Annotated in this window: 55 protein-coding genes and 2 pseudogenes (1 of these 57 running past the window's edge); 22 read left to right on the top strand and 35 right to left on the bottom strand. The window is 62.7% G+C overall.

Going from position 1 to position 57,671, the window contains the following annotated elements:
• Positions 1-124 carry the end of a hypothetical protein gene (locus AB0362_RS25350; protein ID WP_027494153.1) on the top strand. Its footprint begins 170 nt before the window's first position, so the window shows 124 of its 294 coding nt (coding positions 171-294); the start codon falls outside the window, past its left edge; the stop codon is at positions 122-124.
• Between the two features lie 197 nt (positions 125-321).
• On the opposite strand, the gene AB0362_RS25345 is transcribed toward AB0362_RS25350, so the two are convergent.
• Both AB0362_RS25345 and AB0362_RS25340 read right to left on the bottom strand, forming a co-directional pair.
• Positions 322-1,914 carry an integrase gene (locus AB0362_RS25345; RefSeq protein ID WP_366236278.1) on the bottom strand — a complete coding sequence of 531 codons (1,593 nt, stop codon included), beginning with the start codon at positions 1,912-1,914 and terminating at the stop codon, positions 322-324.
• A gap of 568 nt (positions 1,915-2,482) precedes the next feature.
• Positions 2,483-2,812 (bottom strand): hypothetical protein, encoded by a 330-nt coding sequence (locus AB0362_RS25340; protein ID WP_366236277.1) that lies wholly within the window; start codon positions 2,810-2,812, stop codon positions 2,483-2,485.
• 158 nt (positions 2,813-2,970) lie between these two features.
• On the opposite strand from AB0362_RS25340, the gene ligD reads away from it, so the two are divergent.
• The 3 genes from ligD to AB0362_RS25325 all read left to right on the top strand — a co-directional run bounded on the left by ligD (position 2,971) and on the right by AB0362_RS25325 (position 4,864).
• Positions 2,971-3,933, top strand: a complete 963-nt coding sequence (gene ligD, locus AB0362_RS25335; protein ID WP_366236276.1) for a non-homologous end-joining DNA ligase — start codon at positions 2,971-2,973, stop codon at positions 3,931-3,933.
• Positions 3,934-4,021: 88 nt separating this feature from the next.
• Positions 4,022-4,390 carry an Lsr2 family protein gene (locus AB0362_RS25330; protein WP_366236275.1) on the top strand — a complete coding sequence of 123 codons (369 nt, stop codon included), beginning with the start codon at positions 4,022-4,024 and terminating at the stop codon, positions 4,388-4,390.
• A gap of 111 nt (positions 4,391-4,501) precedes the next feature.
• Entirely contained in the window at positions 4,502-4,864 is a 363-nt protein-coding gene (locus tag AB0362_RS25325) for a hypothetical protein (RefSeq protein ID WP_366236274.1), read from the top strand.
• A gap of 69 nt (positions 4,865-4,933) precedes the next feature.
• On the opposite strand, the gene AB0362_RS25320 is transcribed toward AB0362_RS25325, so the two are convergent.
• From AB0362_RS25320 to AB0362_RS25240, 17 genes are all read right to left on the bottom strand, one after another.
• Positions 4,934-7,324, bottom strand: a complete 2,391-nt coding sequence (locus AB0362_RS25320) for a DNA topoisomerase (protein ID WP_366236273.1) — start codon at positions 7,322-7,324, stop codon at positions 4,934-4,936.
• Positions 7,325-7,392: 68 nt separating this feature from the next.
• Positions 7,393-7,965 (bottom strand): hypothetical protein, encoded by a 573-nt coding sequence (locus AB0362_RS25315; protein WP_366236272.1) that lies wholly within the window; start codon positions 7,963-7,965, stop codon positions 7,393-7,395.
• Complete coding sequence (locus AB0362_RS25310) at positions 7,962-8,108, bottom strand: hypothetical protein (RefSeq protein ID WP_366236271.1); 147 nt, start codon at positions 8,106-8,108, stop codon at positions 7,962-7,964. The genes AB0362_RS25315 and AB0362_RS25310 overlap by 4 nt, the downstream gene beginning before the upstream one ends.
• Before the next feature lie 74 nt (positions 8,109-8,182).
• Complete coding sequence (locus AB0362_RS25305; protein WP_366236270.1) at positions 8,183-8,611, bottom strand: hypothetical protein; 429 nt, start codon at positions 8,609-8,611, stop codon at positions 8,183-8,185.
• Positions 8,612-8,621: 10 nt separating this feature from the next.
• On the bottom strand, positions 8,622-10,247 hold the full coding sequence (locus tag AB0362_RS25300; RefSeq protein ID WP_366236269.1) for a M23 family metallopeptidase: 1,626 nt from the start codon (positions 10,245-10,247) through the stop codon (positions 8,622-8,624).
• A complete protein-coding gene (locus tag AB0362_RS25295; RefSeq protein ID WP_366236268.1) occupies positions 10,244-10,582 on the bottom strand; it encodes a transposase in 339 nt (112 codons plus the stop codon). Before AB0362_RS25295 ends, AB0362_RS25300 begins: the two co-directional genes overlap by 4 nt.
• On the bottom strand, positions 10,582-12,426 hold the full coding sequence (locus AB0362_RS25290) for an ATP/GTP-binding protein (protein WP_366236267.1): 1,845 nt from the start codon (positions 12,424-12,426) through the stop codon (positions 10,582-10,584). The genes AB0362_RS25295 and AB0362_RS25290 overlap by 1 nt, the downstream gene beginning before the upstream one ends.
• A gap of 49 nt (positions 12,427-12,475) precedes the next feature.
• On the bottom strand, positions 12,476-13,981 hold the full coding sequence (locus AB0362_RS25285; RefSeq protein ID WP_366236266.1) for an SCO6880 family protein: 1,506 nt from the start codon (positions 13,979-13,981) through the stop codon (positions 12,476-12,478).
• Complete coding sequence (locus tag AB0362_RS25280; protein ID WP_366236265.1) at positions 13,978-15,540, bottom strand: hypothetical protein; 1,563 nt, start codon at positions 15,538-15,540, stop codon at positions 13,978-13,980. Before AB0362_RS25280 ends, AB0362_RS25285 begins: the two co-directional genes overlap by 4 nt.
• Entirely contained in the window at positions 15,537-16,376 is an 840-nt protein-coding gene (locus AB0362_RS25275) for a hypothetical protein (protein ID WP_366236264.1), read from the bottom strand. Before AB0362_RS25275 ends, AB0362_RS25280 begins: the two co-directional genes overlap by 4 nt.
• Positions 16,373-17,014 carry a hypothetical protein gene (locus AB0362_RS25270; protein WP_366236263.1) on the bottom strand — a complete coding sequence of 214 codons (642 nt, stop codon included), beginning with the start codon at positions 17,012-17,014 and terminating at the stop codon, positions 16,373-16,375. The genes AB0362_RS25275 and AB0362_RS25270 overlap by 4 nt, the downstream gene beginning before the upstream one ends.
• A gap of 49 nt (positions 17,015-17,063) precedes the next feature.
• The gene (locus AB0362_RS25265) at positions 17,064-17,336 is read right to left on the bottom strand and encodes a hypothetical protein (RefSeq protein WP_366236262.1); all 273 of its coding nucleotides are present in this window, start codon (positions 17,334-17,336) and stop codon (positions 17,064-17,066) included.
• A 34-nt stretch (positions 17,337-17,370) separates the two neighbouring features.
• A complete protein-coding gene (locus tag AB0362_RS25260) occupies positions 17,371-17,664 on the bottom strand; it encodes a hypothetical protein (RefSeq protein ID WP_366236261.1) in 294 nt (97 codons plus the stop codon).
• A gap of 43 nt (positions 17,665-17,707) precedes the next feature.
• Positions 17,708-18,346: a DUF6668 family protein gene (locus AB0362_RS25255; protein WP_366236260.1), complete on the bottom strand. Its 639-nt coding sequence runs from the start codon at positions 18,344-18,346 to the stop codon at positions 17,708-17,710.
• A gap of 32 nt (positions 18,347-18,378) precedes the next feature.
• Complete coding sequence (locus tag AB0362_RS25250) at positions 18,379-20,064, bottom strand: cutinase family protein (protein WP_366236259.1); 1,686 nt, start codon at positions 20,062-20,064, stop codon at positions 18,379-18,381.
• Between the two features lie 49 nt (positions 20,065-20,113).
• The gene (locus AB0362_RS25245; RefSeq protein ID WP_366236258.1) at positions 20,114-21,013 is read right to left on the bottom strand and encodes a hypothetical protein; all 900 of its coding nucleotides are present in this window, start codon (positions 21,011-21,013) and stop codon (positions 20,114-20,116) included.
• 92 nt (positions 21,014-21,105) lie between these two features.
• The gene (locus AB0362_RS25240) at positions 21,106-22,392 is read right to left on the bottom strand and encodes a hypothetical protein (protein WP_366236257.1); all 1,287 of its coding nucleotides are present in this window, start codon (positions 22,390-22,392) and stop codon (positions 21,106-21,108) included.
• Between the two features lie 1,455 nt (positions 22,393-23,847).
• Between AB0362_RS25240 and AB0362_RS25235 the strand changes: the two genes are divergently transcribed.
• From AB0362_RS25235 to AB0362_RS25215, 5 genes are all read left to right on the top strand, one after another.
• Positions 23,848-24,285, top strand: coding sequence for a helix-turn-helix transcriptional regulator (locus tag AB0362_RS25235; protein ID WP_366236256.1), 438 nt, complete (start codon positions 23,848-23,850; stop codon positions 24,283-24,285).
• 90 nt (positions 24,286-24,375) lie between these two features.
• Positions 24,376-24,594, top strand: coding sequence for a hypothetical protein (locus tag AB0362_RS25230; RefSeq protein ID WP_366236254.1), 219 nt, complete (start codon positions 24,376-24,378; stop codon positions 24,592-24,594).
• 439 nt (positions 24,595-25,033) lie between these two features.
• Positions 25,034-25,453 carry a hypothetical protein gene (locus AB0362_RS25225; protein ID WP_366236252.1) on the top strand — a complete coding sequence of 140 codons (420 nt, stop codon included), beginning with the start codon at positions 25,034-25,036 and terminating at the stop codon, positions 25,451-25,453.
• A complete protein-coding gene (locus tag AB0362_RS25220; RefSeq protein ID WP_366236250.1) occupies positions 25,441-25,920 on the top strand; it encodes a hypothetical protein in 480 nt (159 codons plus the stop codon). Before AB0362_RS25225 ends, AB0362_RS25220 begins: the two co-directional genes overlap by 13 nt.
• Positions 25,921-26,132: 212 nt before the next feature.
• A complete protein-coding gene (locus AB0362_RS25215; protein WP_366236248.1) occupies positions 26,133-26,279 on the top strand; it encodes a hypothetical protein in 147 nt (48 codons plus the stop codon).
• A gap of 77 nt (positions 26,280-26,356) precedes the next feature.
• Here the strand turns inward: AB0362_RS25215 and AB0362_RS25210 are convergent, their stop codons facing one another.
• From AB0362_RS25210 to AB0362_RS25200, 3 genes are all read right to left on the bottom strand, one after another.
• Complete coding sequence (locus AB0362_RS25210) at positions 26,357-27,451, bottom strand: GAF domain-containing protein (protein WP_366236246.1); 1,095 nt, start codon at positions 27,449-27,451, stop codon at positions 26,357-26,359.
• Positions 27,452-27,678: 227 nt separating this feature from the next.
• Positions 27,679-28,488, bottom strand: coding sequence for an MBL fold metallo-hydrolase (locus AB0362_RS25205; protein ID WP_366236244.1), 810 nt, complete (start codon positions 28,486-28,488; stop codon positions 27,679-27,681).
• Between the two features lie 130 nt (positions 28,489-28,618).
• On the bottom strand, positions 28,619-29,626 hold the full coding sequence (locus tag AB0362_RS25200) for a cytochrome P450 (RefSeq protein ID WP_366236242.1): 1,008 nt from the start codon (positions 29,624-29,626) through the stop codon (positions 28,619-28,621).
• 573 nt (positions 29,627-30,199) lie between these two features.
• On the opposite strand from AB0362_RS25200, the gene AB0362_RS25195 reads away from it, so the two are divergent.
• From AB0362_RS25195 to AB0362_RS25185, 3 genes and pseudogenes are all read left to right on the top strand, one after another.
• On the top strand, positions 30,200-30,643 hold the full coding sequence (locus AB0362_RS25195) for a hypothetical protein (protein ID WP_366236240.1): 444 nt from the start codon (positions 30,200-30,202) through the stop codon (positions 30,641-30,643).
• Positions 30,573-32,035 (top strand): annotated as a pseudogene (locus AB0362_RS25190) (phosphodiesterase). The gene AB0362_RS25195 and the pseudogene AB0362_RS25190 overlap by 71 nt, the downstream one beginning before the upstream one ends.
• 1,205 nt (positions 32,036-33,240) lie before the next feature.
• The gene (locus AB0362_RS25185; protein ID WP_155288842.1) at positions 33,241-33,417 is read left to right on the top strand and encodes a hypothetical protein; all 177 of its coding nucleotides are present in this window, start codon (positions 33,241-33,243) and stop codon (positions 33,415-33,417) included.
• 249 nt (positions 33,418-33,666) lie between these two features.
• Here AB0362_RS25185 and AB0362_RS25180 read toward each other — a convergent pair whose 3' ends face one another.
• From AB0362_RS25180 to AB0362_RS25155, 6 genes are all read right to left on the bottom strand, one after another.
• A complete protein-coding gene (locus AB0362_RS25180; RefSeq protein ID WP_080731773.1) occupies positions 33,667-34,056 on the bottom strand; it encodes a WhiB family transcriptional regulator in 390 nt (129 codons plus the stop codon).
• A gap of 53 nt (positions 34,057-34,109) precedes the next feature.
• Positions 34,110-35,438: an FAD-linked oxidase C-terminal domain-containing protein gene (locus AB0362_RS25175; protein WP_080731774.1), complete on the bottom strand. Its 1,329-nt coding sequence runs from the start codon at positions 35,436-35,438 to the stop codon at positions 34,110-34,112.
• Positions 35,439-35,681: 243 nt separating this feature from the next.
• Complete coding sequence (locus AB0362_RS25170; protein WP_032384984.1) at positions 35,682-36,005, bottom strand: putative quinol monooxygenase; 324 nt, start codon at positions 36,003-36,005, stop codon at positions 35,682-35,684.
• Positions 36,006-36,013: 8 nt separating this feature from the next.
• Entirely contained in the window at positions 36,014-37,039 is a 1,026-nt protein-coding gene (locus tag AB0362_RS25165) for an NAD(P)-dependent alcohol dehydrogenase (protein ID WP_032385001.1), read from the bottom strand.
• A 32-nt stretch (positions 37,040-37,071) separates the two neighbouring features.
• Positions 37,072-37,776 (bottom strand): iron-sulfur cluster assembly protein, encoded by a 705-nt coding sequence (locus AB0362_RS25160; RefSeq protein ID WP_032384985.1) that lies wholly within the window; start codon positions 37,774-37,776, stop codon positions 37,072-37,074.
• A gap of 2 nt (positions 37,777-37,778) precedes the next feature.
• Complete coding sequence (locus tag AB0362_RS25155; protein ID WP_366236236.1) at positions 37,779-38,831, bottom strand: amidohydrolase family protein; 1,053 nt, start codon at positions 38,829-38,831, stop codon at positions 37,779-37,781.
• Between the two features lie 520 nt (positions 38,832-39,351).
• Here AB0362_RS25155 and AB0362_RS25150 point away from each other — a divergent pair.
• The 7 genes from AB0362_RS25150 (at position 39,352) to AB0362_RS25120 (ending at position 48,205) form a co-directional block, all read left to right on the top strand.
• Positions 39,352-40,983 carry a methane monooxygenase gene (locus tag AB0362_RS25150; RefSeq protein WP_032384986.1) on the top strand — a complete coding sequence of 544 codons (1,632 nt, stop codon included), beginning with the start codon at positions 39,352-39,354 and terminating at the stop codon, positions 40,981-40,983.
• Between the two features lie 105 nt (positions 40,984-41,088).
• A complete protein-coding gene (locus AB0362_RS25145; protein WP_032384987.1) occupies positions 41,089-42,132 on the top strand; it encodes a 2Fe-2S iron-sulfur cluster binding domain-containing protein in 1,044 nt (347 codons plus the stop codon).
• 54 nt (positions 42,133-42,186) lie between these two features.
• Positions 42,187-43,293, top strand: a complete 1,107-nt coding sequence (locus AB0362_RS25140; protein ID WP_032384988.1) for an aromatic/alkene monooxygenase hydroxylase subunit beta — start codon at positions 42,187-42,189, stop codon at positions 43,291-43,293.
• Positions 43,290-43,634: a propane 2-monooxygenase effector subunit MimD gene (gene mimD / locus AB0362_RS25135; protein WP_032384989.1), complete on the top strand. Its 345-nt coding sequence runs from the start codon at positions 43,290-43,292 to the stop codon at positions 43,632-43,634. Before AB0362_RS25140 ends, mimD begins: the two co-directional genes overlap by 4 nt.
• Positions 43,635-43,756: 122 nt before the next feature.
• A complete protein-coding gene (locus AB0362_RS25130) occupies positions 43,757-44,506 on the top strand; it encodes an iron-sulfur cluster assembly protein (protein WP_196248557.1) in 750 nt (249 codons plus the stop codon).
• An 86-nt stretch (positions 44,507-44,592) separates the two neighbouring features.
• Positions 44,593-46,242, top strand: coding sequence for a chaperonin GroEL (gene groL / locus AB0362_RS25125; RefSeq protein ID WP_032384990.1), 1,650 nt, complete (start codon positions 44,593-44,595; stop codon positions 46,240-46,242).
• A 202-nt stretch (positions 46,243-46,444) separates the two neighbouring features.
• Positions 46,445-48,205, top strand: a complete 1,761-nt coding sequence (locus AB0362_RS25120; RefSeq protein WP_032384991.1) for a helix-turn-helix domain-containing protein — start codon at positions 46,445-46,447, stop codon at positions 48,203-48,205.
• 58 nt (positions 48,206-48,263) lie between these two features.
• Here AB0362_RS25120 and AB0362_RS25115 read toward each other — a convergent pair.
• A pseudogene (locus AB0362_RS25115) lies at positions 48,264-48,572 on the bottom strand (transposase); the annotation flags it as partial.
• A gap of 132 nt (positions 48,573-48,704) precedes the next feature.
• Here AB0362_RS25115 and AB0362_RS25110 point away from each other — a divergent pair.
• Together AB0362_RS25110 and AB0362_RS25105 are read left to right on the top strand one after the other, a co-directional pair.
• On the top strand, positions 48,705-49,067 hold the full coding sequence (locus AB0362_RS25110) for a hypothetical protein (protein WP_155288843.1): 363 nt from the start codon (positions 48,705-48,707) through the stop codon (positions 49,065-49,067).
• A 367-nt stretch (positions 49,068-49,434) separates the two neighbouring features.
• Positions 49,435-49,959, top strand: coding sequence for a YqhA family protein (locus AB0362_RS25105; RefSeq protein ID WP_222073406.1), 525 nt, complete (start codon positions 49,435-49,437; stop codon positions 49,957-49,959).
• Between the two features lie 122 nt (positions 49,960-50,081).
• Here AB0362_RS25105 and AB0362_RS25100 read toward each other — a convergent pair whose 3' ends face one another.
• The 5 genes from AB0362_RS25100 to AB0362_RS25080 all read right to left on the bottom strand — a co-directional run bounded on the left by AB0362_RS25100 (position 50,082) and on the right by AB0362_RS25080 (position 54,016).
• Positions 50,082-51,500 (bottom strand): HAMP domain-containing sensor histidine kinase, encoded by a 1,419-nt coding sequence (locus AB0362_RS25100; RefSeq protein ID WP_366236231.1) that lies wholly within the window; start codon positions 51,498-51,500, stop codon positions 50,082-50,084.
• Positions 51,500-52,165, bottom strand: a complete 666-nt coding sequence (locus AB0362_RS25095; protein ID WP_366236229.1) for a response regulator transcription factor — start codon at positions 52,163-52,165, stop codon at positions 51,500-51,502. Before AB0362_RS25095 ends, AB0362_RS25100 begins: the two co-directional genes overlap by 1 nt.
• Positions 52,166-52,208: 43 nt before the next feature.
• Complete coding sequence (locus tag AB0362_RS25090) at positions 52,209-52,742, bottom strand: DUF4440 domain-containing protein (RefSeq protein WP_080731770.1); 534 nt, start codon at positions 52,740-52,742, stop codon at positions 52,209-52,211.
• Positions 52,743-53,169: 427 nt separating this feature from the next.
• Positions 53,170-53,751, bottom strand: a complete 582-nt coding sequence (locus AB0362_RS25085) for a response regulator transcription factor (protein ID WP_230591026.1) — start codon at positions 53,749-53,751, stop codon at positions 53,170-53,172.
• Complete coding sequence (locus tag AB0362_RS25080) at positions 53,714-54,016, bottom strand: hypothetical protein (RefSeq protein WP_032384994.1); 303 nt, start codon at positions 54,014-54,016, stop codon at positions 53,714-53,716. The genes AB0362_RS25085 and AB0362_RS25080 overlap by 38 nt, the downstream gene beginning before the upstream one ends.
• Before the next feature lie 492 nt (positions 54,017-54,508).
• Between AB0362_RS25080 and AB0362_RS25075 the strand changes: the two genes are divergently transcribed.
• On the top strand, positions 54,509-55,558 hold the full coding sequence (locus AB0362_RS25075) for an alcohol dehydrogenase catalytic domain-containing protein (RefSeq protein WP_032385007.1): 1,050 nt from the start codon (positions 54,509-54,511) through the stop codon (positions 55,556-55,558).
• A gap of 44 nt (positions 55,559-55,602) precedes the next feature.
• On the opposite strand, the gene AB0362_RS25070 is transcribed toward AB0362_RS25075, so the two are convergent.
• Entirely contained in the window at positions 55,603-57,039 is a 1,437-nt protein-coding gene (locus tag AB0362_RS25070; protein WP_196248558.1) for a helix-turn-helix domain-containing protein, read from the bottom strand.
• Positions 57,040-57,671 lie beyond the last annotated feature (632 nt).

Below are 57,671 nucleotides of genomic sequence, written 5' to 3'. Positions count from 1 at the left end.
CAAAAAATTCATGGACCAACGAAAGGCGGACCGTGAAGCAGCCGAGGAAGCAAAAAGGCTTCTGGCCACCGAAATCGAAGGTGATGGCTCGCAATCAGTAGATGCCGACCCCGCCGGTTTCTGACACGACCGCAGCATTCCTTTAGCGACCCCGGCTCCTCGGCTCTCTGCTAGCTTGCACACCCGGTATCGATAACGAAAATCATTGCCGATAACGGATCTTATGTCAGGTATTGGTCGAGAGATGCTCGTACGCAGAGTGTTTCGATCTTACCCACTGGCATGTGTATTGCGGTCGTTATCCACCGCTAGCCTGTCCGACTAGTCGAACAGGTCGAGTGAGTTGCCGGCGTCTGTGGTGGTGGCTGGGGTTAGGTACGGGGTGCGTGTTTCGATCTGGACGGCGAGTTGGATCGGGGTAGTGCCACGGGTGAATCCGGCGTCGACGATGCGGTCGATGCCGGCGCCGATTAGCGGAGTTAGGCGCTCGGAGACGGCGTGCAGGGTGTGTTCACGGGTCTGTCCGGCGTGGACGATGAGGTTGCGTTTGCGGTAGAGCCGGGCAAACTCGCGGCGCAGTACTGTGCGCAGCTTGCCAATCTCACCGCTGGGGTCGGTCAGCGCCGGAAGCACTCGGTCGAGAGCGAGTCGGTCTCGATCGTTTTCGAACTGCACCGGTGTGGTGGTGTCGGCGGCGCGCTGCTGAAACAGTTTCGCCCGCGCGAGGTTCGTCAGCTGCGGTTCTGCGATGTCGGTGGCGAGAGTGTCGGTGTTCTCTCGGGCGTACGCCCAGGCGAGATCGGTGAATTCGGCGCGCAGGGCGCTGGCCGCGATAATGGCGGCGATGCGGTCGGCGGCGACGTTGTCGGTGTCGCCCGGCCCTACGAGCAGCGATTCGATAGCCGACCATCCGCTCATAACCGCGATGTGGGGTGGGCTAGTGCGCAGCGGCTGAAGCAACGCAAGGGCGTTGACGATGTGGTCCGGGGGTGCAGTGAGGTCGCTGATTCTGCCGTGTCGCTCGAATGCCCTGATCTCGATGCTTCGGTCGGTGTCGGACGTGCCGTACGCCTGTTTCTTCTCCCGCGACCACATCCGCGAACAGATCGTCACCGGTGTGGCGGTGGCGCGAGTCCCCAGGACGAACTTTGTTTGCAGGTCGAACACCGCCGCCCGCGCCCGGTCGACGGCGGTATTGATCTCACGCGCGTCCACCGTAAGCAGAAACGATCCCTGATTGCGGATCGTGTCGGCATCAGGGGCGTGGGCGTCTTTCCATCCGGAGGTCTCGGTGGCGTCGAACCACCCCGGCGCGGCACCGGCGGTGACGTCGAACGGTGGTGTGGTCACCACTGGAACACAGAAGATGTAAGTCTTTTCCGGGCGCGCGAGCCGCTCCTGCCCGTCGCGTAGAAACTCTGCCACCGATGCCATACGCGGTGACCTCGCGTATTGAGCGAGCCAGGTGTAGATGCTGGACTTGTGATAGCCGTGATCGAGCAGATGCGCCCCGATCCGGCGGGCCGCATCCTGCGTCCCTATCGGCTTGTCCGACTCGAACACCGTCGCCCACTGTTCGAGGTAGTCGGTGCGCGCGCGGTCAACTTCCGCCCGTAGAGTTAGCCAGGCGTGACCTGTGTCAGCGCTGCCCGCTTTGACCTTGTCGATTGCTGCGAGCAGTTGTTTGCGGTTGACGATTCCACGATCGTCGCGTGTGACGGCGAGCAGGTCGGCCTTCATATCTTTCAGCGCGGACTCGGGAAACTCGGGGTTGATGCACGAGTCGAGTAGCTCGTCACCCAAGCGTAGGGTTCCGCTCTGCCACAACCGGCGCTGCCAATGGGTGTGGGTTGAGGTCAGTTCGCTCAACCGTGATACGAACCCCGTCTGTCCGGGCTTTTCTTCGATCGGCACGCGTGCTAGTGTGTCAGATGTAAATGGGTCCAGTCGCAGACTTCGGTCCGCCATTGGCCCATTCCTTCTTCTGAAGGCAGCAGGGCCCCGGATGCACATCCAGGGCCCTGCTTTTATTTGCGGCCTGCGCGATCGGACTTGCCCATGGCGGCGATAGTCGCGGACCCACCGCAGCACCCCGTGACTGGAAATAGCGTTGCGGCCGGTGCGTCGGCGCTGCCGAGGCCCGTGAACGTCGCGAACAGGATTTAGACGGCGAGCGCGGCACCGACGGAAGTCGTGGTGCCCGAGACGAGCACCCGTCAGCGACCCATTATCGGTGCGTACGCGCGTAACTAGCGTCTCAAAATACTGTCGCACGACCGCAACCAGCGGGTTCGGTATTGCTTGATCGGAAGCGGAGTTCGCGGGGAGGCTGGGTCGGTGATCGTTATTGTCGGGCCGCGGCGATTCACGATCGGGACGTGCTTCGCGATCGGTCCCCTGAAGGCGATGCTGCGCGGGCAAGACGCGCACGCCCGAGCTGAAGGAGTTAGCCTCGTCGGGCCGTCGACCGACTCGTGCGGAACTAGTTGAAGTAATGGAACACGCGACTGGTCATCGTGTCGGCCTCGTCGTCGAAGGTGCCGAACGCCGACCGAAGCAGCTCGTAGGCAGGTGCCAACTGGGTCAGCTCGATCTTCGCTACCGATGAGACTGTCCATCCGGGGACCCCATCATGTCCTGGAATCGGGTGACCGAACAGATCGACCAGGGCCTCGCGGCGATACCCGTTCTCCACGAGATCGTCCTCGGTGTACCAATCGTCTCGTGGGTCATGAACGTGTTCGTCCTTGACTCTTGGTAGCTCGGTCTCGAGCCAGTCGTCGCCGGTCGATGGTGTCGCGGGTTCGGACACTATTCATTCCCTTCGGGGCCACGTGTACGAGTCGTTTCAGCCTGCACAATGCTAACCGCCACACTGATCTACAGGTCGTCCACGCAAACGTGCGACGGCGACGGGTATATACCCACCTGGATAGGTTCGTTTGCCCCTCGCGCGGGCATCCATCATGAATGCCGCCGAATCCGTTGTCTCCGATGCTCGCCACCGCCGGGCCGCTCCCGTCCGGACCGGCCTGGGTTTGGGAATGGAAGTGGGACGGCCAACGCGGTGTCAGCGTTGTCGACGGCACATCGCGGGTGAAGCTGTTCTCCCGCAACGGAAACGACATCTCCGCCTCGTTCCCGGACGTGGCGTCGGCGCTATCGGAGACGATGGCAGGCCGATCGGTGACCCTCGACGGCGAGTTGGTGGCACTGGACTCGGCCGGTCGGCCCGATTTCGGGCTGCTGCAACGCCGAATGCATGTCGCGCGCCCCTCGGCGGCGTTGCTGCGGTCCACCCCGGTGACGTATTTCGTCTTCGATGTCCTCGACGTCGACAGCGAATCGGTCCGGACGCTCCCCTACACGCAGCGCCGTGCGCTGCTCGAAGGCCTCGGCGTGGCCGACGGGCGACGGGTACAGGTACCGCCGACCATGACGGGAATCGACGGCGAGACGTTGATGGGCATTGCCGCCTACAACGGCATCGAGGGGGTCGTCGCGAAGAAAGCCGAGTCGGTGTACCGGCCGGGGATCCGGTCGCCGTCGTGGATCAAGGTACCGATCCGGAACACACGCGAAGGCGTGATCTGCGGATGGGTTCCCACCGGCGGGCGCGCCGGCGGAACACTGGCAGCGCTGCTCCTCGGAGCGTACGACGAGGCGGGCGAGTTGATCTACATCGGCCGTGTCGGAACGGGTTTCACCGATCGGATGCGCCGAGAGCTGCGGAGCACACTCGCCGAGCGCACTCGTCCGGACAGTGCGCTACACGGGCCGATTCCCCGCACCGACGCAGTCGGAGTGTCCTGGGTGGCACCGGAATTGGTGGCGACCGTGGAATACCGCGAACAATCGACAACGGGGCGTTTGCGGCATCCCGCATTCAAAGGCATTCGATCCGACATCGATCCCCGCGATGTCCTGAAATGAAAGGTTGCAGCTCATCGCCACATTCGTTGGCTACGCTGGCCGGTAACCGAGTCCCTGACATTGCGTGTGATCGAAAGGTTTTCCGGCTGTGGCCAAACGAGTGACAACCCAATTGGTGGACGATATCGACGGGTCGGTCATCGACGACGAATCCGGCGAAACGATCGAATTCGCTGTGGGCGGTGTCGAGTACGTGATCGACCTGAAAGCAAAGAACGCCACCGAGTTTCACAGGAAGCTCGACTACTACATCGAGCATTCCGTTCGTGTCGGTGGCCGCAAGCGCAAGCCCTCCCCCGCCGGCGCGACGACGCCCGCGAAGACCGGGACACCGGCCACGCGTGATCCGGCACAGACACGCGCGATCCGGCAGTGGGCATTCGACGAGGGCTACGAGCTCAGCAGTCGTGGCCGCATCCCGGCCGCCATCGAAGAAGCGTACAACGCCGCTCACTGACCAGGCCGTGGAGTCTCTGCAGCTGAGCAACAGCGCGAAAGAGGGAAGCTTTCTAGTGCTCGTCGCCCCCTCTGACCCAAATCTGTCCGGAGGAACGCTAGATTGCCCCGTATGAGCGAGAACGTCGGCGTGGCTGCGGTGCCCGATCACGTGCTCGATGGGCTTGCCGAGGTGCTGATCGACCGGATCGATCAACTCCTCGATCGGGTGACCGATCGGGCTGTGGGCGCGCCGCCGCCGGGATCGGCGGCGTGGGAGTCGGAGTGGAGTGCCCGAGACACGGCGATCGGACGTGCACGCGTAGCCGAACGGTCCCGTGTACGGGATGAATTGGCGCGCCGTGCTTTCGCCGGACTCGACATAGCAGGGTGTACCGCCCCTGTTATGCCAGCTCGGCACGCTCCCCCGGTCCGACCCCGCCGGACAAAGACCGGACGTGTCCGCGTCGACGAGGAACAGCTGACCTTCTTCTGAACCCGCCGCTCGAACTCGTTTCCCGATGGGTGCAGGCGTACGACCCCGCTGCTGTCCTGCGGCACCCGTTTACCGACGCGCGGTGCGTTTCTTGGTGCCTGCGGTGGATTTGCGGTCCTCGAACTTCAGCTTGAATCCGAATGTCTTGCTGCCCTGGTAGGTACCTGCGGCCAGTGCACCCTTGGCCCGGTACGTCTTACCTGTCTTGCTTGTGGCGTCGAATTCGATGGTCTCCCCGGCCAGTAGCCTCTCGAGTTCCTGTTCGGTGAAGTCCTTACCCGGCCAGTGTTCGTTGGCACCCCATCCGCGCCCTTTGAACGTGACCGGTTTGCCTTTCCACACTCCGCTGACCAGGTCGGTCCGAGGTGGCCGCTCGGCGAACTGCGGGTTGAAGCTCACGTGTGGGTACTGCTTGCCGTCTTTCTCCCGCACTCCTGGTTCGAGCTTTCCCGTGCAGGTGAACGTCTTTCCCGACTTCGCGCTCGTGGCGACGATTTCGATGACCTGACCGGCGAGCAGTGCCGCTACTTCGGTGTCGGTGAACCGGTGGCCACCGAAGACCCTCTTCGCGCGGGTCACGACCGTGCCTGCGTGGGTGAAATGCAGCTCCGGTGGCAGCTCGATCATCTCCACCGCTTCCCGGGTCACCCCGGCCTTGCCCATCCGTGCCGTGAGCTCGCCGGACAACGCCTTTGCATTCGCCGTCATCGTTTCGAGGTCGCGGCGCACCAGATCCGCTACGAGGGACAGATAGTCGGCTGCCTCGCCGGTGCCGGCCTCGATCTGCGCCATCTGCTCGAAGACCTGCTCGGTGATCGTCAGATCCCCGATGTGCGTGCCCGGCAGGATCCGATGGTTGAGTTCACCGATCGCGCTGAGGGTGATCTTGCCGCGCTGCTCGACCATCAAGGCCTTGCCGCCCGCGTTGTTCGTGACCTCGGCATAGGTGCTCGTCCGTGTCGCGCCGGTACCGACGCTCCGCTTCTCGAGCTGTTTCATCAGCCAGCCCATCGTCGGGTGCGGGGGCCGGGCGGGGAAGCCCTCGTGGACGAACGGGTCCGCGACAGTACCCAACGCCGTCGCACCAGTGGGTTGCTCGTCGCGCTCGCCGCCGTCCTCCTCCTCGACGACGAACACGCCTTTCCATCCGAGCACTGCGGGCACATTCAGCGAGCCGACGAAGCTCGGATACTTCGCGACGTGTCCGCGATGCTGGTCGTACTCGTAATCGGGGGCGAGCATCGTCAGGTAGTTCTTCGCGAGGAGCTCGTAGATCTCCCGACCCAGCTCGCCATAGGCCTTCTCCACTGCCGCGAGGCTCGGCGGTACGTTGGGCCCCGGACGGTTGGCACCGTGCGCGCCACCGGACTTGATATGGCTCGTGCGCGGGCCGCGGTGACTCAGCGCCGCCGGATCCACTCCGACGACGCCGGCGATCGCGTCGACCAATGGAAGTAGCTCGTTGAACTGCTCGATCGAGATGAACTTGTCCTCGGTGCGCGGGTAGGACACCACCTGCGCCTCGTACATCTTCTGATAGGTGTCGAGAACGTTCTTCGCCCCGAAACCATTCTTCGACAACAGAGACGACAGTGCGGCCAGGTCCATCAGTTTCGGCGGTCCCGTTTTCTTGCGCGTAGTCCCGTCGTGGACGACCGGTGATGACTGCAGGCCGCCGGGAACATCGCTGTCGTTCTCGAATCGATCGATGTCGGGGTCGGTGTACGTCACGCCGTTCTCGTCCCGAAACCGGCTCTCGTAGAACGCTTTCTTGACGTATCCGTGGTGCGCGTCGAGCCCGTCACCGACGATGACGACCATCGCGGACTTGAGCCGTCCGTTACGCAGCACCGTGCTCGCGCCGGTCGTCTTGGTCGCGAGTCTGGTGAACTGCATCGAGAGCATGTCCCACTTCGACCGGAAGTCGGCCTTGCGGTAGTCGCCCTCGGCGGCGATCGCCGTGACCGGGCGACGGGCTGTGAAGGCCTTACGCAGCGATGCCGGTGTTTCGTCGAGGAACTCCATGCGTTCGAGCTTCTTGTTCTCGAGGCCCAGGTACTCCACGATCTCCCAGCCCAGGAGTGAGCCTTCACCGGTCGGATCGAGATCGGCTGCATTGCAGATGCTCTCGCAGCCCGAGAGGGTCGTCTTCAGTTCGAGGAGCAGGCTTTTCGCGTCCGGATCGGTGACCAGCTTGCCGCCGGACACCCGGCGCCGGATTTCTCGCTCCCAGCGGAAGTCGTCGGCGTTCCACGGCAGGTGTTCGAGCTCCCAGCTCTTGTACTTGTCGGTGAGAGGCGCGGGCACCATCGCGGAAGGATCCTTCAACTCCAGCAGGTGGCCGCGAGCGTGGACGATGACGTACTCCGTGCCCCCGAACGTGCCGCTCATACCGCCGAGTGCGGCGGCAAAGTTGCATGCTGCGGAGGGCTTTTCGGTGAGGATTCCGACTTTTCCCATGACAATGGATCCTTCTCTGCGGTGCGTGCGGCGTGTGGACAGCGAGGGTGTTGCCGGTGGCCAGTCGGCTAGAGGCCCGCGCTGACGAGGCGATAGTTCGCGACTTTCCAGCCGTCGTCGGTGCGTTCTAGGTCGACGGCTCCGGTGTAGCCGGTGAACGGGGTGATCTCACCGCTGCGGTGTTGGACGACGCGGTCGATGGTGACGGCAACGGTGGCCTGGGTGTCACCGTCCATCTCGGCGGCTGTGCCGTCGGTGTAGACGCTGGTGTCCGGTTGGGCGACGGCGGTGACGATGTCGCCGCTGCGTGCCCACGCCGACCATTCCGGGATCGGTTGCGGCGCTGGATCGGGTGGCGTGGCGGCGGCGGTGGCCATCGGGCCGGTGAGGTTGTCGCGCTGGGCGTGCAGGGCATCCCACGGTGAATCCTGCACTGCCGGTTGCCAGGTGTACACAGCGGACATCACCGACGTCGCGACGCCGACCGGGTCGGTGGCCGAGGGGTCGATGGCGATTCCGGCATCCGTGCCCGGTGCCGGCGGTGTGTCCGGGCCGCGGAACACGAACACGATCACAGCGGCAACGGCGATGACACCGACGATGCCGAGACACGCGAACACGATGCCTGCTCGCCGGCTCATCTCGTGCTCCCCTGCGAGTCGAAGTCGGTGGCCGATTCCGCGTCGGTGTCGGAGATCTGGCCCAGCGCAGCGGCTTTGGCGATGAAGGCGAGCCAATCGACGATCGGTGCGTCCGCCTGGTCACGGTCGAGGATCTGTGCCATGTCTGTGCTCCTTGGTCTGTGATGGTGCCAGTGTCCTGGTGGCCACCGACAACAATGTGCGAGTGGGTGCAGCATCACCCGATGGTGTGGACTCCTGCTGCGGCGAGGACGCCCACCGTCCAGATCGCCCACATCGCCGCTACCGTCGAGGCCAGACGGATGGCCTTCTGCAGAGCAGTGACGGCCGCGTTTCGGCCTCGTGAGTGATCCACGGCGACGGCGAGCGCGCTGCCGATGGTCATGGCGACGGTGACGACGATGACCGCACACCAGCCCTGGGTCACGGCGTCGCGGGCGGCCGCGACCCGGCCAGGCTCCCCGGAGGTCGAGTCGGTCGAGGCCAGCACCGCGTCGGCGACCGGTACCGCCCACGCGAGCCACACGGTGAGCGAGGTGAGGGCGAGCGCGACCAGTAATCGGTGGACATCGGTGGGGACGAGCTCGTACGTGGTGCGAGGCGGTGTGGTGGTCATGACGGTGGCCTTTCGTTCTCGGGTGCGCATCCGGATGCTCCTATCCGGCCAGGTCGTAGTCGGATGCGGTGGCGGTGATCGTGGTGACGTAGTTCTGGGTCTCCGAGTACGGCGGGACGCCGCCGAACTGCTGTACCGCTCCGGGGCCGGCGTTGTATCCGGCGAGCATCAGCTCGACGGGATCGCCGGTGATGGCACCGGATTCGATCCCCGGTCGCAGGGTGTCGGCGACCGAGCAGTTGTAGCGGCCCTGCGCCATGACAGCATCACCGATGTCATTGGGATCCCCCTCCCCCGCTGCACCAGTGACCACTCCCTGGTCGTCGACGGGAAAACCGAACGACGCCCACGTACCGGGAAGGAACTGCGCATACCCCTCGGCACCGGCGGGGCTGGTCAGGCCGGGTGTGAAGCCGGATTCCTGTTTGAGCTGAGCGGCGAGGACCGCGGGTGAGAGTTCGCGGCACTGCTCGGCCGAGAGGGCGAGCCACGGCTCGAACTCGGGCGGTATCTGGCCGGCGGCGAGTTGCCCGTGATCGCCGAGTCCGGCACCGGGTGCGGTGGTGCAGTTCCCGGTCGCTTTCGGTGCGGATCCACTGCCGCCGGGGACTGGCCCGTAGATCTGACCGGGTGCCGGTGCACCGTGGCCGACGGTGGTGACGTGGACGTGGTCGAAGTGGTTCTGGGTCGGAGATCCCCTGTCCTCCATGGTGTTCGGTTCACCTTGAGAGGGGATGTATTCCTGTCGCCAGATCATGTACTCGATCTGGAAGTAGTCGCGGTTGCTCCACAGGTAGTCCTTGACCTGGTCACCGAGCGCTTTGCCTTCCTCGGAGGACCAGTTGTCGATCATGATGTCCGCGGCCCGGCCTGAGGGGTGATCGTCGAATCCCCCACCGTCGGCGCGCCACCCGCCGATCGTGGTGATCTGCGGGAACTTCGCGTGCACGGCGCGGGCGACGCGGACGGTGTCGACCTGGAAATGCTCCTCGGATCCGACGCTGGCGGGCAGAGCTGCCATCTCCGCGGTACCGCCTCCTGTCGAGGGCGCGGGTGCGGTCGTCGATGGAGATTGTGGAGTCTGGCCTGTCTGTCCGGTGCCGGGGTCGGCGGCGGCGTCGTAGAAGGGTTGCGGGTCGATCGCGTTGCCCGGTGCCCAGCCGCCGGGGTGGTACTCGAAGTGCAGGTGCGCACCGGTCGACTGTCCGTTGTTGCCGATGTCGGCGATGTGCTGACCGGCGGTGACGCGGTCCCCGACCTGCACGAGCACACCGTCGGGGAACATGTGGCCGTAGACGGTGGAGACGACCGCGCCGTCGATGTTGTGATCGAGGACGATCCACATGCCGAACCCGTCGGCGGGTCCGGCTTTCGAGACGACGCCGTCGGCGTAGGCGTAGATCGGTGTCCCGACCGGACCTGCGAGGTCGATGCCGTTGTGGTTGGTGCCCCACCGCGTCCCGAACGGGCTCGAGACGGTCGATTCGGTGGTCTTGACCGGCTTGGCGAACGACCCGGCCGGAACCCCGCCTGCAGCAGAAGAAATGCCCTTCCCGGGAAGACAATCGGTCGGCACTTGCTCGCGGACACCGGTGGTGACGAACAGGACCACGAACAACGCCAGCGCGAGCACGACGGTCAGAGCGATCGCGCCGCCTTTCTTCACAACGTGGCCGCCGACATCGACTCCGCGCCGATCGATCGCGGGGCGTGGGCGGCCAAACGCTCGCTGAGGGAACGGTTCTCCGACCGCAGCCGGGCGATCTCCTCCTCGGCGGCCCGCAGTCGTGCGGTCACCTCGTCCGCTGCGGGGCGACGCGGCGAGCCGTACTTGTCTCTGATCCACCGGGCCACGGTGTTCTCGTGTGCCCCGATCGAGACAGCCAAGGCGGCAACGCATTCGGCGCGGGAGGCGTAGTTGTGGCGGGACTTCTCGTATTGATCGAGCGCCCACGAGCGGGTCTGCGCCGAGTATTCGGCGCGGGGGTACTCGGCGGTCATCACTGCGCTCCGACCAGTACAGAATCCTGGGCGTAGTGGGCGTCACCGGAATCGGCGGCGTGGTGCTGGCCACCGGCGAAGTACTCGGCGAAGCGGGCATTGGTGTCGTGGACCCCGGTGTCGTATTCGACGTCGGTGAGCACTGTTTGGATGGGGATGCCGGGGGTGTTGTCCTTGGCGACCTTGATCAGAAACTTTCCGCGCCCGATCGGGTTCCGGACGGTGCGGCGTTCGGACCCGCGCAGCGCAGCGCCGCGCGACCAGGACGTGACCATGCCCGCTTCGGCGGCGGTGAACTTCAGCTCCCCGGAGAGGCGTTCGACCTCACCGATCGGCAGTCCCCCGCACACGACCATGCCGGCGCGGTCGATGAACCCCTTCGCGGTCTTGATATCGGCTTCGGTCGGGAGAGTTTCGAGGTCGCGGCCGGTGTGGGTGATCATCAGCAAACCCGTTGCGTCGGTGCGGTTGAGGCGGGTGATCTCGTTGACGCGGGCGACCATGCCCGGTCCTGCGCCGATGACCTGCCACAGCTCGTCGAGGGCCATCAGGAACAACCGTTGCCGGTCCAGGCCTGCGTCGGCGAGCAGGTGCGCCGCTTCCACGGTGCCGTAGGCATCGGCCCAGCAGGACAGCATCACCGCCGCTTTGAGGGTGGTATCTCCCCGGTCGAGGGACGAGACATCGATGCAGATCATCGGTGCGTCGAGGTCGATCGGTTCGGTGGTGTGGTCGGCGAAGATGTCCCCGAGAGGGCCGGAGGTCAACGCTCCGAGGGCCTGCATCAGTTCGGTGATCGCCTCGCGGTAACCGTCGCGGTCGGTCTTGTAGGCAGCTTGGAGCATGTCCGCCGATCCGGCATCGATGCGGGCATAGAGGTCTTTGAGCAGCGGCGGGCGGGTGTAGGAGAATCCGCCGTCGGCGTACAGCTCACGCAACGCGATCCCGATCAGGGAGTTCTCGAAGGCCTTCACCGAGTGCGTGTCATAGCGAATCAGCTCGACCAAGGCACAGACGGCATTGATCTGGCGGGTGGAGATGGTGATGGTCGCGACGTCGATCAGCTCGTCGAGCTCGGCGATACGTTCGGGGTCGGTGGCGGCATCGCGGGCGGCGATCGCGCGGACCACCGCTTGCCCGAGGGCACCGGCGGCGAGGGGGTTGAGATGTCCCCCGCCGTGCCCGAGGGTGATCACCTGCCCGCCGACCAAGTGGGTGAGCTTGACGTATTCACCCTTGATATCCCCGGCGACGATCGGGGTCTGTCCCCAGCCGCACGCACCAAGGAGAATCTTGCGGATCAGCGTCGACTTCCCCAGGCCGGGCAGGGACAGGACGAACATCGAGGGGTTGCCGATGAGCTTGTCGCGGAAATACGCGAACGGATCGCACGAGACGGCGTTGCCGGTGATGGCGTGCTGACCGACGATGGTCCCGGACGAGGGTGCGGCCGCGCCGATCGCCCACGGATTGAGCCCGCACATCTGCACCGAGGTCGCTTCGTACTCGATCGGGGCCGGGACGGTCGACATCCGGCCACCACCGGGCCCTTTGAGGCCGCGCGCGCTCGACGACAGTGCTGCCCGCCACCACGGGTCCCCAGCGGCATCGTGGACGGCCCGCTCGACGTGAGGGTGGTCGTTGCGCCACCGCGCCATGCCGATGCCGCGTCGGGAGTACGGGTTGGGCTCTTCGGCGTCGCCGGTCGCGACGGCTGCGGCGAGCTCGGCGTAGTCGGTGTCGCCGATGATCCACCGAACGAACGCCGACGGCCGCGCAGCGTCGGTCTCGACATACAGGTCATCTGCGTATCCCCGGTCGGGGCGGTCGTCGGTCATGGTCATCGGGAGTCTCTTTCTCACGCAGGGGGTGGGCCGGTGGGGCGAGCAGTATCTAGCTGCGGCGCACCAGGATCGAGGTCGAGATCTGATCGGGCAGCAGCACACCGACACCGAGACCGGCCGCGAACGCGGCGTCCTGGAACGCGAACGCGCGGCGCAGCCGCAGCCGGGAGCGGGCAGCGAGGGATTCGGTGACGGCGGCGGCGTTGGCGATCTCCTCGACCGAACCGACGGTGATCGTCAGCAGCGCCGAATAGCGTTCGTATCCGGCTCCGGAGACCATTTCGCGGCGGGCCTGCTCGGCGATCTCGTGCCGCTTCTCCGACCCGGCGGAGGTGATCTTGTTGCCGCGAGAGTTGATCGCGTGCAGGGCGTCTCGGTGTTGCTTATCGACTTTCTTCGCGGCGTCCCCGGCGGTGTAGGGGCGATAGACCAGCGTCAATCGCTTACGTGGCAGGTCGTCGTGCGGCTGCAGGAGCGGTTTGAGGACGGTGTCGGTGAACACCGACTCGGGCGGTGCGGCCATCTCCCACACGACCGAGACGCCGCCGTCGTGGCGGTAGTGACCCCACTCGGTTTTCGCGCGTCCCGGTCCGGCGTCGTCCCAGTCGACGCCGTGCTCTTCGCCGGAGATCTCGAGTTCCTCGAAGTCGTTCTCGGTCGAGGGGTTGTAGGAGCGGTGCACGGCCGCGGTGATCTCGGCGGCGGTCATCGGCTGGGCATCGATCCCGGCACCGGAGAGCGACTCGTACAGATCCGGTAAGCGGCGGGCCAGTTCGGTGGCCATCTCCTCTGGATCCTTCTGCCGCTCACGGGTCGTGGCGCGGAAGGTGATCGACAACCGGGCCAGGGTGCGGTGCCTGCCCGAGGGCATCCGGACGGCGGACTGCTCGACGAACGACGCAGCCAGAGGCGGTGCGGTGGGGACGAGTTCGTGTTCGGCTCGCCGCGCCAGGCGCAGCCCGGTAGCAGGAATGTTCTCCACCACCACCACTGCACCGACGATGTCGCCGGGCAGGCCGAGGTCGGCGAGGTAGACACCCCAATCGGCGGTGTAGAGATCCTTGTCGCGCTGGACGATCGCTTCGTCGCCGCCGGGCAGGGCATCGAAGACGACGGTGTAACGGTGATCGTCGGGGTTGTGGATCATCCCGAATTCGTTGCCGTGCCGGTCGATTCCGATGTAGACCTTGGTGCGGGCGAGCAGGCCGGGGAGCTTGTAGCGGCCACCGGGGATCCTCGAGTGCGGTCCGGCGTGGTACTCGGTGGACTTGTCGATCTGCTTGCGGCGGAACCATTGCATTCTCAGTTGTCCTGTCTCGTAGAGGGTTCGGCCGTTCGGAGCGATGACCAGAGGAGCGAGGACGAGCGCGCCGATGCCCATCAACGCGAGTCCGGCGACGACGTTGCCGAAGATCAGCACCGCGAACGAGACCGCGAAAAACCCAGCGCCGTAGGCGATGACCTTCGTCGGCAGGCCGAACGCGAACGTGCTCTGCGGCCGGTTACCGGCCGAATAGATCGGCGGCTCGTACGGCGCTTCGAGCTGGGCGCTCATCGTTGAATCCGTCCGTGGTAGTTGCCGACTGCGCCCTCGGCAGCCGAGCCGAGAGTGGTCGAGACCGATCCCGCGGTGCGGCCGACGGTGCCCGCGGTCTTGAGTGCCCCTGCCGCTCCGCGCAGGCCTGCCGAGGATGCTGTGCGACCTGCCGATGCCGCGGCCGTTCCGACTCTGCGGGCTGCGCCCAACGGCCCGGACGATGCACCCGCGTGCGAGGGACTCGATCCACCGTTGTAGCGGCCCTGAAATCCGGGGGTGGAACGTGCGCCGGTACCGGCAGCTCCAGATGCACCGCCGCTGCCTCCGGCTGCGGACCCGGAGACGTTGTTCGCGACGGCCCCGAGAGCGCGGGACGCGGCCATACCGCCTGCCCCCATCACCGCACCTCCCGCAGCGCCGAGCATTCCCACTTCCCGGCCACCGGCGGAGATGGTGTCTGCCGCAGGAGCGACGATCTTGATCAGAGTGGGCAGGGCGAACCCGATGATGACCAAGAGGACGGAGCCGATGATGACCGTGGCGATCTGGTCCGAGCTCGACGCCGACGATGCCCAGAACGCGAACAGGTACAACAACGTCGCGACCGGCTTGAACAGCAGAGCACCGAGAGTGAAGGCGATCATCGACTTGTACGAACCTCGACCGGTGCCAGTAGCCGAGGATGCGGCAGCGAGCGGGATGACAGCGACGACGACGCACAGCACCGCCTCACGGATGAGCAGAGCGATGAGCTGGGCGACGGACCCGAGGAAGGCGAATCCAGCGCAGGCGAGCGCGAGGATCGGGCCGAGGCCGGTCTTGTCGTCGAACGCGGTGATGGCGGTGATCTTCTCGTCGAGGTTCCCGCCGACGAACTTCTCCAGCGCATACGACGAGGCGATGTCGCCGCCTTGGTGGAACATCAGCACCAGTACCGGGAGCAGCGAGACGGTCACGACGGTGCGTACCAGCATGGTCGCGGTCTCGGTGGCCCCTTCCATCACCGCTTGTTTGCGGGCGATCGCGAGTTTGGTCATCGCGAGCACGATCGAGGCGAACAAGGCGACGACGGTGAATCCGGAGATGATGTTGCGTAGGCCCGACATGGCGTTCTCAGCAGCGAGGCCCGGGATACCCGAGGACATCCAGAACGTCATCACCGACCGGAATGCTTGGGTGTTGCCTTCCATCACCGATTTGGCGAAGTCCCCGACAGGATCGCCCCAGAACGCTGATGTTGCTGAGTCGACCGCGGTGGAGAACGCGTCACCGGGGTGATCACTGAACGCGTTGTCCAGACACAGTGCCTCGTCCATGAAGCCGCCCACCGCGGTTCCCTCGAGCGCATCGTTGAGCCAACCGTCACCGAGAACTGGCGAGCCTTCGGCAACGCACTCGCGGCGCTGTTGCTGGAAGTCGTTACCGTCGGCGTCGGGGTTGATCTGCTCGGTCAAATTCGGAACAGGAGCAGGTGACGGGTCCTGAGCGTGGGCGAGTCCGCTGGCCCCGACGACCGCGATCAGCGACATCAGCAGGATCACGACAGTGCGAGCGGCAAGTGCCGCTATACGGGTCACAGTGCCCACCGGGTGAAACCATCGAGCGAGCTGTATGGGCCGCCAGTAGTGGCACCGTCGAGCTTGCTGACCTTCCAGGTGCCCCCATCCCACGCCATGTTCAGGCGCAGTCCTGTGTAGGTCGGGTTCTGCATCCGTCTACCGGCGTCGTCGACATCGCGGATCTGAGCGAGCTCGACCACGGCGAAACTGTCTGTGCAGGAAAGGATCTTGAACGCCATTGGTGCCCGCAACGCGACAGTCTCGGTATTGACCGGTTTCGCGAGTTCCGCTTCTTTCTTCTCCTGGGTACCGATCTTCTCGTCGGGTATCAGGGTGAGCTTCTCCGTGGACTCGACAGCCACGGGCCCGCCCGCGAGTCCGCGGGGTAGGAAGTTCGCTGCGGCCAGAGCTGCGCCCTGCGGGGTGCGGGTGTATCCGGCGAGCACCAGGCCGTCGATGTACGACGGCCCATCCGTCTCGGAGTACAGAGTCGAGACACCGAAGTTGCGTTGGATCATCATCGACTCCGGGGACGTGACCGGTCGGCCGTCGTTCGTGCATTCGACTCGCGGCCCCGTTGGTTCTCGCTGCGGCAGTGGTTGCCCCGCAGGGTTGTTCGGGACCATCACCGTGCGCCCGGACAGATCGGCGTCGGGAACACCGAACCCTTCCGCGCCGGTGTCGAGCACGGAATCACCAGGGGCAGGTGCTGTTGCCGTGGGCGGTGGACCAGCGGTGGTCGGCGGGGTGTCGTCGTCGTTCATGTTGGGGATGACGAACACGATCGCGCCGATGACCGCGACGACGACGAGCACAGCGAGGCCGATCAGGAGTTTGCGTGTCAGGGCGCTCATGAGTTCTGCTCCAAAACGGTGTAGCCGTCGAGGGAGTCCAGTTCGACAGCGTCGATGTTTTCCTCGGTGGTCGGTAGGACGATGCGCCAGTCGTCGGATATCCATTGCAGCGCAACGGGATAGGCGTAGAGCTGGTCATCGCTGCCAATGGTTTGTGCCACCGACACCGCCGCCGAGAGTGGTTCGCTGCTGTAGTCGGTGACCTCGAAGCCGACGAACCTCGGTGCCGCGTCGGTTGGAACGGATCCGGAGACGGTGACGGCGGCGCGTGCGGCCGCGAACTCGTCGCGGCCTGGTCCGGGTGCGGTGACGGTGTTGACGACCTCGGGCCATGTCCGGTCGTCGGCGACGGCGAGTGCTGTCTGGCCGATGATGGCGGCCAGTACCGCGCCTTGAGGGGTCTGGGAGTAGCCGCTGCGGTTGACCGACGTCCCTGTGGCGGGCCCGTCGACCCGCGACGTCGGCACCGACACGCCTGCGATCTCGCGCCAGGTCAGCTCGGCCGGGGCGGAGTGCAGATCCGGTGCCGGTGTGTCCGCCTCGGTGGCCGGGCCGCCGTCGTTGTCGGATCCGCACGCAGCGAGAACGAGGACAGTCGCCGCGGCGACAGTGATCCGGAGGGTGCGCGAGACGGTCATCAGCAGATGCCTTTCGGTTGAATGTGGTTTGGGTGCAGCAGGATCAGAGTCAGGCGAGGACGGCTTTGGCGATGCCGGATGCGGAGCCGATGAGCGCGGCGCAGATCAGGATGCGGAAGAGGGTGGCGTCCTCGATGACTTGAGTGCCGGTGGATTTGCGTTGGTTGACGAACATCGCCCCGCACACGAACAGCGCTGCAATGCAGGTGACGATGGCGAACCACAGCAGCCACGACAGCCCGGTCATGATCGGCTGCCAGACCTCGTCCGGCCACTCGACCGGTGAGGTCGGTGGTTGAGCGAGCACGGCGGTGGTGCTCATGTCATCGAAGCCGTACTCGCACCGGTCAGGATGGTCATAGGGCGAACATGTTGATCAGGCCGGCTGCCGAGCCGATGATGATCGAGCCGACCAAAGCGGCGATGATCCCGGCTCCGTTTTCTCCGTTCCTGCCGGAGATTTTATCGATAGCGAGTTTCGCGCCGCAGACCATCAGTCCGCCGACTCCGACGATGATGCATCCCCACATCAGCCAGGACAGAAGCATGTTGACCTTGTCGCCGGTTTCACCGCTCGGTGCGCTGGGGCTGACGTCGCCGATGTTCTGTGCGAGGAATGTGGTCGTGGCTGCAGTGAGTGTGGTGATCATGTTGGCTCATCTCTTTCTGTGGTGGTGGAAGGTGTTGCGTGGCTCAGCGGCCTGCTGCGATGCGGGCGGCAGTGAAGATCTCTCGCCCGATCACGGCTAGGTCCGGGTGGGGGATGGTGGTCGAGGGGGCAGGCGATCGCATCCGCCCCGGTGGGGGCGGGTCGGGTTCGGTGGGAGTCCAGATCGCGAGCTCGCTCTGTCTGTGGGTGCGCAGATCCTCGACGTACGGGATCCGCCAGACAGCTGGTGCCGCTGAGGCGACGACGTCGGCGCGCCTGCGCAGGGTTTTGGGGAGCGGGCCGGGTGCATCGGGAACCAGAGCGAGTCCGAGGAGGGTGCAGCCGCCGGTCAGGCCTGCGGCCGATTGCAGGAGCAGATCGTGGGCAGCGTCGAGGCCTGCGCGGTCCGTGCGGCACACGACAACGACATTGCGGTGCCGGTCGGCGGCGGGCCAACCCCGGCGAGCATCGCCCGCCGGGGCCCAGATCTGGGCGAGTGTGCCTGCGCCGGAGCGCCCGTGAGCGGCGAGGAGCCACATCACGGGCGGGCGACCGGGGACCGCGACCGGGTCGTCGTGAATCGGTGCCTGGCGTTCGGGCGGCGGTATCCGCAGCCCGGCCGGGGTGACCGACACGTCGTCGTCTCGGTAGTAGTCACGGTGCTCTGCTGGTTGTGCGGCCATCTCGGGCGCACCTCCTTCTCCGGCGTTCTCGATCACCGAGTGGTGGTCGGCGAGACGGTCGTGGGTGCTGCGGCGGGAACGTCCGAGGTGGTGGTGGCCGCTGTGGTCGTCGTGGCGGTGCCGGTGGCCTCGACGGTGGCGTGAGCGGCGAGGATGCTCCCCGCGCTACGGACGGTGTCGGTGGTGGCGAACAGCGACGCACCCTGCTTGATCACTGCCCCGACCTTGTCGGCGAGAGACTGATCGCCGGTCAGGTCAGCGGCGAGTGCGACGATCCACCGCACGGTCAGCTCGACCGGGGTCTCACCCTTGGATCCGACCGGAACACTGTCGTAGGAGCCATGTTTGGTCGCGGTGTTCCAGTACGAGGTGTCGGTGACGAGCTGCGCGAGACCGGCGTTCTCGTCGATGGTGTTCGACACTTCCTTGAACGCGACGTCGACGGCCGAATCGATCGTCGCCGGGGGCACGAGCTTGACCGCGGACGAGAGGACCTTGGTCGCAAGAATGCCGAGGGCTGCGGGTGGGTTCGTCAGGCCAACGGTAGCGAGCTGGCCGATCGTCTCGGGGGTGATCACGTCCTTGGCGACGGTGATCGCCGCGCCGATGGCCATGCCGGCGATCTTGGTGACCGCACCGACCGCTTCGTCGATCATCTCGTCGGTCGAGGTCGCGGAGGGGTCGGAATACTTGGCCATCTTCGACAGCACGGTCTCCGACGACGAGTTGACCTCGAATCGTCCTGCCTTGGAATCGATGTCGATGTTGTCGTTGATCACCGACGCACCGGTCATCAGGGCGGTGCGCCCGACGGCGGTGGAGACGTCGGTGAGGATCCGGACGGGGTCACGAGTGTCCAACGAGGACTGTCCGGCGATGGAGGCCACGAGTTTCGCGGCGGGGGCGTCGACGGGGGTGTCGCACGCGAGATCGCCTGCGGTGCAGTACGAGGCGACCCGGTCAGACACCGCGCCGAATCCGGCGATCTTCGGTGTCGGTGCGATACCGCCACCTGCTGGGGCGGCTGCGGCCACAGCCGGGGCGAGTTGGACGGTGTCCACTGCCGCGCCGTCGGTGCCCGGTGCCGGTGCGGGGGTCGATCCCCCGCTGGCGATGACGTCTTCGCCTTCGGCGCGGGTGGGGTCGGAGAACAGTGCAGCGCCGGCGAAGTGGTCGGCGTCGACGGGGCCGGTTCCTGCTCCGATCTCGCGGGTGACCTGGGAGGCGACCTCGCCGCCCTGGGAGTAGCCGGAAAGGAAGACCTTGGTTCCGGGGCAGCGTGCGGCGATATCGGAGATCATCTTGGTGGTGTTCTCGACGCCGATGTCGACCGACTGCGCGTAGGGAACGGCGGAGCGGTCCCCTGGCTTGCCGCCGAAACTTGCCGGGTAGGGGACGTAGCTGCGGTCGAGAGCAGGTCCGTCGCCGGAGTTCGCATCACGCATCGCGGGAACGGTCAGCCGGGAGAAGAAGCCGGAATCGGCGTCGGGTGAGGAGTTCTCGTCGATCTCGGTGGTACCGGGGACGACGACGAGATGCAGTGCCGGGCAGTCGCCGTCGCTGCTGGATCGGCTGGTCGTCGCTGATCCGGACGGGGTGGGTGTGGTGGACGGTTGCGCGGCTGTGACTCCGCTCGCGGAGACCACGACGGTCAGCGCGGCGGTGACGGCGAGCAGGCGCACGGTGTGGCGGCGAACCTGGTCGATGGGTGTGTGCACGGCTTCTCTCTTCTTCGGTGGGATCCAGCGGATATGCCTGGTCTAGGGGTCAGCGCGGGACGATGGCGGAGATGAGCGTTGTGCCGTCCTGCGCCTTGGTGGTGGTGATCCGTTGGCGACTCATGCGCCCGTCGATGCCGGGTCCGCGCTCGACGACGGTGACGTCGTAGATCCCGGCATCGATCGGGTCTGCAAGGACGCAGAACTCGATATCGGCCTCGAGCTGGTCGATCCCTACCTGGAGGCGCTGCCCGGACGCCATCACTGCATCGGGTGCACCTGCGGCGCGGGCGGCAGCGCCGTCGCGGTCGAAGTAGAAGGCCTTCTCGAACCGCCAGATCGCCGCCGCGCCGGGGTCGTCACTGTCCTCGGTGACCGGGTCACCGTCGGCTTGCCCCCGGCACCAGGTGACATCGGCTGCGGCTGCACCAGCCGCTGCGGGAGCGGTCGAGGTCGGAGCCGTTGTGGTGGTGACGATGTCGTCGGGAAGCAGTGCGGCCGGTGGTTGCGGTTCGTCACCGAATCCGGTGAGTACCAGCCCGGTTCCCACTACTCCCCCGATCAGGACCGTGAGTGCGGCTGCGACGGCGACGGTGGCGCGGTGGCGTCGCCACCACGACTGCGGAGGTGAGGGCGCGGTGTAGGGGCCTCCAGCGCGAAGCACGGAGGTCCGTTCGTAGAAGGACCCGAATCGGTCCGTCGGCTGGGCTGCGGGGTCCAGGTCCGGCCGGTTGACGTTGGTGTCGTCGGCAGGACCGTCGAACCAGTCGTCGTCCGGCTCGACGTCGGCGGACCGATGCTCGGGTAGGACCGTCAGTCTGCGCTCGGTTGGATACGCGGAAGCTGCTGCGGCATTCTCGGTCTCGGCGAGGACAGGCTCAGCGAACCAATCGTCGGTGCCGCCGCTGATGTCGGTGTCGGTGTCGGTGGTGCGGTCTCGAGGTGCCACAACAGGCCTTTCCGAGGGATCGAAGTAGCGGAACAGGGTCGAACCTTCGGATACAGCCCGGCCACCGGGAGTGGTCGGGCTGCACCCGGAGGTCAGACCGCGAGGTTCAGGCCTGCAAGTGCGGCTTTCGCCTGGTCGAGAACGGGAGCGACGGCGGTGTTCACCGCGGCGACGGTGTCCACAACGGCAGGCTGCTCGAGGGCGGTAGAGGTGAACTGCTGAACCTGCTCGTAAGCGGGTTCGGTCCATACCTGTGCGTCGTGAACGGCCTGGTCGACGATCGGTGCCGCACTCTGAACCGCGGTGTCGGCGGCAGCGAGCACCTGACGGCCGTTCGGGTCGGCAGCAAGGGGGTCGCGAACTTGTCCCACGGCACCGCGGAGATCGACTGTTGCGGCCGGCGGGATGGCCGGAACACTGTCGGCGGCCGGGGGAACCACCGCAGGTGCGGGGGCAGGCTCTTCGATGATCTGCTGCTCCCCGCCGAGCACGGTGGCACCGAGGATGCCGCCGATGACAGCACCTGCGCCGGTCAGGCCCAGCACGATCGGAGCCGAGAGGGCAGCGCCGACTCCTGCGCCTGCGAGCGCTGCAGCACCGGGGATGAAGACCCAGCCGACCGGTCCACCCCACACGATGGCACCGGTGCCTGTGGTGGCTGCGACACCGAGGCCACCGCCGATGGCAGCGGCAGTGCCGGTGACGACTGCGGCCGGCACCACGGATGCTGCGAGACCGACAGCGCCACCGGTGATGACGCCGGTGATGGTGCCCGCAGCGATGCGGTCGGCACGCGATGCGTCGGTCAATCCGTTGTCCACGAGCCAGTTTCCGCCGTCGGCCTGGATTGCGGCTCCGGTGTTGTTGAACTGTTCGACTAGGTTCGGGTCGAGCAGGTTCGGGTCGTACGGGACGAGCTCGCCGCCGACAAGGACGTAACCGTCGGGTGCGTCTATGGGTGCGATCACCTTGCGCTGCACGGTCGGAACAGGCGGCGGGGGCGGCGGTGTTGCCTGCAGGGCCGGTGGTGCCTGAGTCGGGGCGGGGCTGGGTTCGTAGTAGGTGGGTTGGTACGAGGACTGCTGGTTGCCGGACCGGTAATCGTTGTAGCTACGCCACTGGGACTGCTGCACCTGGGGTGAGGCCTGGTAACCGGGCAGGAACTGGCGTTCCTGGGTCGGGGCCGGTGGCGGCGCGACGGGGGTGGTGTCGGTGGTTCCGGACTGTGCGGTGCCAGGGGCGGTCACGAAGTCCTGCGGTGCCGCGTGCGCGGTCGCGGTGCCCCACACCAGGGCGACGGCGACCGGAACGGCCGTGAGAACGAGTGCCCGTTCTCTGCGGCGGCGGTGACGGCCGCCGATTCCTTGCTGGGGAGACATGTGTGGTGGTGCCTTTCGTAAGACGCTGCGATGCAACGGTATTGGGTTATGTGTGGCAGGAGTGGTTGATGGTGGAACCACCACCGTCCGCGCTGGGGAACGACCGAAAACGAGGGTCAGCCTTCGGGTGATCCCTCAGCGCGGACGGTGGGTGATGCCTTGGGAGTGGATGCCAGCGCGCGTCCGTTGCGCACTGGCATCCAGAGCGCTCAGCCCAGTAGGCCGAGCCAGAACCAGAGCCGCGAGAAGATCCAAGGCATCGGTTGTATTCCTTTCTGTCAGTTGATTTGTCGGAATGTGTTCGATGTCCCGGCGGGGTCGTGCAATTCGGCACACGATGAGGTCGAAGCGTCACCACGCGACCCTCGCGCCGGTCCACCAAATGAGCCACTGCGCAGTCTCCGGAGTCGGACTGTCGCTGTAGCTCAGGCTTTGAGGGTCAGGCCGCGTCGCCGAATGCGTTCGCGCGGTCGTTGACCTCGACGTGGCGTCGAGGTGTGCCCGTAGTCGAACTACCGCTGGGGACGTGGAAGGACGGATCCATGTCGGTCCATTCGCCGAGAAGCTCGCCAGTGACTTCGCACAGCAACTGGTGAACAGGGTGCGCTGTCGAGGTCAACGAGCACGCAGCGAAGCCAAAGGCTCCACGGTCATTCAGGGCAGGACAGGGCTGCTCAGCGGACGAGGCGGTCTGTGGGTGTAACACGTCGGGCATTACGGGAGATTGCATTGATGTCTCCGATCCGATTGCGGTTTGCTTGTTTCCGCTTAGGCTTGGAGAGCCACTGCGGATGCACCTCTGCCCTCGAAAGAGGTGTGGGTGTTTCTAGGTGGAGGGGACTCCGGATGCGTTTCGAGACGCCAATCACGGCGCATCTGGGGTCTGCTACTTACTTCAGTTCTTCTGTTAGGGCGGCAATCCGGCTTTCGTATTGGTCGTGATGCTGCTGCACGAGAACTGGATGATGCTCGCCGACACTGCTGTGGCAGGACGGTTGGAGTGCCGGTTTCGAGTAGCTCGAAACCCAGAGAAGCCGCCGCGAGAACCGTCCAGGCGCGCCAAGAGAGCCGTCGAATCGGTCCTGACGACCGTTGGACAGCTCTGGAGTGGCTGGTAGTGCACCGGAATGACGACTCCCGCGAATGGCATCCGTTGACGAGCAGCACAGAGTGCTCTCATGCGTCGATCGCCGTCGCAGTACTCAGACGGTGAGAATGCCTCCTGGGAGGAGGTGCGTGAGTCAGCTAACCATGACCTCGGCGAGCTGGCAACTGTTCGCATACCCGAAGCCTTTCCGATCGCTGGTTTAAACCCTGCTTGACGGTGCTACGTTAACACATACTAGTTAACACGCACCATTGATGTTCTGGCGAAAAAAGGAGGTCTCGATGTCCATAGGATCGACGGAACCGGAGTCGGAAACATGAGGAGCGAACAAGGTGTCCAGGAGTGGTGTGCGGCACTTCAGCGGCGCGCGTCTCAAGCAGTTCCGAGAGCGCCGCAAGTTCTCCGTTGACGACTTGGCCGGCATTTCGGGGGTTTCGCGTCAGACCATTTCGTCGTGGGAAACGGGTCGATCGCAGCCGACCCCGGGCCCCTTGGTCAAAGTTGTAGCTGCATTGCGCACCACGGTTGCTGATCTCGTCCCGATTGCGTCGAGCGATGTCACCGTCAGTGACTTGAGAGTTCGAGTCGGCCTGACGCAGGTCGAAGCCGCGGAGAGGCTCTCCATTTCGCCGACCCTGCTCGTGGATATCGAACGTGGCCGCAAGCCCATCAATGGGGCGAGGGTTCAAGCGATAGCAGACTTGTACCGCGTTGCCGCCGAAGAAGTCACGGACGCTTGGCAGCGCGCGATCGACACGCGCGAAGCGCGCCTCAAGTCTCTGTAGAAAATCTCGCCAGAATTACACACCCCCTGTTTCGATGCCTGTCGGCGTGTCTCAGCCTATGTGCGCCGAATCAGTGTTATTCATATGTCTATGACTAACGCCGCCAAGCGTCACCGCGATCGGAAGAAGGCCTCGCTTTTCGCCGAGATTGATCCCGGCGTCGTGAACCGCGTCAAGGCTGAGGCGGAGTCTCGAGGACTCAACAAGTGGGAGGTCGTCGAGCAGGCCCTGATCAGAGGGCTTCCTTTGTTGGACCCGGTGAAGGAGCCATACAGTCTCGACCTCCACGGCTTGGACAAATCGGCATGATTCGTGAAGTTGGCGACGTAGAACCGAAGGATGGTGGTCGAGGCTACTGAATGCGGACGGAGTCCGAGTCACGCTGTCATGCAGGGCGACTCGTCAATGGTCAACTGAATCCGCAGTGAAGCAGACAGCCTGGAAATAGAAAAACCCCCGGCGGCAGGGCCAGGGGATTTCTAAATTGTTGAGGAACGAGTTGGTAGCTCGCGCCTCAGCTCTACTGTTTATCCGCGAAGGGACTGTCTTGCGTGACAAGTCTCAGGGTACATCGCGCCCTGATGAAGGTACAAGATTTAAAGCACGTGTCGGCTCACTGGCGTCGACACCCGATGACGCCTGGAGACGGCTGTCTCCGCTCGTGGCCGCTCGCCGCTCCATGCGTGTCTGGAGGGCCAGCAGCGGCAAGTTTGATACGTCGCGGAGTCTGACGAAACACTTACCGACGGTGCCGGCCGCGGTGCCGATCTATGCGCGGGGCCGTACGAGCCTGCTAGCGCTGGACTTCGACGCCAAGCACCACACGCCAGAGCAAGTCGACGCCGATGTCGAACGTGTCTTGGGATGGCTCCACGAATGCGGCGCACGGACAGTCACAGATCGCTCTACGAGCGGCGGCCGCCACGTCCTGGTGCCGATGGCCACCGACCTTCCGCTGCGCGTCGACGACATCAAAATGGTGATGCAGCTCCTGTCGGCCCGCCTGGTCACCCTGGACGCCACTCCGATGCTAAACGCGGACTGGGGATGCATCACTCCCCGGGCTCGCCGTGCCGCGAGGGCGGCTACCGCGTCCTCGATGGGCCCTTGGATGAGGCGATCGATGCCTTCACCGTTCGCTCCGACCGTGGCGTCGTGGCTCGTCTGATCGCCCCGCTGGGCGGTGCAACCGTTCCCCGGCACCGGAACCCCACGGCCGCTGTCGCTGCCTCCCTCATCCAAGATGAACGCCTTGTCGGTATCGGCCCGGACCGGCGCTTGGACCCGCGCTTTCATCGCAGTACAGCTGTCCCAGAGGCCGTCGAGACGTACGCGTCGACGGGCCAATTCACCAAAGCAGCCAGGGCCCTGTGGGATTCCCACTCGGAAGCCCGGCAGTCCGTCATCAGCCACGCCGTTCTACGCGGTGCCAGTGCCGCCGACGTGGAGAACGCGATGACGACGAAGGAGTGGGCGGGGGTCCGCCGCGTTTACCTCGAGAAGTATGGAAAACATTCCGCAGCGGCCCTGCAACGAGACGTGGATAAGGCCTTGACCTGGGCCGCAAGCATCGTCCGACCATTCCACCAAGACGCGCACAAGCACGGATACACAGGGGGGATGGTTCTTTCCTGAAAGATCGCGTTCGTCGAAAGTGGCTCGCTCACGCGCAGACGTGGATCGACGAAGAATTCCTCGGCAGCCGACACAGGCCGGTGCTCCTCGCGGTCGTGCAGGCACTTGCGTATACCTCTGCGCTGGCTGGCGATTTGGTCGAAGGAGTTCCGGTGGTTGCTGTGGGCGGGCGAAGTTTGTTGCATGCAACGCTACATATGCTCGGTAATAAATTGACGATTCACGCTGCGATTGATGCCGACGACTCCGAACGACTGTGGGCCTTGAGGATTCAGGAAGGTCCGCCGACCAAGGATCCTGCGCTCGAAGCCCTCGAGTTGCTCGGAGACCACCTCGGTGCGGTCATCGTGCAGGTGTGACTATCGGAGCGAAACGCAGTACGAGCGGTTCGTACTGCGAGCTACCGATCAGGTCGTGCGATCATTCGCGGCGCTGGTCACCACATGCCGGCTGGAAGTGACGAGCACGGATGACCTATCTGGATCATGGCCACACGAATGGTTCTTTCTTGCTGGTGATCTGCTTCGCCAATGGCGCTGATCGTGAGGTCAGCAAGCTTCCAGGAGTCGTCGTCGCCAGGGAAACGAAGTGTGGCGGTGATCGTGTCCGACTTGATTGATCCGCTCTGGATTGCGGCGCGCGCATCCGCCAGGGTTTTCGTGGTTCTGATATCGAACTCTGGATTTTGCTTCTCCCACTGATCGAATGGCGCGGGAGGGGTTTTCAGCCACTCGAAGACGATGCCGGTGTTCAGATCGATTTGTGCGATCCCGGAATCAGCATCTTGTGCGGCCAATTGCGTTGCGGCTCTGGCGATTTGACGATCGGACATGCTGTGAGGCTTTTCACCCTCTGTGGTGTCGTGTAGCAGCCCGAGGATCCGCCGGCCTGCCGTGGTCTTCTTGGATCGCACGGACATCTGGATTCGGCGATGTACGCCGTCTGCGCTGGTCAGATAGATTTCCGCGGCGAACTCATGGCCTGACTCGAATTCATCGGCAGCGAGCGAATCGAGATACTCCCGGTACGCCTCCTCGTCGTCGAATCGGTCGAAGTGCTTCCAGATCTCCTGCAGGGTGCGAGTATCGCTGTCGTCCTGTAGTCCGAGGATCTGTTCGTCGTGGCCGGGGCCGTGTTTCGTCACTTGACGTTCGACGTCGAACTCGAAGGTACCCACACTCTCAGGCGGGGGTGGAGTTGCGGTGACCAAACCGACCCACACCTGGACGCCGTACACGACTGCTTCAGGACCAAAAATGGGGACCCCGCACGCAGCTACTCCTACGTCAGGGCCGAATCCGGATGTCGGTTCGACTACTGGTTCACCCTTCGCTACAACCTCGGCGACGACCTTGCTGACGGTCTCCTTGACTTTCACGGGGCCGGGCTGACGGTTCAGTCGTGTGAACTGGCGCTTCTGATCGCCCCTCGCAACCACCGTTGGCTCGATGCCGTCGGTGAACCCGAGCGTCTCGATGACGAGCCAATCGTCCCAGGATGGATCTAGGTTGCCCACTTCTTTGTCCGACATAGCCCTACTTCCCCGTTCGCCAATCTTCTAGCACGCCGGATCATATGCCATCGCTGCATAGGCATTGTGTGCCAAACGATCTCGGCTTCATTGCTGGCCAGGGGCTCCCTGTTCCTTGACGCTGCCGAGACCCTCTTTCCGTCGCACGACCGAATGGTAACCCACCGGTAACGGTGCCATTTGCTGATGGCGTGTGTGGTGGCTCACTGCTCAAGAGTTCTACCGACCTACGTGCGTGTGGTTGTTCCTTGTAGAGCTTGCAAGGCAGTTGCGTCGTGCGAGCAGAAGACCTGGATGCCGATATCGGGGCTGTTGGCCAACTCCTTCAACCGCAAGTGGTTGAAGTTGACCCGCTTGGGTTCGGCAGCGAGCATCGATTCCATGGCGCGGAGCGCCCGGGGCCTCAACCCGCTGCTGTTCGGCCCTAGACCGATAGAAGACTGGTGATAGAAGGCATCGCCGGCGTGCATGAGCCATCCACGTTTGCCTGCGCGGATGGCTACCCCGGCGTGTCCTAGGGTGTGTCCAGGCAACGGGATCAGTGTGAAGTCGTCCAAGCCGGCGATCCGGTAGGACGTGGAGAAACCGAGTTGTGGTCCGCCCTGTCCCCCATAGGTTTTGATGCGCATGTCGAGTGGTAGGTGATGTGTTCGGTATCGAAGCTTGGCCGTGACACCGCGTCTGGCGGCGGCGACCGAATGCTCGGTTGCCGTTACGTGTACCAAAGCATCCGGAAAGTCGCTCGCACCACTGATGTGGTCGTAGTCAAGATGTGTGCAGATGATGTGGCGAACATCGTTTGCGCTGTATCCGAGGCGCTTCAGCTGCGCGAGGGCCGTTTCGTTGCGCTCAAGTGCGGGCCCCAACGCCAGTGCCGCTCGCCCCAGCTTCGAGGTCGGTGAGTCGATGTCCGCATTGCCAATTCCTGCGTCGACCATCACGAGGCCTGAGTGGGTCTCACACGCCAGCACGTGAGTGACGAGCCCGAACCGGAACGATCCACAGTTGAGATGGTGCACAATACGAACGCCCACCATAGGGTTACCTCGCTTCAGACGACCGACAGCCAAGAAGGCGTCAAACCCTCAAGGGGGCGCATACGTCCAAAGCCGAATAGTCGAAGCTATGGGTAACCCACCGGGTCGGCGAGCTGCGGTAGACCTGATCTTATCGGGGCCCGGGGGCTACGTCCATGGACCCCGACAGGAGGTGCGCTTCGTCGATGGTGCTTGGTGGTCGGTGAATACCGCTGATGAACGCTGAGAGAACGAGGTCCGGTGTACCTGTTTTCAAGCTGGGATACTGATACGGCAACTCTTTGAGCAGCGTGCGGACTTCCAGTTTTGGGAGATTCGCCCCAAGGCAGTGGTGGGGGTCCCGTGCACCGAATCCAAGCTGTCGGCTCGAATTTTGTCGAGCGATGTCGAAACTGGCGGGATCCGAAAACACTGTCTCGTCGTGGTTCGCGGACAGGTACCACATCACGACCTTGTTCCCCGCAGCAATGGAGAGATCGCCAACCGACGCGTCGGCAATGGCCGTTCGGCGCATGTACGGCACAGGCGATGTCCACCGCACGATCTCGTCGATAGCCCCGTCGATACGGCCGTCGAAGTCTTCGACTAGCCATCTCAGCTGACCCGGGTGGGCGGTCAGCAGATATATCGCCCACGCGATGGTTTGACGCGTCGTGTCGTACCCTGCGGTGATCAGCAATACGAGGAAGCTCGCGAACTCTTCAACGGTGAGTTTTCCGCCCTCTCCGGCGTCTTCGCTTTGAGGACGCAGTAGCCGGGAGATCACGTCGTCGGTTGGACTGGACCTGCGCGCGGTGCCCAATAGAGCGGCATACGAGTAGATCTCAACGACGCTTGGTGACAGTCCGGGAGAGTTCGTGAACAGCTCGTTGCTGTTCCCGACCACTTGGTCGGTCAATCGCTGGACCAAGTCGCGGTCCTCCGGTGGGATGCCGAGCAGCTCGCAGATCGCCAACAGAGGTAGTTTTCCCGCAATAGCTTCAACAAAGTCGAACTCGCCGTGCGAGGGAATAGTCTCGACCAACGTCCGATCATGGTGCTCGACAGTTCCCGAAATCTGACGGACCGAACGATGGGTGAAGGCCCCCTGCACTATCCCCCGGAACCGGCGATGCCGAGGGTCGTCCATCGCGATCATCGACCCAGCAAATGCGAGTGCCTCGGGAGGGAAGTCCGCGATCGTGAAACCTCCAGCAGAAGAGAAGATCTCAGGCCTTCGGCTTACATCGACGACGTCGTCGTAACGAACGATCGACCAGAATGCGGGTCCTGCCGGCTCCTCGTGAAACTGGGGCGGGCTCTGTCTCAGTTGACGAAACCGTTCGAGCTGGAACTCGAATGGTGCGTCCCAAAATGCCTGGTACGCAGGAGATAAGGACACGTCTAGCGTGCGTGATAACACAGTGGACCCCCGAGTCCTTGAAGACGATGTCTCGAGCCAATCTTAAACGTCGACACCCGATGCAGTGTTGCAAACCTATCGGGGTGCAGACCGCTGCTGAGCCGTGTCGTTGCTTGCCGATGAGGAGAATTGGTGCGTCCCACAGAGAGCCTGGACGACTTGGTGACTGTCGCATCTTCCATCCTCATGCCGGCCGATGCAGACACCGCTCACACTGCCTTCGGCCGAGTACTCAGAACTCTCGTCGAGCACTCTTGCTGCAATGCAGGGTTTCTCCGGCGAAACGATCATGAAATCAGAGCCAGCATCATGGTCACCGAGTGGCCCATTCGGCCCGATGCACCGGACCCCGACCCACTAGGAACGGTGTACTTCGACGCCGCTGACTCGGTGTTCGCCCAGTCCGAACACCTATCGGCACCCGTGGTGTTCAGGCCCAACAGAGAGATCGAGGACTATCGACAACGTATCGAGGCCGCCTCAGGGCATCCCGTGACGTCCACAGTCGTGGTGCCACTGCTCGGTGCGCGGACGGAGGGTGTTCGCGGACTGGTGCACCTCGGTGATCGGCCCTGGTCGGACAAGGAAACGAACGCCCTGATGGTCGTAGCCACGATGCTGACACAGGTGCAGGCGAGGATCGAGGCCCAGGAATCCCTTCGTCTCGCAGCGCTGCACGACCCTGACGGGCCTTCCCAACAAGCTAGGCATCACCACCGAGCTCGACGGTCGACTGCGCCTACCCTGGGCTGAGGATCCAGTGACGGTCTTCTTCTTCAACTTCGATCGTCTCGAAGCTCTGAACGACTTTCACGGTCACGCCGCCCGAGACTTCTACTTGGAGTCCCTGGTCAAGACACTCTTGAAGGTTCTCGGAGAAGGAGCGTTCCTGGGCCGTTGGGCCGATCATGAATTTGTCGCGCTGATTCAGCCCAGTCACATGGCGCTCACGAACACCCCACATCGGGTCGCCCCCGACGCGATTGCGGCCAAAGTTCTCGCAGCAGTGGCCGAAACCCAAGTCCCCATCGGCGATGACTCGATCACGCGGACAGTGTCGATCGGAGTCACCACCGCCCTAACCGGTGTCGATGAGGTCCACGAGTCCATCGTCCACGCCGATCAAGCAGCGTTGGTAGCAAAGCGGCGCGGCGGGAACGGCGTGGCCTTCTTCGATCACGCAATCCGAGCGGCCAGTTCACTGAGGAACGACGTAGAGCTTCACCTACGCGCCGCGATCCACGATGGAGACATGGTCCTGCACTATCAGCCCGAAGTCGATCTCACGACCGGTCGCATCACCGCCGTCGAGGCGCTCGTCCGCTGGCAGCACCCGCAGCGAGGACTTCTGCCTCCGTCCGCTTTCCTCGAGGTCGCGGAGGGATCGGATCTCGCAATCGAGCTGGGTGAGTGGGTGCTGGGGGCCGCCACCGCGACGTTTCAGCCTGGAAAAACGCCATGCCGGATCTGGCCGTCGTATTGAGCGTGAACGTCTCCCCCAATCAACTTCTCGCCCCTCAGTTCCTCGACACCGTCGAGCACGCGCTGTCGCGCAGTGGCATGGACCCCGCCAAACTATGCCTCGAGGTGACTGAGCACACGATCGTCCAAGACACCGAGCAGACAGCCAAGATCCTGTCGCTGCTGCGTGACCGCGGGGTCAAAGTGGCCATCGACGACTTCGGAACGGGCTTCAGCTCATTGATCAACCTGAAGATCTTTCCGGTCCACGTGTTGAAGATCGATCGAGCCTTCGTGCAGAACCTGGAGTCAGACGAGCAGGACCAAGCGATCGTGCGGGCAGTGGTTTCGCTAGCGAAGTCATTTGACCTCAAGGTGGTCGCCGAAGGTGTGGAGTCCTCTGCTGCAAGCGAGGCGCTGGTGTCGATGGGGCCGTCGAAGGAAAATCACCGAGGGAAGTTCGGCGTTGCCTCAAACGGCACATCGCCCGAGAGATCCACTCGCTTCTGGTCGACCCGAAACCCGTCCAAGGGACCGACGACCTTCGGCCGCTCCGCCACCGAGCCGGGCTGTCCATGCAGTCCTGCGCCGACCACTTCGCGGTCTCTCTCACCACGATCTCGCGCACGGAACGAGCGATCAAACCGAACCACGACTTCGCCGCGCGCTACCGCGACTGGTTGACGGGACAACTCGCAGAAACCGCTTGACACCAATAGGAGCATCCAAAGCGGGGGCAGTTCCATCAATTGCCTCCGTCCAATGGGCATACCCCAGCATTTGTCTCCGCTTTGGCGGGCAGAACATACCCACCAGAGTGAGATTCTGAGGCTAGACTTGTCTGGTCTTTTCGATATATTCAGGAGGGGGCAGGCTTGTGGGAATGCAAAATGGAGATGAGCTATCTAGCGAAGCGGATCTTACACCTAGCGGAGAGGATCTTGCATGAACAATAGCTCGCACGATCCATCTTGGATGCGATATGCGCTTGAGCGCATACGCACTTTGGTCGATGGGCCCAGGGAGAATATGTCGGAGCAGCAACTGAGTGTTTACACATTCGCGCAGAACGCGATCGCGGGAGGAGAGCGGGTTATCAGAATCTTTGAGCGTGGCCCCGGTGTTTGGATGTGTCGGATCTGCCTCGCCGAATGGAACGAAACGTTCGGTCCCGACCACGTCCATGGATGCCCTGAGTCGTAACTATTTGGGGCGGGTCGGTCTCGGTGTATTCGAGGCGGCAATTGGTTTCGCTGCCCGAGCCCATTCACTCAAGAGGCGGGACGCACTGGGGAAACTGGTAGAGGAACCCTAACCTCAAGAGCGTTGTCGATGCTCAGGCTGGGAGCATTGGTAATGGACCGGTTTCTACAGCGGCAATGCCGTCGGTCTCCGGGATCGTGCACAAGCGCGGATCGAAGGCCCGACTGATGGAATTGTCTCCGGCGTGGGCCCGGGTGTCGTTGATGTGGTTCAAGTCGCAGGTGCCCGAAATGCACCGTCAACAGACAGCGGGCACCCGGTGAGGTAAGCCTGCGCGCCACCTTGTCGGATTCCGGTAGAAGTCTGTTTCTCGATGCCGCGGCGGTGCATCGACAAATTCCTGGCTCGGATTGGACTCTGGGCTGTTCACCAGCGCGAAGTGCTGCATCATCGTGGTGGCTGCATGTGTGGTTCGACGCCCCCTACGGAACGCGCGCCTACGCGAACCAATGCTCCGTATTCGAAGGGGCCGGATCTGAGACTTTCGGGACTTGTTGGGCGGTTCGTTTACGGAACTACCGTCGGGCGCTCGGCTCGTACTCCTCTAGAAGCATTTTTTTGATCACATCTGGGTATCGACAAATTCGGGGACTGAGCGATAGCTCTCTCAGTCTTGCTGAGAATTGATGTCGGTCAATTCCGAACTGCATCATGATATCGACTTCGTCACCACCACCGAAGGGTACCCAGAGGACGAAGAACCGCACCATGAGATCGTCGTTGCGTTCGTCGTCGGTGCGGTGATGACGGCCAGTCGTACTGGACCAATGGTCGAAGACAACTGCCGCAGAATGGATTTTTAGCAGGTCAGGGGTGGAGTCGACGGGCTCCGAGGTTACGGGCGTCGTCGCGGTTAGTGAGGAATTCATGTGTTCACCGACTCATAGTTTTCCAGTGGAGGGACGGCCGTGCCGTAGATCGGTCTTTATCTTGTGCGCGGACCCAATAGAGGTGTGAGTCGCACTATCTTAGATATTTGAGGAGAGCGCGCTGCACCGGGTAGTTTTTGTGCCTTCAACAAGTTGCTCCCTTTTCCTTTCGAGCTGCCGAGTTCAGACGACGACGTCGGTGCTGATTTCTGTCCACGACGCGACGCTCGACTGCCGACCGTTACTGGCCGTAGATCGCTTCGCGCTGTCAGGGTTACCTACATTCGGTGACTTGAGTTCGGACAGTTCAAGTCGCTCACGTGGGTTGAGGCCGCCCCAAACACCGTAAGGCTCTTTGGAACTGATAGCGTGTTCGAGGCAAAGTTCGATGACTGGGCACTGTGCACATACCAATTTGGCTTCGCGTTCACTTCGACGCAACGAGCATCCGCGGAGCGTGTCAGAGGGAAAGAACAATGCGATTGGCATCGATCGGCACGCACCCTGTTTTTGCCAGTCCCAGTGATCCGTCTGCGGTGGCGGCAGGTCAACCTTCACTAGTTTCCGGTACATCTCGAGCACCTCTTTCGATCGAAGAATCGTCGACTTTGTTGATTCGCTGGGTGTCAGATAGCTCGTCCGGGATTCAAGATCATCGTTGGATCGAACACCTGCTTGATTCCGTCCATGATTCTGCGCTCCGTCGAACCGATCATCATGTCGAGGTAAGGTCGTTTCAATTCACCGATTCCGTGTTCACCGGTCAGGCTTCCACCGAGCTCAAGACAGGCCTCGACCATATCTTCGAACGCAAGCAACGCTTGCTCGCAAGCTCGAGGATCTGTCTCGTCGAAAACGATGGTGGGGTGGAGGTTTCCATCTGCTGCGTGACCGAAGGTACCGATTCGCACTCCGCGTCCGGTAGCAGCTCGCTCGATGGCAGCGAGCATGGAGGCGAGCTGGGGAACGGGGACAACGAGGTCGTCGAGCAGTGTGGAACCCGTTCTGCCCAGTGCTGTGAGCGCGACACGCCGCGCGTGCATGAGACTCTCGCCTTCTTCGGGGTCGTCGGTGCGGTACACCTCCGTCGCTCCCTGTGCCGTGCACGCGTCGGCGCACTCGGTTGCCTCCGTTTCGCGCGCACGCCCGTCACACTGAATGAGTAGCAAGGCCCCGGTGGTGGGGTCGAGGCCCATTCTGGTCATGTCGTTGACCGCAGAGATCGTCGTACGATCCATCAGTTCTAGGACCTGTGGCTCGGCCGCAGCAGTGACCGCAAGAATCGCTGCTACTGCTCGAGCGGCGGTGGGAAAGCATGCAATGACGGTCGACGGCACCGCAGGTGCGGCACGCAGCCGCATCGTTGCCTCGACGATCACTGCAAGTGTTCCCTCTGAACCCACCAGTAGCTGTGTCAGGTTCATTCCTGCAACGTTCTTGCGAGTGTTCGATCCGGTATGGATGATGGTCCCGTCGGCAAGGACCGCCGTGATGCGTGCGACGTGGTCGCCGGTAACACCGTATTTGGCGCAACATGCTCCGCCGGCATTCGTGGCGAGGTTGCCGCCGATGGTCGATATCGCCCGGCTGCCGGGATCGGGGACATACCACAGTCCCATTTTCGCGGCCGCCGACGCGAGATCGGCGTTGATGACTCCCGGCTCGACAGTGGCGGTGCGATTTTCGGTATCGATGTCGAGTATTGAGTTCATTCTCGCCAGGCTGAGCACGATGCAGCCGTCGAGTCCGTTAGATCCGCCTGCCAGACCGGTACCTGCACCGCGCGTGACGACCGGTATGCCGAATCGGTGTGCGCACTGCATGGTTGCGACCACATCGGCGGTGGATCGCGCTCGGATGAGGGCTGCAGGCTTACCTGCAGGTGTGAAGACGGATTGATCTCGGGAGTAGCCGACTATGGTTCCGGGGTCTGTTGTGGCAGCAGGGCCGACCATTGCTACGAGATCATCGATGTACGAGAGCCCGCCGATTGTCACATGACTATCCGTTCGAAGTGGAAGAAACGCGTATGGCGTCCACCGAGGTGGGGACCCAGAGTCGGATATCGACTTTTTCACTGCCCCGGCAGACCTTGGCCTGGAGGCCCGGCTTGTTTTCTGCGACTGTCGGCCGGCAGCACATCACTGATCGGCGGTGTGCTGCCGGGCCGAACCACGTCGACTTCTGTTGTCCGTCGATCAATCGACGGTCATTTCACCCATCGTGCCCCAACCCGCTGCGTCGATGCTCTGGCTGATGATCTCGGGTGTCGATGCGAGGGCTCGGGGAAGTTCTGTCATTGCTTTCTTGAAATGGTCGCTGGCCACGTGTACTCCTCCCGCGTTGCTGTCGCGGAATGCCTCGACAAGAACGTATACGTTGTCTTTGTCGAGGCTGCGTGACCATTCGAACCAAAGGTTGCCTTCTTCGGCGCGCGTTGCTTCGGTGAACTCGGCTACGTGGTCCGGCCATTTCTCGGTCCAGTCCGGCTTTGTCTCGAACTTGACGACGATGAAGATCATCGACGCTCCTAGGGCGTGAGGATTGCGCGGCCACGAATGGTACCGGCATCGAGATCGTCTATGGCACTCTGAAAGTCGTCGAGCGAGTACTTCGCGGTGTGCAGCACCACTGACCCGCGAGCGGCCAGGGCCATCAGATCGCACAGGTCGTTGTAGGACCCCACGAGGTTACCGACGATGTTGATCTCGGAGGATACGAGGTCGATCGTCGGCACATCGATGTTCTCTCCGTATCCGACGACGTAGTAGTTGCCAGCTCCGCTGAGCATCGCGATGCCCTCCTTCGTGGCACCGCCTTCGCCGACGAAGTCGATGACGGCTTCTCCTCCGGCGCCTTCCGTCAGATTCATCACCTGCTCGATGTGGGTGCCGTCGGCGACGATTCCGTGGTCGGCACCGATCGATTTGGCGAGTTCGACAGCTGCTGCGTTTCGATCGACGACGACGATCTCGGCGGCGGTCAGCGACTTGAGAACTTGAATGCCGATGTGCCCCAGTCCACCTGCACCGATGACTACTACCTTGTCGCGCGGCGTCAGTAGTTTCGACGCTTTCGCCGCGGCGTGGTAGGCGGTCAACCCTGCGTCGGCCAATGCCGCCACGTCGGCAGGTTCGAGCGAGTCGTCGATCTTGACGACACTGCGCGCGGAGGTTTTCAGGTATTCGGCGTACCCTCCGTTGGTGTCGATGCCGGGAAACTGATTGGACGCACAGTGCACGTCGTCACCCGAGCGGCAGGCACGGCACAGTCCGCACGTGATCAGCGGATGCACGATCACCTTGTCGCCCTCGGTGACGTTGGTGACGGCCGAGCCGACCGCGTGCACCCATCCCGCGTTCTCGTGGCCGATCGTGTACGGCAGCTGAACGTTCGATTTTTCGGCCCATTGGCCCTCCAGAATATGGAGGTCGGTGCGGCACACACCGGCCCCACCGATCTTGACCACGACGTCGAACGGCCCGCTCGGTTCGGGAATCGGTAGCTCTGTCATCTGAAGCTTGTCGTGATAGCCCACGACTTGTACTGCTCTCATCATGTTCATGTTCCATTCTCTCCCAGTCGATGTCAGGCGTCGACGGTGGTGCGGTCTGGGTCGTCGTAGCGGGTACGTAGGAGTCCCCGGCAGAAATGGGCGTTGCCGTCGATCGATATGCGCGTCGAGCGCGCGCGACGCAATGCCAGTGGGACATCGATCTGGGCGTATTCGTTGCCTTCGTGATCGACCATCACCAGGCTGTCGGAGGTGGTGGGCAAACCGATCACTTCGCGCCGACGCAGCAGGGCTCCAGTGTTCTCGTCGTCGGGTAGCTCCTTCAGTAGCACCTGCCCCATCTCGCTGACCTCCCGCGTCGGATCCGATCGCAGCAGTCCGGTCAGGCACCGTTCCATGGCGGCGACGTGGGCCTTGCGCAGAAATATCGTCCGCAGGTCTTCGAGATCGTCCTCTGCTTCGTGCCCGAATGTGCCGCGGTAGCCGACGTCGGCCGCAAGACCTGCGTTGATGATCGGGGAATCGTGGTGATCATCGAGCTCGACAGTCACCTTCCTGGTCCAGTCGAGTTGCTTGAGAACGTCTTTCGCGTCCGACGCCATCAGATAAGCAAAGTTCGGTGCGCAGAACGACGTGGGCAACCGCAGATGCACCACGACATCGCCACTCGAATCGACCACCAGCGACGATACGAAATCGAGGTCGGTGATCGGTTGATCCAACTCGGGATCGATCACCGCTCCGAGGGCATCGATGGCGGCCTCGTGTCTGGTTGCCATTGCTATGCACCCACCAGGTGTTCTTCTGCCGCGTTCTCGGCACCACGTGGTCCTGTTTCGGTTTCGTCTGCATCCGCAATTTGTAGTTCGGCCGGGACGTCGATGTCGTACATATTCGCGGCATTGAGTCCCAGGATCTTCTTCTTCTGGTCCAGCGTGATCGCCGGGTACTCGGTCAATTCCTCGGGGATCTGAAAGTCGACGAACGTCTCGATCAACCAGCGAGGTGTCCACAGGGCGTAATCGGAGGAAAACTGAATGCGGTCCTCCCCGACCCAGTACAGCAGTTCGCCGATAATCTGCCCGAAATACTTCGGACGGGTGTGCATGAACGGCATTGCAACCGCCAGTCCCGCATGTACATTGGGCTCCTGCGTTGCGATCCAGCAGAAATCCTCCAGCCTCGGCAAACCGCAGTGTTCGACCACGAAGTTCAGATCCGTGAAATCGGTCGCCACGTGATCGACGTCGGCGACATCGAACGCGTCACGATCGAGCGGACGGATCGTCGGGCCCTTATGGACGTGAATATTGGTGATGCCGACCTCGCGGCATACCTCGAGATAGCGGCGGGTCCAGTCGTCGTCCAGCTTGTAACCGCGGGATTCGCCGTGCCACTCGGCGGTATACAGTTTGACGCCCTTGAGTCCGAACCGTTCTGCGTCAGCGCGCAGCTGGTCGAGGCCTCGTTCACCGTTGCGGGGGTCGAAGTTGTGGTTGTACGTCAAACGCTCGGGGTTGGCCTGCGTGAGGGCCCACGCTTCCTCGGTCTGACCGAATCCGGTTTTGTAGAACTCCCCGAGTTGGGCCGGCTGGAAGATGGCGTGATCGACGTAGCCGTCGACGAAGAGGTCTTTGATCAGGCGTTCGCCACCCTGGTAGAGGTACTCGTCGTAGGTCCACACCTCGGATTCCGGGGACAGGTTGCGGTGATAGTCGTAGAAGCAGTCGATGAACTGCTTGCCGTGGATGTTGCGCTGATTTTCTTTGCGCGCATCCCACAGCGCCACGTGCGCGTCGACGATGAAGAAACTGTCGTCACCTTTTGAGTACATCGATGCCGTCCTTTCTGCTCTGTGACTGGTGCCACAGCCGATGTGAACGAGGCTAGGCCCGAGCGGATCGAATTCGCGCAGTCTCAGCCGTCTCACTTTGAGAAAGCGAAAATCACGCTCGACGGAGAGAAACGGAGTGCTCTCGGTAAGCCGAGCTCTCCGTTTCAGCGCATCAACAGCGAGCCCGTTGCGCGCCAGTTCGCCGCGGGCAAGGGAGTTTCGATACAGCCCGCCGATGCGGAGGAATTGTCGTCGAGGCTTCATTCGCCTGAATTTGCGTGGTCGTGCTCTGGCTGTGCGCCCGAGCCGAACCGGTTCGGCTCGGGCCAACGTCGGCCCCCGCCCCCGGTGACTGCTCCTTCTTCGTTTCAGATCGCGCAATGCCACTTCGGGTACCGGTGGGCACCGATTCACATTCTCAAAGTGAGACGGATGAGATGTAGATCACGGTGTGTAATCGGGTGCACATCTTCCCGACAAGGTCGGCAACCCCGCTGACCTCGCATCCAGGAGGCGCACATTGAGTAGGCAAAGCCTTACCAAGGCACACGCGAAAATCTCGGAGTTGACGTGGGAACCCACGTTCGCAACACCAGCGACTCGCTTCGGCACGGACTACACGTTCGAGAAGGCACCGAAGAAAGATCCGCTGAAGCAGATCATGCGGTCCTACTTCCCTATGGAGGAGGAGAAGGACAACCGCGTGTACGGTGCCATGGACGGAGCCATCCGCGGCAACATGTTCCGACAGGTCCAGCAGCGGTGGTTGGAGTGGCAGAAGCTCTTCCTGTCGATCATCCCGTTCCCGGAGATCTCGGCAGCTCGTGCAATGCCGATGGCCATCGACGCGGTGCCGAACCCGGAGATCCACAACGGACTTGCAGTTCAGATGATCGACGAGGTGCGCCACTCGACGATTCAGATGAATCTCAAGAAGCTGTACATGAACAACTACATCGACCCTGCCGGGTTCGATATGACCGAGAAAGCGTTCGCGAACAACTACGCCGGCACGATCGGCCGTCAGTTCGGCGAAGGCTTCATCACCGGTGACGCCATCACCGCAGCCAACATCTACCTCACCGTGGTCGCCGAAACCGCCTTCACCAACACCCTTTTCGTGGCAATGCCCGACGAAGCGGCAGCGAACGGCGACTACCTGTTGCCGACGGTGTTCCACTCGGTCCAGTCCGACGAATCACGCCACATCTCCAACGGCTACTCGATTCTGCTCATGGCGCTCGCCGACGAACGCAATCGCCCTCTCCTCGAGCGTGATCTGCGATACGCGTGGTGGAACAACCACTGCGTCGTCGACGCCGCGATCGGAACATTCATCGAGTACGGCACCAAGGACCGGCGTAAGGATCGCGAGAGTTACGCCGAGATGTGGCGCCGGTGGATCTACGACGACTACTACCGCAGCTACCTCATCCCGCTCGAGAAGTACGGCCTGACCATCCCTCACGACTTGGTGGAAGAAGCCTGGAATCGCATCACCAACAAGGGCTACGTACACGAGGTGGCACGCTTCTTCGCTACCGGTTGGCCGGTCAACTACTGGCGCATCGACACCATGACCGACAAGGACTTCGAGTGGTTCGAACACAAGTACCCAGGCTGGTACTCCAAGTACGGAAAGTGGTGGGAGAACTACAACCGCCTCGCCTACCCCGGAATCAACAAGCCCATCGCATTCGAGGACGTGGGCTACCAGTACCCGCACCGCTGCTGGACATGCATGGTGCCCGCGCTCATCCGCGAGGACATGGTGGTCGAGAAGGTCGACAACCAGTGGCGTACCTACTGCTCGGAAACCTGCTACTGGACCGACGCCGTCGCGTTCCGCAGCGAGTACGAAGGCAAGGACACCCCGAACATGGGCAGGCTCACAGGATTCCGTGAGTGGGAGACACTGCACCACGGCAAAGATCTCGCCGACATCGTCGCCGATCTCGGCTATGTCCGCGACGACGGTGAGACGCTCGTCGGCCAACCGCATCTCGACCTGGACCCGCAGAAGATGTGGAAACTCAAGGACGTCCGCGGCAACACCTTCCAAAGCCCGAACGTGTTGCTGAACCAGATGACCGAATCCGAACGCAACGCGCACATCGCGGCCTACCGCGCCGGCGCGACGATGCCTGCCTGATTCGAACATCGGTGGGTAGCGCCTGCCATCAGGCGCTACCCACCGAACCCAGCACGAACAGCACACTCGTTTCAGTGAACCCGCAGCTACTTCAGGAGAAACCCCGTGGCCGACACACACCGAATAACGTTCGAGCCGGTCGACATCGAGATGGATGTCCGAGAGGACGAGCACATTCTCGATGCCGCGTTTCGACAGGGTATCCATCTCATGCACGGCTGCCGTGAAGGCCGCTGCTCTGCCTGCAAGTCATTCGTACTCGACGGCGACATCCAGATGGAGAACTACTCGACGTTCGCGTGCAACGAGGCAGAAGAAGCGGAAGGGCTCGTGCTCCTCTGTCGGACAAAGGCATACAGTGACTGCACCATCGAGCTGCTCAACTACGACGAAGACGAACTGCTCGGCGGAATTCCCATACAGAACGTGACCACCCGCGTCACGTCCCTGGAATCGATGACAGGCGATATCGTCGCGCTGCGGCTGGAACCGGTGGAGCCGGAAGTATTCGACTTCAAGCCGGGCCAATACGCGGACCTGACCATCCCCGGCACCGACGAGTGCCGTTCCTTTTCGATGGCCTCGACACCGCAGACACCGAACCAGATCGAGTTCCTCATCAAGAAATACGCGGGCGGAAAGTTCGCAGCGCTGCTCGATGAGGGCATCGATATCGGCGACGAGATATCGCTGACCGGTCCATTCGGATCATCCACACTCAAGGACGGGCACGTACTGCCGGTGGTGTGCATAGGAGGCGGTGCTGGTATGGCACCCATTCTTTCACTCGTACGCCACATGAGCGAAACGGGCAACACCCGCCCGGTCCATTTCTACTACGGCGCACGAACTCCGAACGATCTGTTCTACGTCGACGAGATCAGAGAATTAGGACAGAAGCTGGTCGACTTCACTTTCGTCGCATGTGTGTCCGAGTCTGCGGGAGTGCAGTCGTCGGAGAATGTGTCGGTCGAAGAAGGCAATGTCACCGACGTGGTCCAGCGCCTGGAGCCCGGTATCGACAAAGCCGAGGTATATCTGTGCGGTCCTCCCCCGATGGTCGACGCAGCACTCGCGTTACTCGACGTTTGCGGCACACCCACCGATCAGATCTTCTTCGACAAGTTCACCAGTCCTGCATTCGACTGACGTAGTGCTCGACATCTTCGACTTCCAGTCCACTCATCTATCGAGAGGCCAAACATGACCGCATCCACCGGGGCGAAGCAGCGCAGCTTCCCCGCGATCGAATTCACCGACTCCGAGGCCGGGGCCAAGGAGTTTCCAAGCTCCAAGAGCCGCACCTACAGCTATTACACGCCCGCAAAACGCCGGGCAACGATGTACGAAGACGTCACCGTCGACGTTCAACCCGACCCCGATCGGCACCTCACACAAGGGTGGATCTACGGATTCGGCGACGGCCCCGGAGGCTACCCGCAAGAGTGGACGACGGCCAAGTCGTCGAACTGGCACGAATTTCTCGATCCCAACGAAGAGTGGGATCAGACCATCTTCCGCAACAACTCGGCCGTGGTCCATCAGGTCGAGTTGTGTCTGAGCAACGCCAAACGCGCGCGTGCCTATGACGGTTGGAACACCCCGTGGCTCAAGTTCATCGAACGTAACCTGGGTGCGTGGATGCACGCCGAGAATGGTCTCGCCCTGCACGTATTCACCTCGATACAGCGATCCGGGCCGACGAACATGATCAACACCGCTGTCGCCGTGAACGCCGCGCACAAGATGCGCTTCGCGCAGGACCTCGCGTTGTTCAATCTCGATCTCTCCGACGCCGACGTGCAGTTCGACGGTTCCGCCCACGTGGATGTATGGAAGAGCGCTCCGGAATGGCAGCCGACACGTCAAGTGGTCGAACAGCTGACCGCTGTACCGGACTGGTGCGAGCTGCTGTTTGCGACCAACATCGTCTTCGAGCAGCTCGTCGGCTCGTTGTTCCGCACCGAACTGGTGATGCAGATCTCCGCCCGAAACGGCGACTACATCACCCCGACGATCGTCGGGACAGGTGAGCACGACTACGACCGCGATCTGAACTACTCCCGCACACTGTTCCAGCTCCTCACACACGATCACCAGCACGGGGAAGCAAACAAGGCGCTGTTCGGCGAGTGGATGGGGCTGTGGGTTCCGCGGTGCCTCGACGCTGCACGAGCGCTGCAACCGATCTGGTCGCAACCAGCCGACAAAGCCGTGACGTTCGCATCGAGCCTCGATGCCGCCGTCGCCAAGTTCACCGTTCTCCTCGAATCCCTCGGCCTCGACGTCCCCAAGGAGTTGGCAGCATGACCATGAACTTCGGATCGAACACAGAGTTCTCCAATATGTGCGGTGTGACGCTGATGAACACACCCATCGGCCGGGTCGTCGCGGAGGTCATGGGAGCCAAGGACGGCGTCGAGCTCACCGAATACCCGTCAATGATCAGGGTCGACGGCACGAAGTTGTTGTCCTTCGACTACGACGAGCTCACCGACGCACTCGGGCAAGAGTTCGACGGGTCGGTCTTCGAGGAGATCAGCTCCACCCACTACGGGCGGATGGTGCACCTCGACGACAAAACGATGCTGTTCGCGAGCCCCGAGGACGCGGCCGAATACATCGGCTTCGACCTGGCCGAGCTGCCCTGACCAGCTAGTTGGACCACCGACCGACTGACCGGCGGGCGTCCGAGCGCATCGACTGACAGCCCCGTGCCGACGCCCGCCAACAGTTCGCAGGCCCGTTGAACCCAGAAGTTGGAGCGAACACAGTGACCACAACCTTGCGCCCGTCCACGACAGCCGACATCGTCGGCGCACTCACCGCCGTCACCGATCCCGTCCTCGACGAACCAATCACCGGACTCGGACTCGTGCACTCGCTCACGATCGACGACGATGCCGTATTCGTGCGCTTGCGGGTACCCGCGGACTTCTTCCCCTCCGACACTGCCTACCTGATGGTGTCCGAATGTGTGGATGCGTTGCGCAACATCGAAGACATCGGCCGCGTCAGCATCGTGATCGACGATCACCCCGACAGTGACGCCATCAACGCGGTGACAGCTGCCGGCACGGAATACCGCGGCCTCGGTGCGTTCCTCACCGCCGGCCACGTCGAGACCGAAGCGCTACGCGAAGAGTTTCTGCACAGAGCACACAGCGCTGCCGTGCTGCGCTCGCTCGCAGCGCATCTGGCGCACGCGGACGAGGCCATGGACTGCGCCGAATCGCTCACCCTGCGGGATCTCAGAGGTCAAAAACACACGACCGTGTTGCTTCGCCGTCGCAGTGCACTCGGATTGAGTATCTGTCCCAACAGTCGAGTGTTGGTCGATCATCACGGTTCTCCGATTGCGACAGAGCAACTTTCATCGAAGCTGCGGTCCGCGATTTCGCTCAGGCTGTCGGAGGGGAGCCGTTCGTACTTCCGCCGTGCACTACTGACCTCTTTGGTCGGCAACCACAAAGAATCGGTTACAGAACCTCACGTAACCGACCTTCGAACCCGAACTACATGATGTGAGTCGGCCGGAAAACTCGCCAACTCGCATCTGTCCGGAACCGCATATTCGTTCATTCAATTTTACATTCGAAAGGATTCGTCATGGCCAAGGAACTGCGGTTCAACACCGAAGCCCGCGCTCTGCTCGAGCAGGGCGTCAACGCTCTCGCAGATGCAGTGAAGGTGACTCTCGGGCCCAAAGGCCGCAACGCCGTACTAGAGAAGCTGACCGGACCTCCCACCATCACCAACGACGGTGTCACGATCGCGAAGGAAATTCAGCTGAGCAACCCGTTCGCCAACATGGGTGCCCAGTTGGTCAAAGAAGTGGCGATGAAAACTAACGGCGTCGTCGGGGACGGCACCACTACAGCAACCGTCCTGGCGCAGGCCATGGTGCGCGAAGGCCTGCGTGCGGTGGATGCAGGTGCCAACCCGATGCGACTACGACGCGGCATCGAGACCGCTGTCTCGTCGGTCGTCGAAGCGCTTCGCGCCCAGGCTGTCGAGGTCGTCGGTAGCGCCGACCTCGAACGAATCGCCACACTCGCCGCCAGCGACGACGAGGCAATCGGTCAGGCCGTGGCCAAGGCGGTCGAATACGTCGGCAGGTCCGGAGTAGTGACCACCGAAGAGAGCGAGACCCTGGGCATGTCGGTCGACGTGGTCGACGGAATCGAGTTCGACCATGGATTCATCTCCGGCTACATGATCACCGATCCCGAGCGGGCCGAAGCGGTGCACGACAATCCGGTGATCCTGTTGACCAACAAGAAGATCAACCAAGTTCAGGACATCATGCCGAGCATCGAGGCCGCCAAGCGTGCGGACCGTCCGCTCGTCGTGATCGCCGAGGACGTCGACGGGCCGGCACTGCAGCTGTTGGTCGGTGGCAACATGCACAACACGATGCAGTCCGTCGTCGTACGCGCACCGGGTTTCGGTCATCGACGCGTTGCCGAACTCCAAGATCTCGCGGTCGCTCTGGGTGGCCAGGTCATCGCCAAGGACACCGGACTCGAACTGTTCGAGGTCACACTGGAACAACTTGGTTCATGCGATCGCATCACCGTCACCGAGCACTCGACCACGATCGTCGGCGGCCGCGGCGAGCAGAACCTGCTCGATGCCCGCATCAGCCAGCTCGAAGCACAGTTCGAGCGATCCAAGATCGACGGCGACCGGGACAGCCTCGAACAACGCATCGCCCGCCTGACCGGCCGAGTGGCCGTTGTCCGAGTCGGCGGTGCGACCAGTGTCGAGTTGAAGGAACGGATGCTCCGAGTCGAGGATGCACTCGCCGCGTCTCGTGCTGCACTCGAGGCAGGAATCGTATCCGGGGGCGGCACCGCCCTCGCACAATCCCATCGCGCTTTGTCCGATCTCGAACTCACCGGAGATCAGGCTGCAGGTGCCGCTGTCGTACGCACAGCTTTGACCGAACCACTGCGATGGATCGCGATCAATGCCGGCTACGAGGGTGATGAAGTGGTCAAGGTGGTCACCGGACTCCCGCTCGGCCACGGATTCAACGCTCTTACCGGCGAGTACGGTGACATGTTCGATGACGGCGTCATCGATCCGTTCAAGGTCACTCGTGCAGCACTCGAAAGTGCGGCCTCGATCGCGGCGTTGCTCATCACTACCGAGACCGCTGTGGTGGAGGAGGTGTACGGCAACCCCGGCGCAATCATGGCCCCTGGCTTCGGCGATCTCGCCGAAGGAATGGTCAGACCCTCGAACATTTACTGACCTGATTACACACCTGCGTCCGCGGGGAACCTTCGTTCTGCTCGAAGTTTCCCCGCGGACGAGTACCGTCCTCTGCGAGCTCTCTGCCTGCGCGGAAGTTGGGGCACCCACACGCACTGCGTTCACAAGTGTTCAGGAACAGAACATCTGCACCGGCACCGAGCTCAGCTCGACAATCTTCTCGCTCGAATGACAGGCAGAGATGGCAAACAACCGAGATTCTCTCGAACGTGCACAGAAGGCCCGCGAACGCTTTCTCTCTGATCGTAGGTTGGACACTTCTGTACGTCCCCAAATCTCATACTCTTGGGAGCGCTCGAGATCCCTGAACGTACGACCCGACAATCTGGACTTGCCGTTCGTCAGGGAACCCGACATGGACAGCCCGCTTGTCATCGCGGCCGCTCCCGTTCTTCGCCAACTGGCCGAGGGCCTCGTCGACGAACCTGTATCGGTCATCCTCACCTCCGCGGACGGCGTGGTACTGAACCGCGTCGCCGGCAATAGCCGCCTCCTACGATCGCTGGACTCGGTCCGCCTCGCACCCGGCTTCAGTTACTCGGAACAATTTGCCGGTACCAACGGAATAGGCACAACCCTGGAGACACGCACGACCACCGTCGTCTCGGGTCACGAGCATTACGCGGACAGCCTCAGAGGCCTCGTCTGTGCAGGGGTTCCGATCATCCATCCAATCTCAGGGCACGTCGCCGGAGTCCTCGACCTCACCGGTTGGGTCGGAGACGGCGCGCCACTGCTGGTCACGTTGGCACGGTCCGCTACATCGCAGATAGAGAATCGGCTTCTCGCGCAGTCCAGCGAGAAACAGACAGCACTTTTTAGTACCTATCTGTGGGCGTGCAGACGCTCGCAACAGGTGGGTGTTCTGGCGGTGGGCGAGGACATCGTTTTGTGCAACAAAAGGCTGCGACTAGCCCTGGGCCCGAGCGAACAGGCTGCCGTTGTCGAACATGCACTGGACTTGATGGCCAACGACGGTACCGGTCAACACGTGCTGACCCTCCCAAGCGGTCTTACTGTGCGTTTGTCTCCCTTTACGGACAGCACGTTGGCTTCACACCCACGAATGGGTGTCTTCCACGTCTATCTGACGGACGTCGAAGTGGCGACTTGTTCCCTCGACAGCGCGATAGCACTCCCCGGAATAGTTGGAAACAGCGCATCTTGGAGGCACAGTGCACAGCAAATTACGCACTCGATACGCCACCGTGACTGGGTCGCGGTTTCCGGAGAAACCGGTAGCGGACGGTTCTCGATTCTCAAAGCTGCTGCCATCGAACATATTTCAACTCGTTCCCAGTTCTTCTCAGCGGCTGATTTTCAGGATAGCGACGACAATATGCACGTGTTGGAATCGGAACTGAGCCATGACAACTTCAGCGTCATCATCCGAGACATCGATCTGATGCCCGATCAGCAGCAACGAGCCATTGCCCAGATGCTGCAGGGCCGCGAACACGCCGGATGGATAGGCGTGACTATCGGCGTCGAGGACCGGGGGACCTCCAGTGACGCTCTGGTACTTCCTTTCTTCGGGCACACCGTTCACGTCCCCGCGTTACGCCATCGAATTGACGACCTCGACCAGCTAATCCCCTACCTCCTTCGCCAGGTCAGTCGTGGACAAGACCTGACACTCTCCCCCGCTGCTGTCCGTCAGCTCACGAGATACAGCTGGCCCGGAAACGTCGCACAACTTCGACAGATACTGACCGAGATCGTGCAGAAGCAAAGATCAGGCGTCGTCGAAGTCGATAAACTTCCGCCCGTCTGCCGCGCATCGAGTAGGCGCACCCTCACCCCACTGGAAGCGCTCAAACGCGACGCGATCGTGCAAAGCCTCGAAGACAACGGCGGAAACAAACAAGCCACCGCAGACGCACTCGGAACATCACGGGCCACGATCTACCGCAAAATCCGAGAGTACGGGATCAACCTCTGAAGACGTCCTCATCGGGGAGGGTCCGATTTACGGTGGATCCGACCTTGATGTCGGTTGGTTACCGTTCGGGGTGACGCGTCCTCCAAGGTGATCGCAACGCATCCAGCGCTGGCCTCCACCCGCTTGCCCATCGAGCCTTTTGTTTCCCGTGGGGTCCAAAGCCCGCGTGGCGAGATACAGACATTTGAGGGCCACCAGTTCGATCGGAAAGCACGCACGAGCGCGCACAGAAGGCCTGTAGCCGGCGTTGACGGACTCGATCTCGTTCGTCGAGCAAGATCACCCGCCTGATCTCCACGTCGTAGTCCAAGAACCGTACGAACTCGCTTCATGCGTTGTCCCACATGGTGATGATCGCCAGGTACTGGCAGACCCCCGTTTGCTGGTGAATTCGGTGAACCGTTCCCTCGCAATAGACTCCGACGGAGCGGTGTAGACCGGACTCACGTGGGTGTCCGATGCGAGATGTTCGTCGGTGCCCGGCTCTACAGTGTCGGGTGTGAGCGACAACGAGTCCGTGGCCACAGTGCCTGAGCGTGTGCTCGACGAGCTTGTGCAGGTGTTGATCGACAGGATTGATCAACTTCTCGATCGGGTGACCGATCGGGCTGTGGGCGCGCCGACGCCGGGATCGGCGGCGTGGGAGTTGGAGTGGAGCGTCCGGGACACTGCGATCGGACGTGCGCGCGTGGCCGAACGGTCTCGTGTTCGAGAGGAATTGGCGCGCCGCGCGTGCGCCGAACTCGGCGTCGCCGAAGGTTCCGCACCGGCGGCGCCGGCTCGGCACTCTCCCCCGGTCCGACCCCGCCGGACGAAGCCCGGACGTGTCCGCGTCGACGAGGCACAGCTGACATTCTTCTGAACCCGCCGCTCGAACTCGTTTCCCGATGGGTGCAGGCGTACGACCCCGCTGCTGTCCTACGGCACCCGTTTACCGACGCACGGTGCGCTCGGAATGATTGGTCGACGTCGAGGACTCCGAATGGGCGGTGTCGGCTGCTGCGATCCAGTCGTCGCTGCCGACAAATCGCGGTCGTGACATCGCGGATCGATAGTCGCGGACGGCTCATCTCGCGTTCGAGCGTCGTTCCGGCCGTCGTGGTTGCACCGAGGCAGCCTGGTACGGTCGTGCCCCTGTTCGCCGAGTTCATCGTGCTAGCTGTTCGGTCGTTGACATTCGAGTATCGACCGACCGGAAGGCATGTCAGTTACGTTCGAAAGGACCGGCCATGTCGGCACCGACCAGCGGCGGATCCCAACCGCAGGCTCCGAAACCAGAGTCACCGAAACCGTTGCAGTCACCTAGGTTCGACGTTGCGCGGCTCAGATTCATCAGCATCATCGGTGCCACCACTGCGCTGCTGCTTTCTGCCGTGACGTACGTGTGGGCCTTTGCCAAAGGTGTCGACTTCGTGCGGTTGTTGTTCGTCGAAGGGTTGTCGTCCGATCCAGCGTTGGTCAAGTTGTTCGAGAGCATCGACTCGATTCTCATCGCAACCGTGTTGTTGATCGTGGGGTTCGGACTGTGGGAATTGTTCGTTCACGATCTCGATCTGCCACAGTCGTTGACGACGACGTCCTTCGGGCAGTTGAAGAGGCAAACTGCGGGGACGTTGTTTCTCGTGCTTGTCGTGCGATTTCTCGAAGTTTCCATCACCAGGCCACAACCGGACGAACTCATTGCTCAGAGCATCTCCACCGCGCTGGTCGGAGGTTTACTGATCGTCTTCTCGACTTGGCCTCGCACGCCCTGACGCATGCAATGCGTGTGTCCGTGCGCAAGTGGAAAGGTGAGCGGTCTAAGCGAATCGGACGAGTTACGACTGTCCATCGGCATGGACTCCTCGTTATCGGCACTGCCGAACGCTGGCCTGAATCATGATGTGTTTTCGCCCGATCCGAACAGTCGTGAGCGATTTCTGAGCGGGGCCGCTGCCAGCAGCGTGATCACCACGATCAGTCCTCCGCTCGGGTTGGGTTCGAGCGCAATATTTCCCCGGTTCTCGCGGGCGAGCTGATCGACGATCGACAGCCCCAGTCCAGATCCGCCGGGACGTCGGGTCCAGAAGCGGTCGAGCGCACGGCTCCGGTCCTCTGCAGTGAGTCCTGGCCCTGAATCGGTGATCGTCAGGCGAACCGTCTCGCCGATCACGGCCGCGTCGACGACGATGTCGGTACCCGGTGGGGCGACGTCGACGGCGTTGGCGAGAACGTTGTCGAGGATTTGGTCGAGGTGACCGTCGGCTGCGATCAGCTGTGCGCCCGGTGCGATGCGAGAGGTCAAGGTGACGTCGTGAGACCGCGCTGCGGCGGACCAAGTGGCGAATCGAGTGTCCACGACTGCTGCAATATCGACCTGTATCGAGTTGTCGATGGGCTTTTGCGCGCGGGCGAGGGTCAGCAGGTCGTGCACCAGACGGGTCATGCGTACCGTGTCCGCGATCGACCGGTCGACGGCCGCACGTGTGTGGGGGTCGCTCACCTCGTCGTGGAGATTGTCGAGACTCAGGCGCAGCGCGGTCAGGGGCGTGCGGAGTTGGTGGGAGGCGTCGGCGACGAACCGCCTCTTGACGGCGATGAGCTCGCTGATTCGTTCCGCGGCGTCGTTCATCGACTCGGCGACCCGTCGTGTCTCGGCCGGCCCGGCGTCGAGCGGATTCGTGCGGGCGGTGAAGTCGCCCTGTGACAAGGACCGGGCCATGGAGTCGAGGAGCCGCAACGGTCGCGTCATCGATCGGGCCAGCCACCACGCTGCGGCCGCGGCGATGCCCAGCGTCGCCAGCGCCACGACCAGCTGCAGTCCGAACAACTCGCGGATCTGTGCGGTGACGGGAGCAGACGGATAGGTCAAACGCACCGCTCCGACCGTCGTACCGTCCGGAGCCTTCGAGGGCACGGTGACCTGCAGTCCCGGCTCGCCGAGCACAGATTGCTCGGCGCGCGTGACGGCTTCCCGCCCCTGCAGCGCCGCGCTGATATCGGTTCCGAGGGGGTCGGATACCGGACGGCCCAGTGCAGGTTGCCCGTCCGCGGAGAGCAACTCCACTCGGCCGCCCGTCTGCTCCTCCAGGTTACTGCGCAGAGTGAGCAGCGCCAGTTCCGCTCCCGCCGCAGAGTCGGGATCGGCGGCATCGGCGGTCGCGAGAAGGATCGCGACGGTGCGCGCCTCACGCAGTCCCACCTCCGCCTGGTTGTTTCGCAAGGCGCTCACCAGTCCGATGCCCTCGGGAACGGTGAACAGCGCCAACGCGAGTGCCACCAACGCGAGGTACGACGCGACGAGACGGCGGACCATCAGACCTCCAACCGGAAACCGACGCCGCGCACCGTCGTCAGGACGAGCGCGTTACCGAACTTTTGTCGCAAGGCGGCAACGTGCACGTCCAGCGTTCTTGTGGGGCCGAACCAGTGTTCGTCCCACACCGCCTCCATCAATTGCTCACGGGTGAACACCGCGCCGGGTGACTCGGCAAGGTGAGCGAGGAGGTCGAACTCTTTCGGCGCGAGTGCGACCTCGACGCCGTGTGCACTCACCCGTCGAGCAACCCGGTCGAGCGTGATCGGGCCGAGCTGCTGCGGAGGCGGAGTCGATGCCTCCGCCCCCGTACTCGAACCCGCCCGCCGCATCACTGCTCGGATCCGGGCGATGATCTCGCGCACCCCGAACGGCTTACTGACGTAGTCGTCCGCGCCCACCTCCAGACCGGCCACGGTGTCGATCTCGTCGTCTCGGGCTGTGATGACGACGATGGGCACCGACGAGCTCCTGCGGATTTCACGGCAGACGTCTAGCCCATCCATGTCGGGCAAGCCGAGATCGAGCAGGACCACGTCGGGCAGCGGAGCCGCCAGTGCGTCAGCCCCCGTCGTCACCAACTGCACCTCGTAGCCGTACCGCCGCAGACCCGAGGTAAGTGGGTCGGAGATCGACGGGTCGTCTTCGACCAGGAGTACTCGCACGGGTCATGGTCCCATCCCAGCGGTGTGCGCCGTGGTCGGTGGATCAGTCGGGCAGCTTCGAGGAGTGGTGGTCGACGATCACGACGTCCCCGTCGTCCTCGAGTTCGAACACGAAGGTGAAGCGTGCCGGTACATTCTGCCCGGACTCGCCCATGGTGAACGTGTACAGACCCGACAGCGATCCCGACGTGGGACTGAGCAACTGCGGCACGGACTCGTCTATCGCTCCCGTCGGCTTCTTGCTGACGAAGTCGGTGAAGTAGGCCAGACGTTCGTCCGGGCTGTCGAACACACCGGCCCACAACGTCGGAAGAAGCACTGCGTCCTCTCGGTAAAGAGCGTTGATCGCCTGCGGGTCGCCCTGCGCGACGGTGTCGAGCCAGGTGTCGAATTGCTTCTCGATGCGGTCGAGGGTGAGTTCGCCGCCCGCGTCGACGGAGGCGTTGGCACCTGCGGCGGTGTCGGTGTCGGCTGCAACGGGCGTGGATGCCTGTCCGGTGCTGCATGCCGACAGTGCGACAGCGGCTGCGGCGACGGCAGCGACGGAGGTGGCGCGGACGACGGTCTTGGTGCGCATGGTCTTACCTCTCGATCTATTGTCACCGAACCACTTTCGGTGACAGATCAAGCATCGCGATTCGATTGCCAGTGCAGTGCCAGGGAATTGTCAACGGACGGACAACTTTCCGCTCGTAACGGTGTGGGCTGTGCACTCGATCCGATTCTGTGTGACCGTCCCCACCTCGCACGTACCGTGCCGGGTGGTCGCGACCGTCCCTGCCCTCACCCGGCACGGTACGTGCGAGGTGGATGGAGCGGTGCGCGCGAATGCGGCCTCGAGGGTGGTGGGGGTCGTCGAGTCGAGGATATACAGGGCACCCCATCGGGGTATCTAGGAAGGTGTGCTCCCTTGGTCGGATCCTTAACTTCCACGGGTTTTCGAGCACGCGGAACGGCCCGTCTTCCATTGACAGTCTGGACGAGGGTGCGTGCGCTGCCCCCGGTCAGAGCAGGTTCGTGCGGTAGACGTAGATGGCGAGCTGGACGCGGTCGCGCCGGTCGAGTTTGCCGAGCAGCTTGGACACATGGGTCTTGACGGTGGCCTCGGTGATGAACAGGTCGCGGCTGATCTCGGTGTTGGACTTGCCGTGCGCGACCTCGATGAGGACGTCGCGTTCGCGGTCGGTGAGGGTGTCGTACTCCGGGCCGGGTCGATCGCGGGTGCGGTGCTGGGCGAATAGGCGGCGGGTCGCAGATGCGGAGACGACCTGGGATCCGGTGTGCACCGCGCGGATCGCGGCCAGGAGGAACTCGGTCTCGGTGTCCTTGAGGACGAACCCGTCGGCGCCGGCCTCGATGGCGGACAGGGCTGCTTCCTCGATGTCAAAGGTCGTCAGCACCAGCACCGCGGGCCCGTCCGCTCCGAGGTCGCGGCGCAGTGCGGAGGTGGCGGCGATGCCGTCGACCCGAGGCATCCGCACGTCCATCACCACCACGTCGGGGGTGTGCTCACGGACCATTGCCGTCACGGCGGCGTCTTCGACGGCCTCACCGCTGATCGCCCGGCTCAGCGTTGAAGACGGCACGCATCGCAGCCGCCGCGATGATCGCGGCCGCTGTGGTGACGGTGTCGGCCTGCTCGCCCCCGAAGTAGACACCAGCACAAAGTCTCGGCGCGACAGTGACGTGGGGCGACTGCGAACCAGCCTTCGTCGCCACGAAGCCGGAGGCTGCAGCGGCGATCGACCGACTCGAATGCGCCACCGTGCCGGTGCCACTGAACCACGACGTCCCCGACAGCCCGAACATCGACATCGCGATCGGTCGGCTGCCCGCCTCGTCCGGCCACAACCGCGGAACCTGATCGTCAACCCCGGCGGCCCGGGCCTGGAGGGCAGGTCTCTCCCGGCCACCGTCGGCGACATCAACGGACTCGTCGACTGGGACATCGTCGGTGTCGACGTCCGCGGAGCCGGTGCCAGCACCCGCCCCGTGTGCGCCGCCCTACAGTTCCTGGAGCCACCGCAGCCCGACGCAACCAGGCCGGTGTCGGAGGACTCCCTTCCGCTGACGCCCGCTCCTACGTCGAAACGATCACGGAGGCGAACCAGACGTGCGTGGAGCGTGGCGGCTCTCGCTGAAGCCTGCATCGAGCGCATCGGGAAACCGCATGTGCTGAACGTACGGCGCGGGAGATTTGTCGCAAGTCTGCGACGAGCCGGGGGTTGATCGGTTCTTCGGGGGGGTGCATCCGTCCCACATATGCGAACGTCGAAGATTTGCTACATCCTCCGTCGTACCGTTCCGAAGGATGCTGAGCGATACGCGACGAAGGGACCCGAAATGAAAGCGCTCGTTTACCATGGAGCTGGCAACAAGTCATGGGAAGAAGTAGCGGATGCCGTGGTTGAAAGCTCGACCGATGCGGTAGTCCGCGTCGATACCACGACGATATGCGGAACGGATCTACACATTCTCAGTGGAGACGTTCCTGCTGTCACAAAGGGGCGCATTCTCGGCCATGAAGCCGTCGGAACAGTGGTGCAGGTGGGCGAGTCGGTAAGCACGTTCTCGGTCGGTGATCGAGTGCTGGTCCCTGCTGTGACGAAATGCGGTCGATGTGTTTACTGTCAGAAAAATATGCCCTCACACTGCCAGACCGTCGGTGGTGTCGGCTGGATCCTTGGCCACCTGATCGACGGCACTCAGGCAGAGCTAGTACGAGTGCCGTATGCCGATACGTCCTTGTACGCGATACCTGACAACATCACCAACGAACAAGCCCTCTTTTTGGCCGACTCTTTACCCACAGGATATGAGGTGGGAGTCCTCGCCGGAAAAGTTCGGCCCGGTGATACCGTAGCCGTCGTTGGCGCAGGTGCCGTCGGGCTCGCCTCTATTCTGACGACAGGGCTGTGGGGTGCGGCTCGGACCATAGCCATCGACTCGAACAAGTTCCGCCTGCAGAAGGCCCTGGAGTTCGGTGCTACTGACATCGTCGAGGTGGGCCCGGGGACGGTGTCCGACGTTCTCGCGCTCACCGATGGTCTCGGCGTCGATGTAGCTATCGAAGCGGTCGGATTTCCGGAGACGCTCTTGACCGCTATGTCGTTGGTTCGCCCAGGTGGAACCGTAGCCAATGTGGGCGTTCACGGCACGCCGGTCGAGTTGCCGATGCAGGATCTATGGATTCAAAACCTAACTCTTACAATGGGGTTGGTTGATACCACGTCCATTCCGACGCTACTGACAATGGTCGGCACCGGACGAATCCGTTCCGAACTGATGAGCACGCATTCCTTCACATTCGATGAATTCGATGCGGCATACGATACGTTTGCTCATGCGGCAGACAACTCGGCGTTGAAGGTGACGTTGTCACCGGCGAGATGACGAACACGCTAGTCGGATGAGGCCTGCTGGATCCTTTCAGTGGATCATCCGATGTAGCTGATGCCGAAAGCATCAATTTTTCGATACAGCGAGGACCTGCTGATTCCGAGCAACACGGCAGCCTCATACCTGTTCCCCTCGGCCTCGTACAACGCTTGAATAATCGTGTCGCACTGCGCTGTATCGAGCGGCGATAGCTTCCTGGAGACTGTGTGGAACTGCAATGTCGGAAGATCAGCTGGCTGGATCATGCCAAACGGCTTGGTTTCGACAACGTGCTTGAGCACATCTCTCAGTTCACTGATATTCCCTGGCCACGAATACCCCTCGAAAATGCGAACTACCTGCAGGCTCAGTCGGAAAGAGTGACGGACGGCAATATCGTCAAGAATGGAACGGGCAATATCGCCGATATCATCCACTCGATAACGTAGCGCGGGTACACGTACAACGTCACTGAAGTGCTTGTTAAGCACTGCAAAGGGGCGGCCTGGATCTAATGCGGTTACGTCGACACAGCCCACTATTGTGGGCGGTATAAGAGTTACTGCGCTCGACGACAGGAGTTCGTCGAGTCTTCGTGCCGTGACTGAGTCGAGTCGGTTCAGTGATCTGAGAACTATGAGTCGACGCCCGAGAGTGTGGTCGGTCATCAGCGCTGTTAGACCAACCGGGTTCGTAAGTTTCGAACAGTCGACGACATTGATTTGCGCGCCTGGATGCTCTGCGGAAAACAATGTCGCAGCTAGGGTTCCCTTGCCTGTACCAGATTCTCCGGTCAGAAGGAGGTTACGGCTTCGCGCGAGTCCGATGCTGAGCATTTCCCGTGCTGCGGCAAAAGGGTTGAGCAGCTGTTGATTCCGTAACCGGTCGGCCTCGTTCCGCGGAATCCGGGAGCCTTCTGAGTAGTCTCGCGGCCCAACGATGCCAGCGTGCGCACCCTGACGACGGACCGGCTGTGAGTCGAGAGTACTGACGTCTGTGCGAGTAAGGATACAGCCTGCGATATCTGCTTGGAAGGTGACCGGTGAGACCTGAACGGTGGCGTAAGTTCCAGTAGGTAGCATTACCTGAGCCGATGTGAATCGGCAGTCCAACAAGGCAGATTTGGCGTGGGAGGCGAACGCGTTCAGCTGTATCTCCGTCATATGAACTCCGTGTGTGAACAAGTGTGTGCCGTCCGTGGCCAGAACTGTTTCGTCCTCATCGCGAACCTTCGCTGCGAATGCTTGTGCGAGTGCGCCAACACGGCGTTCCCGGGCAGTCGACATTCCTATCTCGATCCTGCCCGCAAGCACGCGCGCCAATGTATGGCTGATCGGCGAGTGGTCGACGACATGATGAACGAGCACAAGCACCCCCGCAGTCGCACCGTTGCCGTCTCGGATCAAGACTGCCGTCTCTGCAAGGGCGCTAAGCTCAGTTTTCCAATGCTCCGGACCAATTACTTCTAACGATTGCTTGTGTATCAAGGCAAGCATTCCCGCGTTGGTACCCACACAAGCCTCTCGAACCGATGACCCACACTTTAGGTTGGCGGCGTTCAAGATGGCAGATATCGATGGGCTTCCATCGACGCGCAAGCACACCGCATCTCCAGCGTCGATCACGAGAATAGAAGCCGGGCATTCGGAATGAGTATCAAAAACCTCGGATACGACAGACCGAGCTGTCTCGACTAAAAGCCGACGCTCGACGTCGCCGACCATCTTCGGTTTGCAGGCACTCGGCGTACCCGGGCCAGAGCACCGATGCCAGGATGCCAGGATCTCGTCGCGGACGCAGCGAGACAGATCGCCCAGGGGACGGTCCATCTCAAGTAAGGATCGAGCAGCACCGACTTCCGGCGCGACCAGACATGTTCCGGACATTCGGGCTCGTTTCGGATCGCTGTTCGTGTGAGTGACTTAAGTACAGTAGCCCGATCGCTGTTCGGTCACGTGCGTTGTGTTCTAACGCTGCGGCAAGTCCACCTGATTCGACCACCGGCAGTTGGTTAGGCTGTGGACGATGGAGATTGAACCGTCCTGGGACTGGTGGAGACTGTGATCTCACCAGGAGAATGCAGATATGGGTGCACCAAGGAAGTTCGATGCCGAGACGCGTGAGCGCG

It is taken from the genome of Rhodococcus sp. NPDC079359 (genome assembly GCF_040702585.1).
Classification (GTDB): Bacteria; Actinomycetota; Actinomycetes; order Mycobacteriales; family Mycobacteriaceae; genus Rhodococcoides.
The sequence above is the reverse complement of the archived record's forward strand: the minus strand, read 5'-3'. Positions and strand labels throughout refer to the sequence as shown.

Bases quoted from the DNA above. Each gene is read 5' to 3' on its own strand.
- AB0362_RS25175 (WP_080731774.1), bottom strand. From the start codon at position 35,438: ATGGTCGGCCCTGCTGCCACAACAGACCCCGGAACCATAGTCGGCTAC.
- AB0362_RS25170 (WP_032384984.1), bottom strand. From the start codon at position 36,005: ATGATCTTCATCGTCGTCAAGTTCGAGACAAAGCCGGACTGGACCGAG.
- AB0362_RS25255 (WP_366236260.1), bottom strand. From the start codon at position 18,346: ATGGCCGCACAACCAGCAGAGCACCGTGACTACTACCGAGACGACGAC.
- AB0362_RS25290 (WP_366236267.1), bottom strand. From the start codon at position 12,426: ATGACCATGACCGACGACCGCCCCGACCGGGGATACGCAGATGACCTG.
- AB0362_RS25155 (WP_366236236.1), bottom strand. From the start codon at position 38,831: ATGTACTCAAAAGGTGACGACAGTTTCTTCATCGTCGACGCGCACGTG.
- AB0362_RS25200 (WP_366236242.1), bottom strand. From the start codon at position 29,626: ATGATCGCGATGGACGACCCTCGGCATCGCCGGTTCCGGGGGATAGTG.
- AB0362_RS25275 (WP_366236264.1), bottom strand. From the start codon at position 16,376: ATGAGCGCCCTGACACGCAAACTCCTGATCGGCCTCGCTGTGCTCGTC.
- AB0362_RS25305 (WP_366236270.1), bottom strand. From the start codon at position 8,611: ATGCGCACCCGAGAACGAAAGGCCACCGTCATGACCACCACACCGCCT.
- AB0362_RS25195 (WP_366236240.1), top strand. From the start codon at position 30,200: ATGGTCACCGAGTGGCCCATTCGGCCCGATGCACCGGACCCCGACCCA.
- AB0362_RS25320 (WP_366236273.1), bottom strand. From the start codon at position 7,324: ATGGGAAAAGTCGGAATCCTCACCGAAAAGCCCTCCGCAGCATGCAAC.
- AB0362_RS25090 (WP_080731770.1), bottom strand. From the start codon at position 52,742: ATGCGCACCAAGACCGTCGTCCGCGCCACCTCCGTCGCTGCCGTCGCC.
- AB0362_RS25315 (WP_366236272.1), bottom strand. From the start codon at position 7,965: ATGAGCCGGCGAGCAGGCATCGTGTTCGCGTGTCTCGGCATCGTCGGT.
- AB0362_RS25140 (WP_032384988.1), top strand. From the start codon at position 42,187: ATGACCGCATCCACCGGGGCGAAGCAGCGCAGCTTCCCCGCGATCGAA.
- ligD (WP_366236276.1), top strand. From the start codon at position 2,971: ATGCCGCCGAATCCGTTGTCTCCGATGCTCGCCACCGCCGGGCCGCTC.
- AB0362_RS25240 (WP_366236257.1), bottom strand. From the start codon at position 22,392: ATGTCTCCCCAGCAAGGAATCGGCGGCCGTCACCGCCGCCGCAGAGAA.
- groL (WP_032384990.1), top strand. From the start codon at position 44,593: ATGGCCAAGGAACTGCGGTTCAACACCGAAGCCCGCGCTCTGCTCGAG.
- AB0362_RS25105 (WP_222073406.1), top strand. From the start codon at position 49,435: ATGTCGGCACCGACCAGCGGCGGATCCCAACCGCAGGCTCCGAAACCA.
- AB0362_RS25270 (WP_366236263.1), bottom strand. From the start codon at position 17,014: ATGACCGTCTCGCGCACCCTCCGGATCACTGTCGCCGCGGCGACTGTC.
- AB0362_RS25185 (WP_155288842.1), top strand. From the start codon at position 33,241: ATGTCGGTCAATTCCGAACTGCATCATGATATCGACTTCGTCACCACC.
- AB0362_RS25070 (WP_196248558.1), bottom strand. From the start codon at position 57,039: ATGCTTGCCTTGATACACAAGCAATCGTTAGAAGTAATTGGTCCGGAG.
- AB0362_RS25230 (WP_366236254.1), top strand. From the start codon at position 24,376: ATGACTAACGCCGCCAAGCGTCACCGCGATCGGAAGAAGGCCTCGCTT.
- AB0362_RS25285 (WP_366236266.1), bottom strand. From the start codon at position 13,981: ATGAGCGCCCAGCTCGAAGCGCCGTACGAGCCGCCGATCTATTCGGCC.
- AB0362_RS25205 (WP_366236244.1), bottom strand. From the start codon at position 28,488: ATGGTGGGCGTTCGTATTGTGCACCATCTCAACTGTGGATCGTTCCGG.
- AB0362_RS25075 (WP_032385007.1), top strand. From the start codon at position 54,509: ATGAAAGCGCTCGTTTACCATGGAGCTGGCAACAAGTCATGGGAAGAA.
- mimD (WP_032384989.1), top strand. From the start codon at position 43,290: ATGACCATGAACTTCGGATCGAACACAGAGTTCTCCAATATGTGCGGT.
- AB0362_RS25310 (WP_366236271.1), bottom strand. From the start codon at position 8,108: ATGGCACAGATCCTCGACCGTGACCAGGCGGACGCACCGATCGTCGAT.
- AB0362_RS25165 (WP_032385001.1), bottom strand. From the start codon at position 37,039: ATGAGAGCAGTACAAGTCGTGGGCTATCACGACAAGCTTCAGATGACA.
- AB0362_RS25160 (WP_032384985.1), bottom strand. From the start codon at position 37,776: ATGGCAACCAGACACGAGGCCGCCATCGATGCCCTCGGAGCGGTGATC.
- AB0362_RS25180 (WP_080731773.1), bottom strand. From the start codon at position 34,056: ATGTACCGGAAACTAGTGAAGGTTGACCTGCCGCCACCGCAGACGGAT.
- AB0362_RS25210 (WP_366236246.1), bottom strand. From the start codon at position 27,451: ATGTCGGACAAAGAAGTGGGCAACCTAGATCCATCCTGGGACGATTGG.
- AB0362_RS25325 (WP_366236274.1), top strand. From the start codon at position 4,502: ATGAGCGAGAACGTCGGCGTGGCTGCGGTGCCCGATCACGTGCTCGAT.
- AB0362_RS25295 (WP_366236268.1), bottom strand. From the start codon at position 10,582: ATGACCGCCGAGTACCCCCGCGCCGAATACTCGGCGCAGACCCGCTCG.
- AB0362_RS25265 (WP_366236262.1), bottom strand. From the start codon at position 17,336: ATGAGCACCACCGCCGTGCTCGCTCAACCACCGACCTCACCGGTCGAG.
- AB0362_RS25120 (WP_032384991.1), top strand. From the start codon at position 46,445: ATGGCAAACAACCGAGATTCTCTCGAACGTGCACAGAAGGCCCGCGAA.
- AB0362_RS25260 (WP_366236261.1), bottom strand. From the start codon at position 17,664: ATGATCACCACACTCACTGCAGCCACGACCACATTCCTCGCACAGAAC.
- AB0362_RS25100 (WP_366236231.1), bottom strand. From the start codon at position 51,500: ATGGTCCGCCGTCTCGTCGCGTCGTACCTCGCGTTGGTGGCACTCGCG.